56 protein-coding genes and 2 pseudogenes (1 of these 58 cut by a window edge) are annotated in these 55,150 nt (G+C 70.6%); 20 read left to right on the forward strand and 38 right to left on the reverse strand.

What is annotated here, in order from left to right:
• Together M1203_RS03115 and M1203_RS03120 are read right to left on the reverse strand one after the other, a co-directional pair.
• Positions 1–322, reverse strand: a pseudogene (locus M1203_RS03115) (hypothetical protein); the annotation flags it as partial.
• 8 nt (positions 323–330) lie between these two features.
• Positions 331–1,290, reverse strand: a complete 960-nt coding sequence (locus tag M1203_RS03120; RefSeq protein ID WP_249947930.1) for an alpha/beta fold hydrolase — start codon at positions 1,288–1,290, stop codon at positions 331–333.
• Positions 1,291–1,401: 111 nt separating this feature from the next.
• Here M1203_RS03120 and M1203_RS03125 point away from each other — a divergent pair, with 111 nt between their 5' ends.
• From M1203_RS03125 to M1203_RS03140, 4 genes are all read left to right on the forward strand, one after another.
• On the forward strand, positions 1,402–1,626 hold the full coding sequence (locus M1203_RS03125) for a hypothetical protein (RefSeq protein ID WP_249947931.1): 225 nt from the start codon (positions 1,402–1,404) through the stop codon (positions 1,624–1,626).
• A 156-nt stretch (positions 1,627–1,782) separates the two neighbouring features.
• Complete coding sequence (locus M1203_RS03130) at positions 1,783–2,424, forward strand: TetR/AcrR family transcriptional regulator (protein WP_249947932.1); 642 nt, start codon at positions 1,783–1,785, stop codon at positions 2,422–2,424.
• A gap of 120 nt (positions 2,425–2,544) precedes the next feature.
• On the forward strand, positions 2,545–2,772 hold the full coding sequence (locus M1203_RS03135; protein WP_030352887.1) for a DUF3107 domain-containing protein: 228 nt from the start codon (positions 2,545–2,547) through the stop codon (positions 2,770–2,772).
• Between the two features lie 235 nt (positions 2,773–3,007).
• A complete protein-coding gene (locus M1203_RS03140; RefSeq protein WP_249947933.1) occupies positions 3,008–3,280 on the forward strand; it encodes a hypothetical protein in 273 nt (90 codons plus the stop codon).
• A gap of 76 nt (positions 3,281–3,356) precedes the next feature.
• Here the strand turns inward: M1203_RS03140 and M1203_RS03145 are convergent, their stop codons facing one another.
• Positions 3,357–4,103, reverse strand: coding sequence for a ferritin-like fold-containing protein (locus tag M1203_RS03145; RefSeq protein WP_030352889.1), 747 nt, complete (start codon positions 4,101–4,103; stop codon positions 3,357–3,359).
• A 516-nt stretch (positions 4,104–4,619) separates the two neighbouring features.
• Between M1203_RS03145 and M1203_RS03150 the strand changes: the two genes are divergently transcribed.
• Positions 4,620–6,596 carry a DEAD/DEAH box helicase gene (locus M1203_RS03150; RefSeq protein WP_249947934.1) on the forward strand — a complete coding sequence of 659 codons (1,977 nt, stop codon included), beginning with the start codon at positions 4,620–4,622 and terminating at the stop codon, positions 6,594–6,596.
• 123 nt (positions 6,597–6,719) lie between these two features.
• A complete protein-coding gene (locus M1203_RS03155; protein WP_249947935.1) occupies positions 6,720–7,562 on the forward strand; it encodes an alpha/beta fold hydrolase in 843 nt (280 codons plus the stop codon).
• A 47-nt stretch (positions 7,563–7,609) separates the two neighbouring features.
• Here the strand turns inward: M1203_RS03155 and M1203_RS03160 are convergent, their stop codons facing one another.
• The 6 genes from M1203_RS03160 to M1203_RS03185 all read right to left on the reverse strand — a co-directional run bounded on the left by M1203_RS03160 (position 7,610) and on the right by M1203_RS03185 (position 12,060).
• On the reverse strand, positions 7,610–8,533 hold the full coding sequence (locus tag M1203_RS03160) for an NYN domain-containing protein (RefSeq protein WP_249947936.1): 924 nt from the start codon (positions 8,531–8,533) through the stop codon (positions 7,610–7,612).
• Between the two features lie 146 nt (positions 8,534–8,679).
• On the reverse strand, positions 8,680–8,901 hold the full coding sequence (locus tag M1203_RS03165; RefSeq protein WP_249948548.1) for a hypothetical protein: 222 nt from the start codon (positions 8,899–8,901) through the stop codon (positions 8,680–8,682).
• A gap of 68 nt (positions 8,902–8,969) precedes the next feature.
• Positions 8,970–9,575 carry a MarC family protein gene (locus M1203_RS03170; RefSeq protein ID WP_249947937.1) on the reverse strand — a complete coding sequence of 202 codons (606 nt, stop codon included), beginning with the start codon at positions 9,573–9,575 and terminating at the stop codon, positions 8,970–8,972.
• Positions 9,576–9,739: 164 nt separating this feature from the next.
• On the reverse strand, positions 9,740–10,609 hold the full coding sequence (locus M1203_RS03175; protein WP_249947938.1) for a PHP domain-containing protein: 870 nt from the start codon (positions 10,607–10,609) through the stop codon (positions 9,740–9,742).
• A gap of 71 nt (positions 10,610–10,680) precedes the next feature.
• Positions 10,681–11,319: a DUF6758 family protein gene (locus M1203_RS03180; RefSeq protein ID WP_249947939.1), complete on the reverse strand. Its 639-nt coding sequence runs from the start codon at positions 11,317–11,319 to the stop codon at positions 10,681–10,683.
• Positions 11,320–11,463: 144 nt separating this feature from the next.
• The gene (locus M1203_RS03185) at positions 11,464–12,060 is read right to left on the reverse strand and encodes a suppressor of fused domain protein (protein ID WP_249947940.1); all 597 of its coding nucleotides are present in this window, start codon (positions 12,058–12,060) and stop codon (positions 11,464–11,466) included.
• Positions 12,061–12,512: 452 nt separating this feature from the next.
• Here M1203_RS03185 and M1203_RS03190 point away from each other — a divergent pair, with 452 nt between their 5' ends.
• Positions 12,513–13,637 (forward strand): magnesium and cobalt transport protein CorA, encoded by a 1,125-nt coding sequence (locus M1203_RS03190; RefSeq protein ID WP_249947941.1) that lies wholly within the window; start codon positions 12,513–12,515, stop codon positions 13,635–13,637.
• A 56-nt stretch (positions 13,638–13,693) separates the two neighbouring features.
• On the forward strand, positions 13,694–14,266 hold the full coding sequence (locus tag M1203_RS03195) for a hypothetical protein (protein ID WP_249947942.1): 573 nt from the start codon (positions 13,694–13,696) through the stop codon (positions 14,264–14,266).
• Here the strand turns inward: M1203_RS03195 and M1203_RS03200 are convergent.
• Complete coding sequence (locus M1203_RS03200; RefSeq protein ID WP_249947943.1) at positions 14,263–15,045, reverse strand: hypothetical protein; 783 nt, start codon at positions 15,043–15,045, stop codon at positions 14,263–14,265. The two genes, M1203_RS03195 and M1203_RS03200, sit on opposite strands and share 4 nt — an antisense overlap.
• A gap of 206 nt (positions 15,046–15,251) precedes the next feature.
• Here M1203_RS03200 and M1203_RS03205 point away from each other — a divergent pair, with 206 nt between their 5' ends.
• The 3 genes from M1203_RS03205 to M1203_RS03215 are packed head-to-tail and all read left to right on the forward strand — an operon-like array spanning position 15,252 to position 18,315.
• Positions 15,252–16,529, forward strand: a complete 1,278-nt coding sequence (locus tag M1203_RS03205) for a magnesium transporter MgtE N-terminal domain-containing protein (protein WP_249947944.1) — start codon at positions 15,252–15,254, stop codon at positions 16,527–16,529.
• Entirely contained in the window at positions 16,522–17,112 is a 591-nt protein-coding gene (locus tag M1203_RS03210; protein ID WP_249947945.1) for a DUF1003 domain-containing protein, read from the forward strand. The genes M1203_RS03205 and M1203_RS03210 overlap by 8 nt, the downstream gene beginning before the upstream one ends.
• Before the next feature lie 42 nt (positions 17,113–17,154).
• Positions 17,155–18,315: an Mrp/NBP35 family ATP-binding protein gene (locus M1203_RS03215; protein ID WP_249947946.1), complete on the forward strand. Its 1,161-nt coding sequence runs from the start codon at positions 17,155–17,157 to the stop codon at positions 18,313–18,315.
• Between the two features lie 61 nt (positions 18,316–18,376).
• On the opposite strand, the gene M1203_RS03220 is transcribed toward M1203_RS03215, so the two are convergent.
• The 5 genes from M1203_RS03220 to sigE all read right to left on the reverse strand — a co-directional run bounded on the left by M1203_RS03220 (position 18,377) and on the right by sigE (position 23,250).
• The gene (locus M1203_RS03220) at positions 18,377–19,042 is read right to left on the reverse strand and encodes a hypothetical protein (RefSeq protein ID WP_249947947.1); all 666 of its coding nucleotides are present in this window, start codon (positions 19,040–19,042) and stop codon (positions 18,377–18,379) included.
• Positions 19,043–19,156: 114 nt separating this feature from the next.
• Positions 19,157–19,645 (reverse strand): sec-independent translocase, encoded by a 489-nt coding sequence (locus M1203_RS03225; protein WP_249947948.1) that lies wholly within the window; start codon positions 19,643–19,645, stop codon positions 19,157–19,159.
• A gap of 94 nt (positions 19,646–19,739) precedes the next feature.
• A complete protein-coding gene (locus M1203_RS03230; protein WP_249947949.1) occupies positions 19,740–21,521 on the reverse strand; it encodes a trypsin-like peptidase domain-containing protein in 1,782 nt (593 codons plus the stop codon).
• 89 nt (positions 21,522–21,610) lie between these two features.
• The gene (locus M1203_RS03235; protein WP_249947950.1) at positions 21,611–22,495 is read right to left on the reverse strand and encodes a zf-HC2 domain-containing protein; all 885 of its coding nucleotides are present in this window, start codon (positions 22,493–22,495) and stop codon (positions 21,611–21,613) included.
• The gene (gene sigE / locus M1203_RS03240; protein WP_249947951.1) at positions 22,492–23,250 is read right to left on the reverse strand and encodes an RNA polymerase sigma factor SigE; all 759 of its coding nucleotides are present in this window, start codon (positions 23,248–23,250) and stop codon (positions 22,492–22,494) included. The genes M1203_RS03235 and sigE overlap by 4 nt, the downstream gene beginning before the upstream one ends.
• A 141-nt stretch (positions 23,251–23,391) precedes the next feature.
• Between sigE and M1203_RS03245 the strand changes: the two are divergent.
• Positions 23,392–24,058: pseudogene (locus M1203_RS03245) on the forward strand (O-methyltransferase).
• A 167-nt stretch (positions 24,059–24,225) separates the two neighbouring features.
• On the opposite strand, the gene M1203_RS03250 reads toward M1203_RS03245, so the two are convergent.
• Positions 24,226–24,393, reverse strand: coding sequence for a DUF3117 domain-containing protein (locus tag M1203_RS03250; RefSeq protein ID WP_003966491.1), 168 nt, complete (start codon positions 24,391–24,393; stop codon positions 24,226–24,228).
• A gap of 312 nt (positions 24,394–24,705) precedes the next feature.
• On the opposite strand from M1203_RS03250, the gene M1203_RS03255 reads away from it, so the two are divergent.
• Positions 24,706–25,509 carry an enoyl-CoA hydratase/isomerase family protein gene (locus tag M1203_RS03255; protein ID WP_249947952.1) on the forward strand — a complete coding sequence of 268 codons (804 nt, stop codon included), beginning with the start codon at positions 24,706–24,708 and terminating at the stop codon, positions 25,507–25,509.
• Positions 25,510–25,538: 29 nt separating this feature from the next.
• On the opposite strand, the gene M1203_RS03260 is transcribed toward M1203_RS03255, so the two are convergent.
• Both M1203_RS03260 and M1203_RS03265 read right to left on the reverse strand, forming a co-directional pair.
• On the reverse strand, positions 25,539–26,165 hold the full coding sequence (locus M1203_RS03260; protein ID WP_283958165.1) for a DNA-3-methyladenine glycosylase I: 627 nt from the start codon (positions 26,163–26,165) through the stop codon (positions 25,539–25,541).
• Positions 26,162–26,557 carry a DivIVA domain-containing protein gene (locus M1203_RS03265; protein ID WP_249947953.1) on the reverse strand — a complete coding sequence of 132 codons (396 nt, stop codon included), beginning with the start codon at positions 26,555–26,557 and terminating at the stop codon, positions 26,162–26,164. Before M1203_RS03265 ends, M1203_RS03260 begins: the two co-directional genes overlap by 4 nt.
• Before the next feature lie 133 nt (positions 26,558–26,690).
• On the opposite strand from M1203_RS03265, the gene folP reads away from it, so the two are divergent.
• Positions 26,691–27,563: a dihydropteroate synthase gene (gene folP / locus M1203_RS03270; protein ID WP_249947954.1), complete on the forward strand. Its 873-nt coding sequence runs from the start codon at positions 26,691–26,693 to the stop codon at positions 27,561–27,563.
• Between the two features lie 18 nt (positions 27,564–27,581).
• Here folP and M1203_RS03275 read toward each other — a convergent pair whose 3' ends face one another.
• Positions 27,582–28,331: a TIGR00730 family Rossman fold protein gene (locus tag M1203_RS03275; RefSeq protein WP_249947955.1), complete on the reverse strand. Its 750-nt coding sequence runs from the start codon at positions 28,329–28,331 to the stop codon at positions 27,582–27,584.
• A gap of 143 nt (positions 28,332–28,474) precedes the next feature.
• Entirely contained in the window at positions 28,475–29,554 is a 1,080-nt protein-coding gene (gene dapE / locus M1203_RS03280; protein WP_249947956.1) for a succinyl-diaminopimelate desuccinylase, read from the reverse strand.
• A 137-nt stretch (positions 29,555–29,691) separates the two neighbouring features.
• On the opposite strand from dapE, the gene M1203_RS03285 reads away from it, so the two are divergent.
• Positions 29,692–30,699 (forward strand): hypothetical protein, encoded by a 1,008-nt coding sequence (locus tag M1203_RS03285; protein ID WP_249947957.1) that lies wholly within the window; start codon positions 29,692–29,694, stop codon positions 30,697–30,699.
• Between the two features lie 288 nt (positions 30,700–30,987).
• On the forward strand, positions 30,988–31,425 hold the full coding sequence (locus M1203_RS03290; RefSeq protein WP_249947958.1) for an ATP-binding protein: 438 nt from the start codon (positions 30,988–30,990) through the stop codon (positions 31,423–31,425).
• A 96-nt stretch (positions 31,426–31,521) separates the two neighbouring features.
• Here M1203_RS03290 and M1203_RS03295 read toward each other — a convergent pair whose 3' ends face one another.
• Both M1203_RS03295 and fdxA read right to left on the reverse strand, forming a co-directional pair.
• The gene (locus tag M1203_RS03295) at positions 31,522–32,616 is read right to left on the reverse strand and encodes a bifunctional succinyldiaminopimelate transaminase/glutamate-prephenate aminotransferase (RefSeq protein WP_249947959.1); all 1,095 of its coding nucleotides are present in this window, start codon (positions 32,614–32,616) and stop codon (positions 31,522–31,524) included.
• Between the two features lie 169 nt (positions 32,617–32,785).
• Positions 32,786–33,106 carry a ferredoxin gene (gene fdxA, locus M1203_RS03300; RefSeq protein WP_003985062.1) on the reverse strand — a complete coding sequence of 107 codons (321 nt, stop codon included), beginning with the start codon at positions 33,104–33,106 and terminating at the stop codon, positions 32,786–32,788.
• Between the two features lie 140 nt (positions 33,107–33,246).
• Between fdxA and M1203_RS03305 the strand changes: the two genes are divergently transcribed.
• Entirely contained in the window at positions 33,247–34,260 is a 1,014-nt protein-coding gene (locus tag M1203_RS03305) for a GNAT family N-acetyltransferase (RefSeq protein ID WP_249947960.1), read from the forward strand.
• A 17-nt stretch (positions 34,261–34,277) separates the two neighbouring features.
• Positions 34,278–35,108 carry a transglutaminase-like domain-containing protein gene (locus M1203_RS03310; protein ID WP_249947961.1) on the forward strand — a complete coding sequence of 277 codons (831 nt, stop codon included), beginning with the start codon at positions 34,278–34,280 and terminating at the stop codon, positions 35,106–35,108.
• Positions 35,109–35,231: 123 nt separating this feature from the next.
• Here M1203_RS03310 and M1203_RS03315 read toward each other — a convergent pair whose 3' ends face one another.
• The 4 genes from M1203_RS03315 to M1203_RS03330 form a co-directional block, all read right to left on the reverse strand.
• On the reverse strand, positions 35,232–37,415 hold the full coding sequence (locus M1203_RS03315) for a hypothetical protein (protein ID WP_249947962.1): 2,184 nt from the start codon (positions 37,413–37,415) through the stop codon (positions 35,232–35,234).
• A 195-nt stretch (positions 37,416–37,610) separates the two neighbouring features.
• On the reverse strand, positions 37,611–38,021 hold the full coding sequence (locus M1203_RS03320; RefSeq protein ID WP_249947963.1) for a DUF6113 family protein: 411 nt from the start codon (positions 38,019–38,021) through the stop codon (positions 37,611–37,613).
• Positions 38,018–38,995 (reverse strand): N-acetyl-1-D-myo-inositol-2-amino-2-deoxy-alpha-D-glucopyranoside deacetylase, encoded by a 978-nt coding sequence (mshB, locus tag M1203_RS03325; RefSeq protein WP_249947964.1) that lies wholly within the window; start codon positions 38,993–38,995, stop codon positions 38,018–38,020. The genes M1203_RS03320 and mshB overlap by 4 nt, the downstream gene beginning before the upstream one ends.
• 153 nt (positions 38,996–39,148) lie before the next feature.
• Positions 39,149–39,343: a hypothetical protein gene (locus tag M1203_RS03330; RefSeq protein ID WP_030352924.1), complete on the reverse strand. Its 195-nt coding sequence runs from the start codon at positions 39,341–39,343 to the stop codon at positions 39,149–39,151.
• Positions 39,344–39,508: 165 nt separating this feature from the next.
• On the opposite strand from M1203_RS03330, the gene M1203_RS03335 reads away from it, so the two are divergent.
• On the forward strand, positions 39,509–41,752 hold the full coding sequence (locus M1203_RS03335; protein ID WP_249947965.1) for a prolyl oligopeptidase family serine peptidase: 2,244 nt from the start codon (positions 39,509–39,511) through the stop codon (positions 41,750–41,752).
• Between the two features lie 178 nt (positions 41,753–41,930).
• On the opposite strand, the gene M1203_RS03340 is transcribed toward M1203_RS03335, so the two are convergent.
• The 8 genes from M1203_RS03340 to M1203_RS03375 all read right to left on the reverse strand — a co-directional run bounded on the left by M1203_RS03340 (position 41,931) and on the right by M1203_RS03375 (position 49,882).
• Complete coding sequence (locus tag M1203_RS03340) at positions 41,931–42,956, reverse strand: ABC transporter ATP-binding protein (protein WP_249947966.1); 1,026 nt, start codon at positions 42,954–42,956, stop codon at positions 41,931–41,933.
• On the reverse strand, positions 42,949–43,941 hold the full coding sequence (locus tag M1203_RS03345; protein WP_249947967.1) for an ABC transporter ATP-binding protein: 993 nt from the start codon (positions 43,939–43,941) through the stop codon (positions 42,949–42,951). The genes M1203_RS03340 and M1203_RS03345 overlap by 8 nt, the downstream gene beginning before the upstream one ends.
• Positions 43,942–43,953: 12 nt before the next feature.
• Complete coding sequence (locus M1203_RS03350; RefSeq protein ID WP_249947968.1) at positions 43,954–44,979, reverse strand: ABC transporter permease; 1,026 nt, start codon at positions 44,977–44,979, stop codon at positions 43,954–43,956.
• The gene (locus M1203_RS03355) at positions 44,972–45,895 is read right to left on the reverse strand and encodes an ABC transporter permease (protein ID WP_249947969.1); all 924 of its coding nucleotides are present in this window, start codon (positions 45,893–45,895) and stop codon (positions 44,972–44,974) included. The genes M1203_RS03350 and M1203_RS03355 overlap by 8 nt, the downstream gene beginning before the upstream one ends.
• Positions 45,896–45,939: 44 nt before the next feature.
• Positions 45,940–47,565: an ABC transporter substrate-binding protein gene (locus M1203_RS03360; protein ID WP_249947970.1), complete on the reverse strand. Its 1,626-nt coding sequence runs from the start codon at positions 47,563–47,565 to the stop codon at positions 45,940–45,942.
• A gap of 133 nt (positions 47,566–47,698) precedes the next feature.
• Complete coding sequence (locus tag M1203_RS03365; RefSeq protein WP_249947971.1) at positions 47,699–48,628, reverse strand: GNAT family N-acetyltransferase; 930 nt, start codon at positions 48,626–48,628, stop codon at positions 47,699–47,701.
• 62 nt (positions 48,629–48,690) lie between these two features.
• Positions 48,691–49,341 carry a hypothetical protein gene (locus tag M1203_RS03370; RefSeq protein WP_249947972.1) on the reverse strand — a complete coding sequence of 217 codons (651 nt, stop codon included), beginning with the start codon at positions 49,339–49,341 and terminating at the stop codon, positions 48,691–48,693.
• On the reverse strand, positions 49,334–49,882 hold the full coding sequence (locus M1203_RS03375) for a SigE family RNA polymerase sigma factor (RefSeq protein WP_249947973.1): 549 nt from the start codon (positions 49,880–49,882) through the stop codon (positions 49,334–49,336). Before M1203_RS03375 ends, M1203_RS03370 begins: the two co-directional genes overlap by 8 nt.
• 116 nt (positions 49,883–49,998) lie before the next feature.
• On the opposite strand from M1203_RS03375, the gene M1203_RS03380 reads away from it, so the two are divergent.
• Complete coding sequence (locus tag M1203_RS03380) at positions 49,999–50,781, forward strand: hypothetical protein (RefSeq protein ID WP_249947974.1); 783 nt, start codon at positions 49,999–50,001, stop codon at positions 50,779–50,781.
• Between the two features lie 127 nt (positions 50,782–50,908).
• On the opposite strand, the gene M1203_RS03385 is transcribed toward M1203_RS03380, so the two are convergent.
• The 4 genes from M1203_RS03385 to M1203_RS03400 form a co-directional block, all read right to left on the reverse strand.
• Positions 50,909–52,030 (reverse strand): ABC transporter ATP-binding protein, encoded by a 1,122-nt coding sequence (locus tag M1203_RS03385; protein ID WP_249947975.1) that lies wholly within the window; start codon positions 52,028–52,030, stop codon positions 50,909–50,911.
• Positions 52,031–52,055: 25 nt separating this feature from the next.
• Positions 52,056–53,117, reverse strand: coding sequence for an ABC transporter ATP-binding protein (locus M1203_RS03390; RefSeq protein WP_249947976.1), 1,062 nt, complete (start codon positions 53,115–53,117; stop codon positions 52,056–52,058).
• Positions 53,118–53,127: 10 nt separating this feature from the next.
• Positions 53,128–54,105: an ABC transporter permease gene (locus tag M1203_RS03395; RefSeq protein WP_249947977.1), complete on the reverse strand. Its 978-nt coding sequence runs from the start codon at positions 54,103–54,105 to the stop codon at positions 53,128–53,130.
• A 117-nt stretch (positions 54,106–54,222) separates the two neighbouring features.
• On the reverse strand, positions 54,223–55,150 hold the 3' portion of the coding sequence (locus tag M1203_RS03400; protein WP_249947978.1) for an ABC transporter substrate-binding protein. 875 nt of this gene lie beyond the right edge of the window; 928 of the gene's 1,803 nt are visible here — the last part of the coding sequence; the start codon falls outside the window, past its right edge; it ends in the stop codon at positions 54,223–54,225.

The raw sequence follows: 55,150 nt of genomic DNA on the forward strand, positions 1-55,150 counted from the left end.
CGGGCGCGCCGGGCTGCTTGGGCGGGGCCGCGGCGCGCGCGGCGGGGCCGCGCGGAGCGCTCTGGCGCCGCTCACCGCCCCAGCCGCCGCCGGCCTCCCGCTGCTCGGGGTGACCGCCGCGCACCTGCGGCACGCCCTGCGCGGGGGTGGCGTAGGCCGGGCCGCCGTGCTGCTGTTCCGGGTCCGCCTCCTGGCCGTCCGGTCCGCGCCCGCGCCGTCCCTTGCCGGATCCGGCCCGCGCCGGGGCCGGTTCGCCCGCCGCGACCGGGGCCGTGGACCGCGTGCCCTGGGGTGCGGGGCCCTTGCGGCTGTGTCGTCCCACGGCCCGGATCAGCTCCTGTCGTAGTCATCGATGAGTTCCCGGCAGGCCTGCGCGACCTGCTGCGGGTACTCCATCATGGCAACATGTCCGGCGTCGGGGAGGGTCAACAGCCGGGAACCGCGGAACGCGGCCGACGCTCTGCGGGCCATCCGGTACGAAACGAGCAGGTCCCGCCCACCGTAGACGAGCAGTGTCGGCGCCAGCACCCGCTCGGCCTGCCGCCACAGCCCATGTTGACCACCCAGGGTGTACGCGTTGACGATACCGCGCGCCGAGTTGGTCATCGCGTCCCAGAAATAGGGCAGTTGCAGCCGCCGCTCCATCTCCTGCACGGCGTGGCGCAGTTCCTCCTCGGTCACCGACGAGGGATCGCCGTACGTGATGTCCATCGCACCCCGGGTGCGCTGCTCCGGCGTCCAGTGCCGGGTCAGCCGGCCGAACAGCGAGGCGACTCCGGGCAGCGCGAGCAGCGCGGTCGGCAGCGCGGTGCGCTGGACCAGGATCTCCGGCAGCGCCGGCGAGACCAGCGTCAGGGTCCGCACCAGATCGGGTCTGGCCGCCGCGACGCGGGTGGCGACGGCGCCCCCGAGGGAGTTGCCGAAGAGATGGACGGGGCCGCGCCCCGCCACGTCCAGCAGCCGGATCACCGCGCGGGCCTGGCCGCTGACCGAGTAATCGCCGTTGTCCGGCGGCGGCGAGTCCCCGAAGCCGGGCAGATCGACGGCCTCGCCGTCGACGGTGTCCGCCAGGAGCGACATGAGCGCCGACCAGTTCTGCGACGAGCCGCCGAGCCCGTGCACATACAGCGCGGGCGGCGCGCCGGCCCGGGACGCCGGCCGGCTCCGTACGTTCAGCGTCAGTCCTGGCAGCGTGACGGAACGGAGCCGCTCCCCGTCCGCGACCCGTACGGGACTCACCTTCGGCGCCATGGCGGCGGCGACGGCTTCCGGCAGCTCGGTCGACGACATGCCGCAATGTTACGAGACGATCACGCCCCCGGCCCGTGTGTTCGGCGTCACAGGCCGCATGGCGTCTCGCACCCCCGGCTTCTAGGCTCTTAGGGAGAGAAAGGGCACGCCATGGCGGTTGACCCCACGGATCCCGAGACCTTCGAGACGAACGACGAGGAAGCCGAACTGGACGAGGAGGTCCCCGAAGCCGACGCCGCGGAACAGCACACGGACGTACGGCCCGGGGGCGACGAACCCCTGACGCGTACCGACCCGGACAGGGCCGACGAAGCGGACGCGGCCGATCAGGCACGGGCGGTCGGAACCGACGAGGACGACGACTACCGTCAGTGACCGGGCGCAAGGGGTCCCGCGACCAAGCGCCGGGTGCGCCCGCCGGAGGCTACCGGACCCCAAAAAAACGGGTCCTCACCACGCACAGCCGGGTTACCCAAAAGTACGATGGCCAGGCGGCGCACAGCGCGCACGGAACGAACTTTGGGAGGCGGCGTGACAGCCATAGAGCAGACAGAGGCGGCGCGCCCGCGAGGCACGCGCCTGCCGCGTCGCGCCCGACGCAATCAGCTGCTGGGCGCGGCTCAGGAAGTGTTCGTCGCACAGGGCTACCACGCGGCCGCGATGGACGACATCGCCGAGCGGGCCGGCGTCAGCAAGCCCGTCCTCTACCAGCACTTCCCCGGCAAGCTGGAGCTGTACCTCGCCCTGCTCGACCAGCACTGCGAGAGCCTGCTCCAGGCGGTCCGTACGGCGCTCGCGTCCACGACGGACAACAAGCAGCGCGTCGAAGCCACGATGGACGCGTACTTCGCCTATGTCGAGGACGAGGGCGGCGCCTTCCGGCTGGTCTTCGAGTCCGATCTGACGAACGAGCCCGCGGTGCGCGAGCGCGTGGACCGGGTCGCGCTCCAGTGCGCGGAGGCCATCTCCGATGTGATCGCCGAGGACACCGGGCTCTCCAAGGAGGAGTCCATGCTGCTGGCCGTGGGGCTCGGCGGCGTCTCCCAGGTGGTGGCCCGCTACTGGCTCTCCAGCGAGTCCGCGATCCCCCGTGATCAGGCGGTCCAGCTCCTCACCTCGCTGGCCTGGCGCGGAATCGCCGGCTTCCCGCTGCACGGCAGTGAGCCGCACTGAACGGCGGGTGTTCGCTGCGGGCGTTCCCCGCGGCGCCTTCCGGATGGTCACTCCGGGCTAATGTGTGCTGCGTACCGCGCGGCTGACCGCGCAACGCAGACCGTTCGGAGGGACATAGCCGTGGAGGTCAAGATCGGCGTGCAGCACACGCCCCGCGAGATCGTTCTGGAGAGCGGGCAGACCGCCCAGGAGGTCGAGCGCGCCGTCGCCGACGCGCTGGCCGGCAAGGCGCAGTTGCTCAGTCTCACGGACGACAAGGGGCGCAAGGTGCTCGTACCGGCCGAGCGGATCGCGTACGTGGAGATCGGTGAGCCGGCCACCCGACGCGTCGGGTTCGGCGCTCTGTAGTCACTGTCGTCACGAGTCACTGTCGTCACGGACATCCGGGAATGGCCCGGCGGGACATCCGCCGGGCCATTCCCCTGTCCATTCCTCTGTCCGTTACCCGCGAGTTCCGCTGTGCGCGTAGCCGCCCTCTCCCGGGGGGTCCGTCGGGGTTGCGTCCCGTGCGCTCCGGGTAGTGACGTGCTGGGCCCAAAAGCCCTGACCACATGTCACTTTCGGCGTCGTGAGGTGATCAGCAGTGATCTGGGAAGTTCTCGGATCGGTCCTGCTCGGACTCGGTCTTTCGTGGGCCGCCGCGAGCCGGCTGTCCCACCGGCTGCCGGCTCACCGGACGGTGTTCACGGCCGGGCCCGTCGGCGCGCTCTTCGGCGCCTATGTGACGCACATGGCGCTCGGCGCCGGTCATATCCCCGCGACGCTCATCGGCGCCCTGCTGGTGGGGGCGGTGCTGCTGTCGCTGTTGCTCCGCCCCACGCATCGGGCGCTGCGGCGCGCCCCGATCTCCTCCTGAACCCGTTCCCGACCGGTTCCCGACCGTTCTCGACCGGTCCCGGACCGTTCCCGTCCCATCCCGGAGGGCCGCCTGCTCAGGCGGCCAGTCCGAGAGCGGCCATCCGCTTGGTGTGCGCCTCGGTGATCCGGGAGAACATCCGGCCGACCTCCGCGAGATCGAATCCGTCCGCCACCCCGCCCACGAGCATCGTGGAGAGCGCGTCGCGCTCGGCCACCACCCGCTGCGCCTGGGAAAGCGCCTCGCCCATCAGCCGCCGCGCCCAGAGCGCCAGGCGCCCGCCGACCCGCGGCTCCGCCTCGATCGCGGCGCGGACCTTCTCCACGGCGAAGTTGCCGTGTCCCGTGTCGTCCAGCACGGCGAGCACCAGCGCGCGGGTGTCGGTGTCCAGCCGCGCGGCCACCTCACGGTAGAAGTCGCTGGCGATCGAGTCGCCCACGTACGCCTTGACCAGGCCCTCCAGCCAGTCCGACGGCGCGGTCAGCCGGTGGAAGTCGTCGAGCGCCTTCGCGAAGGGCTCCATCGCGCCGGTCGGCTCGGCGTCGATCGCCCGCAGCCGGTCGTTCAACCGCTCGAAGTGGTGGAACTCGGCGGCGGCCATCTTCGCCAGGGCGGCCTTGTCGGCGAGGGTCGGCGCGAGCTTGGCGTCCTCGGCCAGCCGCTCGAAGGCCGCCAGCTCCCCGTAGGCGAGCGCTCCCAGCAGATCCACGACGGCGGCGCGGTACTGCGGCTCGGCGGAGGCCGTGTCCCAGTCCTGGGCGGCGATCCCGGTGGGTTCCTCGGCTGCGGATGCGGGCGTGGTGGCGTTGTCGGGCGTCTCCATGGACCGCACAATAGCCCGCTCTTCGCGCCGCGTAAGGCCCTGGTCAGACACTGTGGCCACACCGTTCCGACGAATTCGCCCAACACACATGCGCGATTCCGGGGTACAGTGGTAATGGCGCCTGCCGAATATTCGGCGGGCGATCGCAGTGTTAGACAGTGTTTGAACGAGGGTCGTCCCTCGTACAGGCCCCATGAGGATGCCCGGTCGGTGGCCCGATCGGCTCCGACCCGACCGCCCTCCACGCGGATCGTACGCACAGCAGCGTACGGCCGCAGATGAGGGGCCCCCTCAGCGGTTCGAGCGCTCGAGCGACGGCAGTGGTCCCGCGCCATCCGGCCAATCCACGGCCGGCCGAGTATCCAGGTGCGGTACGACCCCCAGCGTTCGCCTCGCGCCGCGTCTCACAGAAGAGGCAGCACCCTGACTACGACTTTCCGAGACCTCGGAATCCTCCCCGAGACAGCCGAAGCGCTAGAAGCCGTCGGCATCCTGTCTCCGTTCCCCATCCAAGAGATGACGCTCCCCGTCGCGCTCTCCGGCAAGGACGTCATCGGACAGGCCAAGACCGGCACGGGCAAGACGCTCGGCTTCGGTCTGCCGCTCCTGGAGCGCGTCACCGTCCCCGCGGACGTCGAGACCGGCCGGGCCGGACCCGAGAAGCTCACGAACGCCCCGCAGGCGCTCGTCGTCGTCCCCACCCGCGAGCTGTGCACGCAGGTCACCAATGACCTGCTGACGGCCGGCAAGGTGCGTAACGTCCGAGTCCTGGCGATCTACGGCGGCCGTGCCTACGAGCCGCAGGTCGAGGCCCTCAAGAAGGGCGTCGATGTGATTGTCGGCACCCCGGGCCGGCTGCTCGACCTGGCGGGCCAGAAGAAGCTCGATCTCTCCCATGTGCGCGCGCTCGTCCTGGACGAGGCCGACGAGATGCTCGACCTGGGCTTCCTGCCCGACGTCGAGAAGATCATCCAGCTGCTGCCGCCCAAGCGGCAGACGATGCTGTTCTCCGCGACGATGCCGGGCGCGGTCATCGGTCTCGCCCGCCGTTACATGTCGCAGCCCACCCACATCAGCGCCACCTCGCCGGACGACGAGGGCGCGACCGTCGCCAACACGACGCAGCGCGTCTACCGCGCCCACTCCATGGACAAGCCGGAGATGGTCGCCCGCATCCTCCAGTCCGAGGGCCGCGGCCTGGCGATGATCTTCTGCCGTACGAAGCGTACGGCCGCGGACATCGCCGACCAGCTCGCCCAGCGCGGCTTCGCCTCCGGCGCGGTCCACGGCGACCTGGGCCAGGGCGCCCGCGAGCAGGCGCTGCGCGCCTTCCGCAACGGCAAGGTCGATGTGCTCGTCTGCACCGATGTCGCCGCGCGCGGTATCGACGTCGAGGGCGTGACCCATGTGATCAACTACCAGTCGCCCGAGGAGGAGAAGACCTACCTCCACCGCATCGGCCGCACGGGCCGGGCGGGCGCGTCGGGTACCGCCGTCACGCTGGTCGACTGGGACGACATCCCGCGCTGGCAGCTGATCAACAAGGCGCTGGACCTCGGCTTCCCGGACCCGCCGGAGACGTACTCCACGTCCCCGCACCTGTTCGAGGAGCTGAACATCCCCGCCGGGACCAAGGGCGTCCTGCCGCGCGCGGAGCGTACGCGCGCCGGTCTGTCGGCGGAGCGGGTCGAGGACCTCGGCGAGACGGGCGGTCGCGGCCGTAAGTCCGCCGCCCCCGCCGCGGCGGTACGGGAAGAGCGCCCGGCCCGTACGCGCACTCCGCGCCAGCGCCGCCGCACCCGTGGCGGGACCCCGCTGGGGGCGGCCGGTACGGCGGCCGAGCCGCAGTCCCCGAGCGCGGAGCCGCGGTTCCAGACCGCGGTGCCGCAATTCCAGACCGCCGAGCCGCAGTTCCAGACCGCCGTGCCGATGGACGTGCCCGAGCGCGTGGAGCGGGCCACCGAGCCGCGTACCCCGCGCCGTCGCCGCCGTACCCGCGGCGGACCCGGCGCCGTGACCGGGACGCCGGCCGTGGAGACCGCGGAGATCTCGGCCACCGTCACGGCCCCGGACGCCGTGGCGGAGCCGGTTGTCTCCGACCCGGAGGCGGAGCCCGTGGCCAAGCCGCGCCGCCGTCGCACCCGGGCCGCGAAGCCCGCGGCCGACGCGGCCACGACGGTCGAGACGGCCGCGGTCACCGAGCCGGTCGACGCCCCCGAGGCGCCGGTCGCCGAGACCAAGCCGCGCCGCCGTACCCGCGTCGCCAAGTCCGTGGCCGAGGCCGCGGAGTCGGCGGTGGTGCAGTCGGCGGACGCCAAGGGCGAGGCCCCCGTCGCGGAGACCAAGCCGCGTCGCGGCACCCGCGTCGCCAAGCCGGCCGCCGAGGCCGTCGAGGCCGCCGCGACCGCGGAGGCACCCGAAGCGGACGCGGAGGCCACGCCCAAGCCGCGCCGCCGCCGTACGCGCACGACAGCGGCGAAGACCGAGAGCTGACGTACGCGCGCACCACAGCCGGATGGCCCGACGCCCCCAGACGGGGGGTGCCGGGCCATCGGCGTTCCCGGACCTCCCCCACCCCCAAAGGCATCGCAGGGCCTCAGGCCCTAACCTCTTCGCATGAGTCGGCCGCCCACGTTCGTCCCGCCCTCCTGTGCCCGCGCCCGTACGCTCGCGACCCGTCGCGGCCCCTTCGCCACGCTCGACGCGCGGCCGGCCGGGGAGCCGCGCGGCACCGCGCTGATGCTCCCCGGGTTCACCGGCAGCAAGGAGGACTTCATCGCGCTGCTGGAGCCCCTTACGGCGGCCGGCTACCGGGTCGTCTGTGTGGACGGCCGCGGCCAGTACGAGACCGAGGGCCCGGACACCGAGGACGGCTACGCGCAGAGCGAGCTGGCCGCCGACGTACTGGCGCAGACGGAGGCGGTCGGTTCGCCCGTACATCTGCTCGGGCACTCGCTCGGCGGGCTGATCGCCCGTGCCGCCGTGCTGCTCGACCCCGGCCCGTTCGTGACGCTGACGCTGCTGTCCTCCGGGCCCGCGCGGGTGTCCCCGGTCCAGCGGGAGCGCGCCGAGCTGCTGAGCGGGGCGCTCAGGGCCATGACGATGCAGCAGGTCTGGGAGATCATGCGGTCGATGGATCCCCCCGAGGAGACCGCGATCGACGGGGAGGATCTGCGCAGGCGCTGGCTCCTCACCCGGCCGGCCCAGCTGATCGCCACCGGCCGCCAGCTGACCGAGGAGCCGGACCGGGTCGACGAGCTGGCCGCCGTACAGCCGCTGCCCAAGCATGTGATGTCGGGCGAACGGGACGACACCTGGCCGGTGCCGCAGCTGGACGAGATGGCGCGGCGGCTCGGCGCCCGCCGGACGGTCATCGAGGGAGCCCAGCACTCGCCCAACACCGACCGGCCGCGGGAGACCGCCGCGGCGCTCAGGGACTTCTGGGACACCCGCGGCTGACCGCCGTCACGGGACGGCCGGTCGCCGGCCGGGTCGGTGCCGGGCCGTCAGTACTGCGCCTGCAAGTGCTGCCAGAATCCGTCCCGCAGCGACCGCCGCAGCATGGCATGGCCCCTCAGTGACCGCTGGAGCAGCTTCTCCGCCTCGATCAGCAGATCCTGGTCCACCGGGCCCGGCAGATACGGATGGCCCGGCAGCAGCTCGGACATGGCTTCCCTGCCGCGCTCCGCCAGCCATGTCGCGGCGATCTGCGCGCCGATGAACCGCACCTGGTCGCGGGAGGGCGGCGGCTCGCCCTCGTGCTCGTACGTGGTGACCGGGCGGCGGGTGACATACGGCTTGCAGAAGTCCAGGTCGAAGGTGCGCTGGCTGTCGACCTCCCACAGCAGCGGCTCGGCCTGGTTGCGCCCCTCGCCCGCCTCGATGCCCCAGAGGTGCACGCGCGCGCCGTACCCCTGGGCCGCCTCGACGGCCGAGACCAGGTCCTCGTCACCGCCGACCAGCGCCGCGTCACTGATGGCGCGGTGCCGGGCGAGCGATTCGAGATCCGTACGGATCAGGGAGTCGACGCCCTTCTGCTGGTTGTTGGCGTTGAGGTTGCCGAGCCTGACCTTGACGTCGGGCAGTTCGGCGATGGACTGCTGCTCCGAGGTGTGGATCCGGCGCCTGGCGCCGTCGTACCAGTACACGCGGAGCAGTCTGCTGTCCGCGAAGATGATCCGCGCCTTGTCGATGAAGGCCTCGATGAGCCCCTCGGCGTCCAGATCGAAGGCGCGCCGGTCCTCGGTACCCGCCACAAGCAACCCGGCCGCAGCATAGACGTAACCGGCGTCGACGAAGATGGCATGTGTGGACGGAGTCTTGGCGACCTCGGCGAGCATGCGCTGGAGCAGTGCGTTGGTGCGCTCCAGACGGGCGCCGATGTCGGCGATCTCCGGGTTGATCTCCGGGTTGATCTCTGCCTCTCTCATACAGCCTCGCTCATCCACCGTTCATTCTCTGCGGACGCGGCTGTACCCCGCCAGTACTTAGCCACCCGAAAAATTTCCTTAGCGTAGGGAATGTTTGCAGAGGGCAAGGCGTTGCAGCCAGATGTAACTGCCGACGGCCCCGCCCGTCACCCATAGTTCTCCAGCAGGAGGATCAGACGAAGGGAGAAGCCTTGCGCTTCGAAATCATGCGACTCGACGATGTTGACGGCTCCGCTGTCGACAGCACCGTTGTTGACGCCGCCTCCGTCAATCGGATCGTGCAGCAGGCCGCCGCGATGGGCCAGCGCATCTATATCCGCCCGGCCGAATCCTCGGCCTCGTAACCCCTCTCCCTTCGCGACGCGCACCACAGCGACCGGCCGCGAACCGACGAAGCGCCCCTGTACGGATCACTCGTACGGGGGCGCTGCCCATGTCAGGCGCCCTGGATCACCTGGGTGACGCCATTGATGATCTGCTGAACGGCAATGGCCGAAAGCATCATCCCCGCCAGCCGGGTCACCAGCACCACTCCCCCGTCCTTGATAAGGCGGATGATCAGCAGCGAGTAACGCATCGTCAGCCAGAGCACGACATGCATCGCGACGATCGCCGCCCAGACCGAGACCTGCGCCGAGGCGCCGTCGGCGTGCTGTACGGCGAGGATGACGGACACGATCGCGCCGGGTCCGGCGAGCAGCGGCATGCCCAGCGGTACGAGCGCCACATTGACGTCCTTCGTCTGCTGGGGCTCGTCGGTCTTGCCGGTCAGCAGATCCAGCGCGATGAGCAGCAGGAGCAGTCCGCCGGCGATCATCAACGCCGGTACGGAGACATGGAGATAGTCCAGGATCTGCTGGCCCAGCAGCCCGAAGACGGCGATCACACCGAAGGCGACGGCCACCGCCTGCCAGGCCATGGCGCGCTGGACCTTGGCGGGCCGGCCGGAGGTGAGGGCGAGGAAGATCGGGGTGATCCCGGGAGGGTCCATGATCACGAAGAGCGTGAGGAAGAGGGAGCCGAAAACGGCGAAGTCGAACACAGTGAGGGCCTAGCGATACGGAGGGACGAGGGAACGGGACGGTCGCGCGCGGGCGCGACGAGGCGCGGGCGCGAACGCGCCGTCGCCATGAGGAAGCCATAGGGAGCGGAACGGAACGGATACGGCGGGGAACGGATACGGCGTCGGTACGGGTACGGCCGGGCTTACGCGCGTCCGCCCGCGCCCGGCACCGGGAAGGCGCCGGAGGCCCGCCGGGTGATCTCGCCGTAGATCTCCGGGTCGGTGGTACAGGCGCCGAGTTCGACGAACTTGCGGCTGCCGTGGTAGTCGCTGGATCCGGTGGTCAGCAGGCCCAGTTCGGCGGCCAGTGCGCGCAGCCGGGCCCGGGTCGGCGCGTCGTGATCCATGTGGTCGACCTCGATGCCGTCGAGACCGGCCGCGGAGAGCCGGGCGATGGCGGACTCGGGCACGACCCGGCCCCGCTTGACGGCCTGCGGATGCGCGAACACGGTGACCCCGCCGGCGGCCTTGACCAGGCGGATCGCCTCGAAGGGGTCGAGCTCGTGCTTCTCCGCGTACGCGCGTCCGCCGTCCGCGAGCCACTCCTGGGTGAAGGCGTCGGAGACGGTCTCGACGACGCCGAGTTCGACGAGGGCGGTGGCGATGTGCGGGCGGCCGAGGGAGGCGTCGCCCGCGATGCGCGCCACCTGCTCCCAGGTGATCGGGACGCCCAGCTCCTGGAGCTTGCGGACCATCGTCCGCGCGCGCGGCACGCGGTCGTCCCGTACCAGCTCTCGCTCGCGCAGCAGGTCCGGTTCGTCCGGGTCGAAGAGATACGCCAGCAGGTGCAGGCTGATGCCGTCGAACCGGCAGGAGAGCTCGGCGCCGGTGACGAGGGTGAGGTCGCGGTCGAGGTCCGGGAGCGCGGCGATCGCCTCGGCGTGCCCGCGGGTGGTGTCGTGATCGGTCAGCGCGATGATGTCGAGCCCGCCGGCGGCGGCGTTGCGCACCAGCTCGGCCGGGGTGTCCGTACCGTCCGAGGCCGTGGAGTGGGTGTGCAGATCGATGCGCACGACGCGTCACTCCGGAGGTTCGGGGCGGACAGGGGGACGCCCAAGGATAACGGCACCCCCGGGAGGGCCCGTCAGGAGAGCAGCCGGGGCGACAGGGCTCCGCAGGGCAGCAGCTCCATCTCCGCGCCCACGTCCCGCAGATCGGTCAGCACCACCTCGTCGTAGAGCAACAGCCCCGACTGCTCGGGCCAGACGATGGCCCACAGCCACAGCCCGAGCGCCTCGCCCGCGAAGACCGCGCGGTCCTCCGGGGCGTCGGCGACATGCCAGAGCGGAGTGGGCCTCCCGGCCGCGAGCAGCTTCGTCGGTGGTGGCTTGTCGACGCATATGGCCGGGCCCGGGTCCGGGCCGTCGATCCCCGCGTAGCGCGCGCCGAGCCCCACGCCCAGCTCCTCGGCGACGAGCAGCAGCTCCCCCATGCCGCCGAGCGGCCCGGGTCCTGAGCAGGCGACGGCGGTGGCGCGTCCGCCGCTGCGGTCGTCGCCCGCGTACGCCACGCCGGTGAAGAGCCAGCCGACGGGCAGCGGCCAGGGCATCCACACCGGCACCCGGGCGCGGTGCACCACGACGCCGAGGGCCTCGACGCTGGGCGGTATCACGGGCTGCAGCGGGTGCACCGTGCCATGTACATCGCACTGCCAGGAGTCGGCGAAGAGGCCGGGCGCCCTGACTCGGCCACCGCACTTCGGGCAACTGGGTTCGCCCCTCATAGCGCCCCACGCTCCTCCCCGGCCGACGCCGCGTCAAGGACGATCACCCTTCCGGTCGGAGTCCGGACGCCGAGAAATACATGCAACCAGCATTAATTAGCTTGACTAACTTATTGTGGGCGGACCTCGGCGGGACCAGCCCGCTCAGTCCAGGGGCACGGAGGCGCGCAGCGGGTCGCGCAGATCCGTGCCCCGCGCGAGCCAGCGCTCCTCAAGCTCCCGCGCGCCTCTGACCCGCTTCCACGCCGCCTCATTGGGCGTCATCGGCAACAGCGGCAGAAACCGCACCGGCTCCAGCGGCGCGTCCAGCTCCAGATCCGCCACCAGCCCACCGGGCTCACCGACCAGTACGGAGCTGAAGGGCGCCCCCGGCCACAGCGGCTCACCGAGGTCGAGCGAGCTGCCCGGCGCCACGATCACGCCCTCGACCTGCGGGGAAGCGGCCAGCACCGCCAGCGGGCGGAGCACCTGATCGGTGTCGGCGAGCCCGGCGCGCAGCGACAGCACCAGCTCGGCCCGAGGCCCCTTCGCCGGGTCGGCGAGCAGCGCCGACGGGTCCGCCATCGGCTGCGCCGACATCCCGAGCGTGGCGTACCGCACCACATCGGAGCCGCCCTGGGAGTCCAGGAAGCGCAGCACCTCGAAGCGGTCCGTCCCGAGGAACGTCACCGCGGCGCGCGCGTCCGGCTCACCCAGCGCCGTACGGAGCCGGGCCTCGACCTGATCAAGAATTTCTCCCATCCGGCGAGCATAGGTCGCGTAAGGATTGGGCAAGGAACGGAGTTGGCCCCCAGTCTGCTGATAGTCTTGGCCGCTGGTCGGGACAGCACACGCGGAAGCGTTGGTCTCTTGTCCCGACGACACGTCATCCCCCACGGGGGACCGACCGGAGGAGGTGGGGCTGCGGTGGATCGAAGTCACCCGGCCAGTACCAGCCGCTCTTCCGTACGGACCTCTCGTCCGGTGATCTGACGCCCCGTCCCCCGGGCCCACGGCATCTCGCACGACGGAAGAGCACGTCTCTCAGTACCTGAGCAGTACCTGAGTTCTCTGCCTGTCCGTAGCGAACCTGTCTGTAGCGAACGCCGTCACCGCGACCCCGCGGTGCCGCCCGCTTTGCGGACGTATGCATCACGTCCCCATTCCGGGCTGTGCCACGCCTCGCCGACGGCCTCTCCGTGAAGGAGCCCGCCATGTCGATGATCCGTGACCTGCGCGCAGCCGTCCGTCCGGCCCTGCGCAAGCCCAAGCCCGCGTACAGCAAGTACGACACGTACGACGCCACCCGTGACCCCTCCGCGTCGAGCGCGGTGGTCGACTGCGCGGTCTACCGCGACGGCCGGCGGGTCACCGAGAACCCCTGTGTCACCCCGCACGAGGCGATGCTGCGGGTGCGCGAGGGCGGCGGCTTCGCCTGGATCGGCCTGCACGAGCCGACCGAGGAGGAATTCGCCGGTATCGCGGCCGAGTTCGGGCTGCACCCGCTGGCGGTGGAGGACGCGGTGCACGCGCACCAGCGGCCCAAGCTGGAGCGGTACGACGACACCCTGTTCACCGTCTTCAAGACCATCCACTACGTCGAGCACGCCGAGCTGACCGCGACCAGCGAGGTGGTCGACACCGGCGAGGTCATGTGCTTCACCGGCCGGGACTTCGTGATCACCGTCCGGCACGGCGGCCAGGGCTCGCTGCGCGCGCTGCGCCACCGGCTGGAGAGCGACGCCGAACTCCTCACCAAGGGCCCCTCGGCCGTGCTGCACTCCATCGCCGACCATGTCGTCGACGGCTATGTCGCGGTCGCGGCGGCGGTCCAGGACGACATCGACGAGGTCGAGATCGATGTGTTCTCGGCGCCCGCGAAGGGCAGCCCGCGCGGCTCGGACGCCGGGCGGATCTACCAGCTCAAGCGCGAGGTGCTGGAGTTCAAGCGGGCCGTGTCCCCGCTGCTGCGGCCGATGGAGCTGCTGAGCGAGCGGCCGATGCGGCTGGTCGACCCGGACATCCAGAAGTACTTCCGCGATGTCGCCGACCATCTGGCCCGGGTGCATGAGCAGGTCATCGGCTTCGACGAGCTGCTGAACTCGATCCTCCAGGCGAATCTGGCGCAGGCGACGGTCGCGCAGAACGAGGACATGCGCAAGATCACGTCCTGGGCGGCGATCATCGCCGTACCGACGGCCGTGTGCGGTGTCTACGGCATGAACTTCGATCACATGCCGGAGCTGGGGTGGAAGTACGGCTATCCCATGGTGCTCGCCGCGATCGCCACCATCTGTGTGACGATCCACCGCACCCTCAAGCGGAACGGCTGGCTCTAGAGACTGCCCGGAGAGACCGTCAGGCCGCTCTCCCGGCGGCTGGATAGGCTGCGGGCATGACAGATCCAGACCTCGGGCACGACCTCGGGCCCGACCTCGGCCAGGTCCTCGTCGAAGAGGCCACCAAGAAGTCGGGCCTCATCTGGGTGCGCGGCTCGGGCCCCGACCGCGCGCTGTGGCACGTATGGCACGAGGGCGCGGCGCTGCTGGTCGGGGACGGCCCCGGGGAGCAGCCGCTGCCGGGGCTCGTGGACGGCTCCGCCGCCGAGGTGACCGTACGCAGCAAGGACAAGGGCGGCCGGCTCGTCGTCTGGACGGCGGCCGTCGCGGAGCTGGCGCCGCACTCGGAGGGCTGGGAGGCGGCCGTCGCCGAGCTCAAGGGCAAGCGGCTGAACGCGCCCGACGCCGAGGTGATGACGGAGCGCTGGGCGCGCGAGTGCCGGGTGCTGCGGCTGACGCCTCGGGCCGCGACCACCGACCTGCCGGACTCCTCGCTGGCGGCGGCGCCGCTGCCGACCTCGGCGACGACCCGTCAGCCCCTGCCCGCCCCGCTCGGCCGGCTGCTGCTCAAGCGCGACAAGGGCCATGGGAAAGGCCGTGCGAAAGGCCGTGGGAAAAGCAAGGACTAGTCGCTGGTGGCCGGGAGCCGACTGCCGTAGTCGAGGGTCTCGCCCTTGGCCGGCGGCGCCAGTTCGAAGTCGCGGCCCCAGTCGCCGAGCGAGAGCGTCCCCGCGCCGCCCGCACGCACCAGTTGCAGCGGGTACGGAGTGCCCTCCAGCGAGACGTCCAGCGTCCCGCCGTCGCCCTCACTGCCATTGATCTTGATGGTCTTCACACCGCCGATGCGGTCGCGGGCGCCCTTGTTCAGCTTGCCGTGCAGCGTCAGTATCCCGGCGAGCAGCACCTTCATGTCGGTGAAGCCGCTCAGCTGCTTGTACGAGGGGTCGTCCTCCGGGACCTTCACATACTTGTCCTGGAGTTTGTCGGCGGCCTCGGCGTCCGAACCGCTCGGCTTGGTGGTCTCCTTGCCGTCCTCGCCGTCCTCGTCGCCCGTGTGACTCCAGAAACCGGCGTCGGCCTTCAGGAAGAGGGCGTCCTCGATGCGCAGCAACTGGAAGGTGCTGTTCTTCGAGGTGACGGTGCCGGTCCCGCCGTTCGTCTTGAGCCGCATATTGAGCTTGAAGGTCTCCCCCTGGGTGACCAGCGTGCCGGAGAGCCTGACCGCGCCGGCGGCGTTCGCCGACGTCCGCGCCTTTCTCTCGATCTCGGTGGCGGAGAGCTTGCCGACCCCGTTCGTGCCCTCGTCCGGGTCTTCACCGCATGCCGTGAGAACCGCGGCCAGCCCCACGCAGAACGCGACGGGGAGAGCGATCCGGCGGGCACGGCCGGACGACAGGAGAACGGTCACAGACGCACTGCCTCTCACACACGGCTGGGGGGTGACAGACCGCAGCGTACCCGGGCCGGAGGCACGCCTCGACAGGGAGCCGCACCGTCGTCGGGGGAACGCCGTACGGACGGATCCGTCAGGGCATACCGCAGCGGTACGGGCTAGCCTGAACCCGTTATCCCGCCGGATAGAAGGACAACCGAGGGCGAAGGAGGCGCTGGGAAATGGCGGCAGGCGCCCCCCGGATCTTTGTCTCGCATATCGCCGGTGTGGCCGTCTTCGATCCGGCCGGCGACCAGGTGGGCCGGGTCCGCGATCTCGTCGCGATGCTGCGGGTCGGCGGCCGTCCGCCCCGGCTGCTCGGGCTGGTCGTCGAAGTACTCAGCCGGCGCCGGATCTTTCTGCCCATGACCCGGGTGACGGGCGTCGAGTCGGGCCAGGTGATCAGCACGGGCGTGCTCAACATGCGCCGCTTCGAGCAGCGGCCCACCGAACGCCTCGTACTCGGCGAACTGCTCGACCGCCGGGTGCGGCTCGTGGAGAGCGGCGAGGAGGTGATGGTCCTCGATGTCGCCATCCGTCAGCTGCCGGCCCGCCGCGACTGGGAGATCGACAAGGTCTTCGTACGGCGTGGCAGGAAGGGCGGCGCCCTGCGGCGGCGCGGGGAGACCCTGACCGTCGACTGGTCCGCGGTCACGGGCTTCTCGCTGGAGGAGGAGGGCCAGGGCGCGGAGAATCTTGTCGCCACCTTCGAACGGCTGCGCCCGGTCGAAGTCGCCAATGTGCTGCACCATCTGACGCCGAAGCGGCGGGGCGAGGTGGCCGTCGCCCTCGATGACGACCGGCTCGCCGATGTGATGGAGGAGTTACCCGAGGACGACCAGGTGGAGATCCTCGGCAAGCTCAAGGAGGAGCGCGCGGCCGATGTCCTGGAGGCGATGGACCCGGACGACGCGGCCGACCTTCTCTCCGAGCTGCCCGAGAGCGACAAGGAGCGGCTGCTCACGCTGATGCGGCCGGACGACGCCGCCGATGTGCGGCGGCTGATGTCGTACGAGGAGCGCACGGCGGGCGGTCTGATGACGACCGACCCGATCGTGCTGCGGCCCGACGCGACGGTGGCGGACGCGCTCGCGCGGGTACGGCTCCCGGACCTCTCCCCCGCGCTCGCGGCGCAGGTCTATGTCTGCCGGCCGCCGGACGAGACGCCGACGGGCAAGTATCTGGGCACGGTGCACTTCCAGCGGCTGCTGCGGGATCCGCCGTACACGCTGGTCAGCTCGATCGTCGACAGCGATCTGCCGCCGCTCGCGCCCGACACCACGCTGCCCGCGATCACCAGCCATCTCGCCGCGTACAACATGGTCTCGGCGCCGGTGGTGGACGAGGGCGGATCGCTGCTCGGCGCCGTGACCGTCGATGACGTACTCGACCACCTGCTGCCCGACGACTGGCGGGAGACCGGTTACCACGGGCTGGACGGGGCGGCCCGTGGTGAGTGAGCGGCCCGACAGGGAGCCAGGACGGGAGCGCGCGCGGACCGGCTCCGGGGCCGGGTCGACCGCGCTTCTGCGGGGTGGCCGGATCAGGCTCGACCAGCCGGCCCTGCCACGGCGCCGACTGCTGCCCGAGTACGACCCCGAGGCTTTCGGGATGCTCTCGGAGCGCATCGCCCGCTTCCTGGGGACGGGGCGCTTCATCGTCTGGATGACGCTGATCATCATCGTCTGGCTCGTCTGGAACGTCACGGCCCCGAGCGAACTGCGCTTCGACCCCTACCCGTTCATCTTTCTGACGCTGATGCTCTCCCTCCAGGCCTCGTACGCCGCGCCGCTGATCCTGCTGGCACAGAACCGCCAGGACGACCGGGACCGGGTCACACAGGAGCAGGAGCGCAAGCAGAACGAGCGCTCGATCGCGGACACCGAATATCTGACGCGCGAGATCGCGGCGCTGCGGATCGGTCTGGGCGAGGTCGCCACGCGCGACTGGATCCGGTCGGAGCTTCAGGATCTGGTGCGGGACATGACGGAGCAGCGCTCACCGCCCCCGGCGGAACCAGGCCGCGAGGAAACCGGCCGCTGACGGGTTTTCCCGAGCCGGTACGGATCGCCGTACCATCTCGGTATGGCTACCGACACGTACGGAACCGCCGCCCCCGCGGAAGAAGCGGTGCGCGAGGCACTGGCGACGGTGAACGACCCCGAGATCCATCGGCCGATCACCGACCTGGGCATGGTCAAATCGGTGGATATCGGTGCGGACGGCGCGGTGGCCGTCACGGTCTATCTGACGGTGTCCGGCTGCCCGATGCGCGACACGATCACCCGGAGCGTGACCGAAGCGGTCGCCCGGGTCGCGGGTGTCACGCGCGTGGACGTCACGCTGGACGTGATGGGCGACGAGCAGCGGCGCGCGCTGGCGGCCTCCCTGCGCGGCGGCACCGCCGAGCGCGAGGTGCCGTTCGCCCAGCCGGGGTCCCTGACCCGGGTGTACGCGGTGGCGTCGGGCAAGGGCGGTGTCGGCAAGTCCTCGGTGACGGTCAACCTGGCCGCCGCGATGGCGGCCGACGGGCTCAAGGTCGGTGTGGTCGACGCGGACATCTACGGGCACAGCGTGCCGCGGATGCTCGGCTCGGACGGCAGGCCCACCCAGGTCGAGAACATGATCATGCCGCCGTCGGCGAACGGTGTGAAGGTGATCTCCATCGGGATGTTCACCCCGGGCAACGAGCCGGTCGTCTGGCGCGGGCCGATGCTGCACCGCGCGCTCCAGCAGTTCCTCGCGGACGTCTACTGGGGCGATCTGGATGTGCTGCTGCTCGACCTGCCGCCGGGGACCGGCGATATCGCGATCTCCGTGGCGCAGCTCGTGCCGAACGCCGAGATCCTGGTGGTGACCACCCCGCAGCAGGCCGCGGCCGAGGTCGCCGAGCGGGCCGGTTCCATCGCCGTACAGACCCATCAGAAGATCGTCGGTGTGGTCGAGAACATGTCGGGTCTGCCGTGCCCGCACTGCGACGAGATGATCGACGTCTTCGGCACCGGCGGCGGCAAGCTGGTCGCCGAGGGGCTGACGAAGAGGACAGGCGCCGAGGTGCCGGTGCTCGGGGCGATCCCGATCGATGTACGGCTGCGGGAGGGCGGCGACGAGGGCAAGCCCATCGTGCTCTCCGACCCCGACTCCCCGGCCGCCGCCGCGCTGCGCGGGATCGCCGGCAAGCTGGGCAGCCGGCAGCGCGGCCTGTCGGGCATGTCGCTGGGGATCACCCCGCGCAACAAGTTCTGAGCCGGGCCTGACTGATCAACAGGTAAGGGGCGGCCGCCTATTGCGGCCGCCCCTTACTGTTCTAAGCCGCGTACGTCCTGATGTCCTCGATCACCGAGAAGCCGAGGCCATAGGGGCTCATCCCGCGCCCGTACGCCCCGAGGTGCACCCCGCGGCGCGTCGAGCCGGCCAGCACCCAGCCGAACTCGGACTCGCGGTAGTGGAAGGGCGTCGGCTCCGCGTCGACCGGCAGCGAGAGCGTCGTCCACTCCGGCCCGTCCAGATCGTCGGCCAGCTCGAACGCCGCCTCCGTCTGCTGGTCCAGCCAGTTGTCACGCAGCGCGTGGTCCAGCTGCGGGGGCCAGGTGAAGGCCAGCAGCCCCGAACCGGCCAGCCAGGCCGCGGAGGAGGCCGTGGTGGCGTCCAGGTGGCCCGTACCGTCACCGGAGCGCCGTTCGGGGCTCGTGGCCACCGTCACGACCACCGCGAAGCGTTCCCTGTGGGCGGCCGAAGCCTCCGGTCTTATCGACGGCTCCTCACCATGGCCCGTGGCGCCGTGCCGTACCGCTCCGTCCGCCGTCGCGCCGACCTGCATGAGCCAGCGCGGGCCGTTGAAGGCACCGTCCAGTCCGTACCAGGGGAAAGGCGCCCGCAGATAGCCTTCGACCGTACGCAGGGCGGCCGGCACCCCTCCGGCCTTGGCTGAGCCGGCCGCGTCCCGCGTACCTGCCCGACTCGTCGTCTCCATCTGCCGGCGCCTCCTCGATCGTGAGCGTCCGGAGCGGCCCGCCGCCGACGGGCGCCTCACTGCCGAACAGATGGAGGATAGCCACCAGGTCCCGACTCATCGGGTTAGTCGTACTCAGGTGGCGTCTGCGTCGAAGGGCGGACGCGCGGGCTGAGCGGGCTTCTCGGGCTTCTTGAGCAGGTCGGGGATGGTGGAGGAGCCCTTCGCGGACGACCCGATCGCAGCGGAGCCATTCGTGGAGACCGGCGTCGCGGGGACATCCGCGTCGGACGCGCTCTCATGGCCGTTCACCGCGTCCGCGACCTCGTTCATCTCCTTGCGGAGGTCGAAGCTGCTGCGGATCTCGTTCAGCCCCAGATCGTCGTTGTCCATCAACTGCTTACGGACGAACGTCTTGGGGTTGAGGTCCTCGAATTCGAAGTCCTTGAACTCCGGGCCGAGCTCGGAGCGGATGTCTTCCTTGGCACTCTCGGAGAACGCGCGGACCTTTCTTATGAAGCCCGAGACATCCTGAATGACCTTGGGCAGCTTCTCGGGACCGAAGACGATCACGGCGAGCACCGCGAGCGCGATCACCTCAAGGGCGCCAATGTCATTGAACACGTGCTGCTCCTCGGGGTGGATCGAAGGTTGGGCGAGGTCCGGGCCGCTCCACGGTACCTGCCGGAACTGTCCGGGCGGTACCTTCTGGTGGCCGTCAGGTGCCGTCCGCGGAGCCGAGAGTCAACTTCATGGTCCGCTCTTTACCTCCGCGGGTCAGTGTCAGCTCCAGCTGGTCGCCCGGGCGGTGGGCGCGGATCTTGATGATCAGCTCCTCGCCGCTGTGCACGCGCCGGCCGTTCACTTCCGTGATGACGTCCCCCGGCTTGATTCCGGCCTTGGCTCCCGGGCCGCCCGAGGTCACCGCGGGACCGCCGTCGGCGCCCTCGTCACCGACCCGGGCGCCGTCGCCCGCGTACTCCATGTCGAGGCTGACGCCGATCACGGGGTGCGTGGCCTTCCCGGTGTTGATCAGCTCCTCGGCGACGCGCTTGCCCTGGTTGATCGGTATCGCGAAGCCGAGACCTATGGAGCCCGACTGGCCGCCGGTGAGGCCGGTGCCGCTGTCCGCGGCGCGGATCGCGCTGTTGATGCCGATGACCCGGGCCCGGGTGTCCACCAGCGGGCCTCCGGAGTTGCCGGGGTTGATCGGGGCGTCCGTCTGGAGCGCGTCCACATAGCTGATGTCGCTGCCGTCGCCCTTCTCACCGCCCGCGGTGATGGGGCGCTGCTTGGCGCTGATGATCCCGGAGGTCACGGTGTTGGACAGATCGAAGGGGGCGCCGATGGCCACGACCGGATCGCCGACCTGGACGCTGTCGGAGTTGCCCAGCGGGAGCGGCTTGAGCCCGGAGACGCCGGTGACCTTGACGACGGCGAGGTCGTAGCCGGTGTCCTTGCCGATGAGTTCCGCCCTGGCGGTCTGGCCACCGCTGAACGTGACCGATATCTCGCCGGAGGAGCCGGCCGGATCGACGACATGGTTGTTCGTCAGGATGTGGCCCTGCCGGTCGAGGACGAAGCCCGTGCCGGTGCCCTGCTCGCCGCTGCCGCTGACATGCAGGGTGACGACGCTCGGGAGCGCGCTGGCGGCGATGCCCGCGACGCTGTCGGGGGCCCGGCCGCCGGCCTCCGCGTCGGCCTGCGGGAGTTCGACGTCGGTGAAGCCGCCGTTGCGTTCGATGTACGCGCCGACCGCGCCGCCGAGAACACAGGCGGCGAGGGCCAGCGCCCCGGCGGCGACGAGCCCGGCCCGCCGGCCGCGCCGCTTGCGCGGCTCGCCGTACTGGGTCAGGGGCTGGGGCCCCGGCGGGTTCCAGGGGTCGTACCGCAGCCACTGCGACGTCTCGGGCAGGCCGGGCGTCTGGGCGTGGGGGTGTGCCTGGCCCTGTGCCTGGGACGGCGGGGGCAGGGGCTGGGACATCGGCGGGGGCTGATGTCCCGGCTGGTGATGCGGCGGCTGATGCGCCTGGTGCGGCTGCGCGTGCGGCTGGTGCGGAATCAGACCCCCCGGCGGCGCCTGGTGTGCGGGCGGCGGCATCGGTGTGCCATGGGCCGGGGTGGGGCGCTGTACGGGCGGAGCGAGCGCCCAGGGGCCGGGGCCGCCGTAGGGCGGTGTGCTGTAGGCGTCGGGCTCGTGCAGCGGCTGCGGACGCCCCTGCGGCACCGGAGCCGCGTCAACGGGCGCCGGAGGCGCATCGGCGGGCACGGGAACCATGTCAGCGGGCACGGGAGCCACATCGGCGGGCGCGGGTGTCGAGTCGGCGGGCACGGGGGCCGGGGCGGCCATCTCCGATGGTTCGTCAGCGACGGGGGGATGCTGCGCCGTCACCTCGTCACTCCGCGCCGGCGATACCCCGGGCCCCTGCGGTATCGCGCCCTCCGCGGAGGGACGGCTCCACCACTTCGCCTTGGGTCCGGTCGGCTTCCCGTCGTCCATGCTCTCCCCGCAACTGCTGTTCCACGCCCGTGACGGGCACCCCTGCCAAGGATTCAATCAGGTTTACGGATTTTCGCGCAGGGGGCCGCTCAGCGTCGGGCGGAAAGCGGTGCGCCGGGCAGTGTCGGCGCGGCCATCTGGGTCGGGTTGGGCGTGGCCGTGGGGCTGATCCCGGACGCCTCGTCGATCTGGAGGGCCGAGCCGGTGGGCTGGATCAGCAGCGCCGCGGCCGGACCGACCAGGGCGCCCGGCGAGTAGGGCCGCTCGGAGAGCGTCTGCGTCTGGAACACGCCGGGAGGGGCCGCGGGGGTCGGGCGTTCCGCGGACCGCGACAGCGCTCCGCCGCCGCTCTGACGCCGGGAGGACTCACCGCCGACAGCGGCGGGGCCCGCGGTGCCGGGGGCCCGCATGGGTGTCACATTGTTGCCCGCGCCCCGGGGCAGGGCATCGGCGGCCGTGCCGAGCGGCATCGTCCCGCCGAGGGCCATCGCGGCGAACGACACCGCGCTGGCGGCGGCGAAGGCGAACCGCTTGCCGCGCCAGGGCGACCGCTCGGCCTCCTGGCGTCCGACCTCATGGATGCGGAAGCCGGAGCCGCTGGGCAGTACCGCGGCGTGCGCGCCCGCCGGGACATAACCGAAGCCATCGGCGCGGACGCCGAAAACGCCCTCACCAAAGCGCCCCCCGTCGAAGAGCCCTTTTCCGTTGTCGTCATCACCGCCCCCGGAGCCGGGCAGGCCGCCCGGCAGTCCCTGGAGTCTGGCGAGCAGCCCGGCGGAGGGCGGCGGCGGAGCGGACTGGGCGAACACACTCTTCAGCCGGCGCTGGGCATCGGCCTCCGCCTTGCACTTGGCGCAGGTGGCGAGATGGGCCAGCACGCGTTCACGCGCGTCATGGTCCAGTTCTCCGTCCACCAAGGCGGCGAGTCTGTCCCCCAAGTGCTGCTCGGCGGGGGTGGGGCTGGTGCCACTCACGCCGCTCCGCCCTCCCCGGCCACACTCACGAAGGCCCGCTGCTCGGCCCTGGCCTCGGGGGAACGGTGCTGGAGAGCCTTGCGCAGATGCGAACGCCCGCGATGGATCCGGCTGCGTACGGTGCCGAGCTTGACACCGAGCGTGGCCGCGATCTCCTCGTACGAAAGCCCCTCGATGTCGCAGAGCACCACGGCGGCACGGAATTCGGGCGCGAGGGTGTCCAGCGCCTGCTGGACGTCCGCGTCGAAGTGCGTGTCGTGGAAGACCTGCTGCGGCGACGGCTCACGGCTGGGCAGCCGCTCCGCCGCGTCGTCACCGAGCGCGTCGAACCGGATCCGCTGCTTGCGCCGGACCATGTCGAGGAAGAGGTTGGTGGTGATGCGGTGCAGCCAGCCCTCGAAGGTGCCGGGGGTGTAGGTCGACAGCGAGCGGAAGACCCGGACGAAGACCTCTTGGGTCAGGTCCTCGGCGTCGTGCTGATTGCCCGTGAGGCGGTAGGCGAGGCGGTAGACACGTCCGCTGTGCGTGCTGACGATCTCCTCCCAGCTGGGAGGCGTCCACGCCTGCGATTCCGCATCCGATGCGAAGGTCGCGGTAACTGCGGAGTCGGTGGAGCGAGAACGGTCAGCGATGTTGGTCACGGATTTCGGCTTGCCGGCCGACCTGAGAAAGCGCGTCAGCACTCCTCCCCGATCCACAGGCTCAGCCGCACCTCCCCTATCGGCTCTGGTGGTGTCCAGTGGAGCCCCTACCATAGCCACTCCGCCCGTTAGCTCCGGATAAGAATCTTTACGTGAAATTAGGCCCGGTCGCAGGTCTTGATCCAGGTGTTCCCCGCTTCTTCTTAACGCCCGGTCCCATCTGCGGGTTCCCGGGCGCAGCGGATACAGTCACCGTTGCGCCGCCAACGGGGACAAGGAGAGGGTCATTACCGCCAACCGGCAGACGAGCTGGGCGTTCGCCGACGCCTTTGTCGCCGAGGACGAGGCACTGCTCTGGGCCCGGGACCGGGCCCGCGAGACAGGGCTCCGCTCGGTGTCACCAGGCACCGGCGCCGCGCTGCGTCTGCTCGCTGCCACTCTGGACGCGAAGGCGGTCGCCGAGATCGGCACCGGTACCGGCGTCTCGGGTACGTATCTGCTCCAGGGCATGCGGCCGGACGGCGTCCTGACCACGGTCGACACGGAGCCCGAGCGCCAGCAGTTCGCCCGGCAGGCCTTCCGGGCCGCGGGCTTCGCGGGGAACCGCGCGCGGTTCATCCCCGGCGGTGCCCTGGATGTGCTGCCCCGGCTCGCGGACGGCGGTTATGACCTCGTCTTCTGTGACGGCGACCGGCTGGAGTGCCTCGACTATCTCGCTGAATCGTTGCGGCTGCTGCGCCCCGGCGGGCTGGTCTGTTTCGAGGGCGTCTTCGCGGGCGGCAGGACGGTGGACTCGGCGGCCCAGCCCGCGGAGGTGCTGAGGCTGCGGGAGCTGCTGCGGACCGTACGGGAGAGCCCGGAGCTCCAGTCGACGCTGCTGCCGGTGGGCGACGGCCTGCTCTGCGCGATGCGGCGCGGCTAGGGCCTGAACGGGATAAAGAACAAGGTCCGGGATAAAGAACAAGCCAGAACGAGCCGCCGGAATTCGGACCGGACAGGACTCTGCCCCGGCACGGACATATCCGTGCCGGGGCAGAGTCCTGTCCGTCCAGAGGTGACCGAGCACCCCGGAGACTGTGAGCGCTCCGCTCAGCCGACGACCTTCTTCAGAGCGTCGCCGAGCGCATCCGCCTCGTCCGGAGTCAGCTCGACGACAAGCCGACCGCCGCCTTCGAGCGGAACGCGCATGACGATGCCCCGCCCCTCCTTGGTCACCTCGAGCGGGCCGTCGCCCGTTCGCGGCTTCATGGCCGCCATGCTCGTTCCCCTTCCTGAAACCAGCTCATCGCAGCCGGCGGCCCCATGACAGGCGCTGTGTCACCGGCATCGAACACATTGCTTCCAGCCCATTATCCCGCATGGCGGGACCCGATGACCAACATCGGACGGCATCGCTTGCGCAACGCGCTCTCGCAAAACCCCTCAATTCGGCGATCCGCCTGCGATACTTCGCCGCCGTGCGCTCCACCGGGGCCCGACTTTCTTAGACGCAGGTCACATGCCCGCCGCCGGCGATCTCCGCCATGCTGGGGCCGGACAGGACTGCCCGAGCCGCGAAGGGGACCGATCATGGCCGACACCGTGCTGTACGAGGTGCGCGACGGACTCGCAACGATCACGATCAACCGGCCCGAGGCCATGAACGCGATGAACGTCGCCGCCAAGGTCGCGCTCCGGGACGCGCTGGAGGCCTCCGCCGCCGACCCGGACGTGCGCAGTGTGCTGCTGACCGCCGCGGGCGACCGGGCGTTCTGCGTCGGACAGGACCTCAAGGAGCACACCGCGCTGCTGGAAGCGGACCGGGCCGCGGGCACCGGCGACACGATGAGCACCGTCCGCGAGCACTACAACCCGATCCTGCGGGCAATCACGGACATGCCCAAGCCGGTGGTGGCGGGTGTCAACGGGGTCGCGGCGGGCGCGGGCCTCGGGTTCGTCCTCGCGGCGGACTACCGGGTCGTGGCGGACACGGCCGCGTTCAACACGTCCTTCGCGGGGGTCGCGCTGACCGCGGACTCCGGGGTCTCGTGGACACTGCCGCGGCTGGTGGGCCGGAGCCGGGCGACGGATCTGCTGCTCTTCCCGCGCTCGGTGCCGGCCACCGAGGCGCAGGAATGGGGGCTGGTGCACCGCCTGGTGCCGGCCGCCGAGCTGGCGGCCGAGTCCGCCGCCGTGGCCCGCGCCCTGGCCTCGGGGCCGACGCTCGCCTACGCGGCGATCAAGGAGTCCCTGGCGTACGGAGCGGCCCACTCGCTGGCCGAGACGCTGGAGAAGGAGGACGAGCTCCAGTCCCGGGCGGGCGCCTCGGAGGACCACACCATCGCCGTGCGCGCGTTCCTGGCCAAGGAGAAGCCGCGGTACGTGGGCCGCTAGGGCGCGTACCGAGACCGTCGGGCCCCTCGTCAGCCCCGCGTCGCAGCCGCGCGCGGGGCGGCACCGGCGCGCGGGGCGCTGTCCCGTACGAAGCAGTCCGCCAGATGATCGTTCACCAGACCGCATGCCTGCATCAGTGCATAGGCGGTCGTGGGGCCGACAAAGCGGATGCCGGCCTTCTTGAGTGCCTTGGCGAGCGCCGTGGACTCGTCGGTGACGGCCGGTACGTCGGCGCTCGTGAGGGGGGCCGGGCGCTTCGCCGCGTCCGGTGCGTACGACCAGATCAGCGTGTCCAGCTCGCCCTCGGGCCAGTCGGCGAGGACGCGCGCGTTGGCCAGCGTGGCGTCGATCTTGGCGCGGTTGCGGATGATGCCCGGGTCGACGAGCAGCCGCTCCCTGTCCGCGTCGGTGAACTCCGCCACCGACGCGATCTTGAACGAGTCGAAGGCGCTGCGAAAGCCCTCGCGCCGGCGCAGGATCGTGATCCAGGACAGCCCGGACTGGAACGCCTCCAGACTCAGCCGCTCGAACAGGGCGTCGTCGCCATGGACCGGGCGGCCCCACTCGGAGTCGTGATACGCGACGTAGTCCTCCGTCGACATGCCCCAGGGGCAGCGCGGCTTCCCGTCGGGGCCCGTCACCGCGTCGCCGGTCATCGGTCGGTGCCCTCTCCGGGCTCGCCGAAGAGATCTCCGGGCTTGTCGAAGAGGCCTCCGGGCTTCTTGAAGAGGTCGGGCGAGGAGACGGCGGTGGCCTGGACCCCGGCCAGCGCCGACTCCAGCTCCGCGATCCGCGCGTCCCGCTCCGCCAGCTCCGCGCCGAGCCGGCCGAGCACCTCGTCCACCTCCGCCATGCGGTAGCCGCGCACCCCGACCGGCAGTCGCAGCGCCTCGACATCGGCGCGGCCGACCGGGCGGGTCAGCGGCAGGGGATCCACCAGCCCTTCCGGAGCGGCCTCCGGCAGAAGCGGGCGGTCGCCGCCGCCGACGACCGCGAGCGTGACCGCGGCGACGACCACGACCATCGCGATGAGCAAGAACAAGAACACGAGCTTCTCCCCGGGCAGGAAAACGTCCGGTCCCGATCGTGCCATGCCCCACTGACAGCCGGGGCCGTCCGCGCTCCCGGACGGCGGGAGGACCTAAGGTCACTGGCGGGCGAATACAAGGAGGAACCAGGGGATGAGCGGCGGGACTCTGCGGCTTGGACGTCGGGAATTCGATGCGCGCGAGCCGGTGATCATGGCGATCGTCAACCGGACGCCCGACTCCTTCTACGACCGGGGCGCGACCTTCGGCGATCAGCCCGCCCTCGACCGGGTCGAGCGCGCGGTGTCCGAGGGAGCCGCCATCATCGACATCGGCGGGGTGAAGGCGGGCCCCGGCGAGGAGGTCACGGCCGAGGAGGAGGCCCGGCGTACGGTCGGCTTCGTCGCCGAGGTGCGCCGCCGCCACCCCGATGTGGTGATCAGCGTCGACACCTGGCGGCACGACGTCGGCGAGGCGGTCTGCGAGGCGGGCGCGGATCTGCTCAACGACGCGTGGGGCGGGGTGGACCCCCGGCTGGCCGAGGTGGCGGCCCGGTACGACGTGGGGCTGGTCTGTACGCACGCGGGCGGGGCGGAGCCCAGGACCCGGCCGCACCGGATCGCGTACGACGATGTGATGGCGGACATCCTGCGGGTGACGCTCGGGCTGGCCGAGCGCGCCCTGGAGCTGGGCGTCCGCCGGGACCGGATCATGATCGACCCCGGCCATGACTTCGGCAAGAACACCCGGCACTCCCTCGAAGCGACCCGCAGGCTGGGCGAGATGGCAGAGACGGGCTGGCCGGTGCTGGTCTCGCTCTCCAACAAGGACTTCGTCGGCGAGACGCTCGACAAACCCGTCAAGGAGCGGCTGACCGGCACGCTGGCGACGACCGCCGTATCGGCGTGGCTCGGGGCCCGGGTCTACCGCGTCCACGAGGTCGCGGAGACGAAGCAGGTCCTCGACATGGTGGCGGCCATCGCGGGCCACCGCCCCCCGGCGGTCGCCCGCCGAGGTCTGGCCTGAGCCGTCGGCGGCCCCAGGTCAGTTGCGCGTCTCCTTCGTGACGAGCGCGACCGCCTCGTCCACGTCGTCCGTGACATGGAAGAGCAGCAGATCCTTCTCGGACGCCTTGCCCTGGGCCACGACGGTGTCCCGCAGCCAGTCGACGAGCCCGCCCCAGTACGCCGTGCCGAACAGGACGATCGGGAAGCGGGTGACCTTGCGGGTCTGGACCAGGGTGAGCGCCTCGAACAGCTCGTCCAGCGTGCCGAGGCCGCCCGGCAGGACCACGAAGCCCTGCGCGTACTTGACGAACATCGTCTTGCGGACGAAGAAGTAGCGGAAGTTCACGCCGATGTCGACATGGGGGTTGAGCCCCTGCTCGAAGGGCAGCTCGATGCCGAGTCCGACGGAGACGCCCTGGGCCTCGCGCGCGCCCCGGTTCGCCGCCTCCATGGCGCCGGGACCGCCGCCGGTGATCACCGCGAATCCGGCGTCGACCAGCGCGCCGCCGATCCGGATGCCCGCCTCGTACTCGGCGGAGCCCGCCGGGGTGCGCGCGGAGCCGAAGACGCTGATGGCACTGGGCAGTTCGGCGAGGGCGCCGAAGCCCTCCACGAACTCCGACTGGATGCGCATCACCCGCCAGGGATCGGTGTGCACCCACTCCGAGTCGCCCTCGGTGTCCAGCAGCCGCTGATCGGTCGTGCCCGCCTGCACCTGCCCCCGGCGACGGATCACCGGTCCGAGCCGCTGTTCCTCCGGCTTGCGCTCTCCGTCAGGCATGCCCATGAGCTGCTCCCTCCGCTGCTGTGCGTTTGTTCTGGGCAAGGGTAGGTCCACGCACGTGACAAACGACGAAATTCCGGCAGTCGATCAGGCCCTCACTCAGTGAGCGCCGACTCGGTGAGCGCTCCGCCAGGACCGAGTGGGCTTCAGCCGGTGAGCCAGTCGCGGAGACGGTTCTCGCAGTGGGTGATCCGCTCGACCGCCACCCGCTCGTCGCGCTTGTGGGCGAGCAGCGGGTTCCCGGGGCCGTAATTGACCGCCGGCACCCCGAGCGCGCCGAAGCGCGATACATCCGTCCAGCCGAACTTGGGCCGTGCCGTTCCGCCGACGGCGGCCATGAAGGCGGCCGCGGCGGGATGCGAGAGGCCCGGCAGGGCGGCCCCGGAGTGGTCGTCCACGGTGAACTCCGTCACCCCGCAGTCCGCGAAGATCTCGTGGACATGCGCGAGAGCCTCCTCCTCACCGAGGTCCGGCGCGTAGCGGTAGTTCACGACGACCGTGCAGGCGTCCGGGATGACGTTGTCCGCGACGCCGCCCTCGATCCGTACGGCGTTGAGGCCCTCGCGGTACTCCAGGCCGTCGATGACCGGCCTGCGCGGCTCGTACGCGGCGAGCCGGGCCAGGACCGGCGCGGCGGCGTGAATGGCGTTGGACCCCATCCAGCTCCGCGCGGAGTGTGCGCGCTCGCCCGTCATATGGAGGAAGACCCGGAGTGTGCCCTGACAGCCGCCCTCGACCTCGCCGTCGGAGGGCTCCAGCAGGACCGCGAAGTCGCCCTCCAGCCAGTCGGGATGGGCCTCGGCCATATGTCCGAGACCGTTGAGATGTGCGGCGACCTCCTCGTTGTCGTAGAAGATGAAGGTGAGGTCGCGGTTGGGCTCGGGAACGGTCGCCGCGATGCGCAGCTGTACGGCGACGCCCGACTTCATGTCGCTCGTACCGCATCCCCACAGCACCCCGTCGTCATCCAGCCGGGACGGAACGTTGTCGGCGATCGGGACGGTGTCGATATGTCCCGCGAGGACGACCCGCTCGGCGCGCCCCAGCCGGGTCCTGGCCACCACATTGTTGCCGTGGCGGTCGACGGTGAGATGGGGCAGCGTCCGCAGCGCCTCTTCGATCGCGTCGGCGAGTGGCTTCTCCTCGCCGCTGACCGACGGGAAATCGACCAGGCGTGCGGTGAGCGCCGGGGCGTCAAGAGTGAGGTCGAGCACGTTCTCAGACATGGTTTTGACCCTAGCGCCCCTCCCGACAATGCCGGTCGCGGCACTGGACGAGGAGGGGCGAAGCCGCGTCGTCCGGCCGGGAGCGGGGCGTGGACGTCGGCGCTGCCCGGCGTCCCGCTCTCCAGTACGGTGGCCTCGTGTCCGAGACCGCCTCTCCCCTCCGTCGCGGCCGCCTCAGGCGTATCGGGGCCGCCCTCGTCGTGCTGCTGGCCCTGGCCGGGTATGTGGTGGTCCACTACATGAGCGCCGCCGGCGGCCCGCCGCGCTGTCTCGTGCGCGCCACGGACGGGTCGGGCGGCGAGGGATCCACGTACGAGATGACCCCGGAGCAGGCCGAGAACGCCGCGACGATCTCGGCGGTGGGCACCACCCGGGGGCTGCCCGAGCGCGCGGTCACGATCGCGCTGGCCACCGCCCTCCAGGAGTCCGCGCTGCGCAATCTGAACCACGGCGACCGCGACTCGCTCGGACTGTTCCAGCAGCGGCCCTCGACGGGGTGGGGCACCGAGGCGCAGATCCAGGACCCGGTCTATTCGGCGGGCCAGTTCTACGACCATCTCGTCAAGGTCCCCGGCTACTCACGGCTGCCGCTGACCGAGGCGGCCCAGCGGGTGCAGCGCAGCGGCTTCCCGCAGGCGTACGCGAAGCACGAGCCGGACGCCACACTGCTGGCCGCGGCCCTCACCGGCCGGTCCGCCGCCACGCTGACCTGTACGGCGCCGAGCGGCACCGAGCCGGGGGACCCGGCGAGGGTACGGGCCGCGCTGGTACGGGACTTCGGGGACGCGGTGCTGCCCGGCACCGACGTCGCAGGCCGGGCGGGGGCCTCGGGCACGGCCGCCGAGGTGACCGTGCCGGTACCGGCCACGACCGGCGGATCGGCGAACGGCGGCTCCCCGGCGCTGCGCGGCTGGGAGCTGGCGCACTGGGCCGTGGCCCAGTCCACCGCCCTGCGGATCGACGAGGTCCGCTATGCCGGCCGGGTGTGGAGCGCGAAGAACGCGCACACGGCGAACAGGGGCTGGAAGCGGACCGCCTCCTCGGACGCGAGCACGCGAGCCGGCGCGGATTCGGGCGCGGAGTCGGGCGCCGATGCAGGCGCGGATTCGGGCCTGACGGAAGTTCGAATCCGCACTGCGCAGTAGTACGGCGCCGTCACCCGAACGGGCGAGTCCGCGCCGCTCCGCACCGTCGTTCTTCCGATGATTGTCCCGCGCGCCCATGATCCGTCGTTCCCCTTGGGAACAAAGGGATGGAACGATTCAGCAAGCCCCTCGCCACGGGATCTTTTGCCCGTTTTTATCCGCAGCCGATAATGCGACGCATTACCAACTCTTTACCCTCGCCCGCCGCAACCTCCGCCGCCCTTTGAGGGGTTGTCACTACGTCCGATCGACGGACAAGCACTGTTTCTCTCCCTTCAAAGGAGCATCATGTCCCTCCCCCTGACCCGTCGGATCGCCCGTGCCGCCCTGCTCGTCGCCGCGGGCGCGGCTCCGGTGATCGGCGCGGCCGGCGCGGCGAACGCGGCCGCCCTCCCGCAGGCCACCGACCTGGGTGCGGTGAGCGCGCTGGACGGCGCCGCCGTGGGCAACGCCGTCGACACCGGCGCCCAGAAGGCGACCGGCGTGGTGGGCGGCGTCGGCGGCGAGGCCGTCAAGCAGGGCGTCCCGGCCGCGGGCAAGGCCGTCGGCAAGGTCGGCAAGACGGCGGCGCCCGCCGCGCAGAAGGCCGCGGGTGACACCGCGGGCAGCGCCGGGCAGCTCCTGGGCGACGCCGCCTCGACCGCCACCCAGGGCGCCGCGCCGACCGGCGCGCTCGGTGGCGGTCTGCCGACCGGCAAGCTGCCGGTGTCGCTGCCGCTCGGCTGACACCCGCACGCGCGCGTCGCGGCATGACGAGGGGGCCCGGGAAGCAGTCGCTTCCCGGGCCCCCTCGCGTGTCCGTCGTGCGCGGTACGGGCGGTCTCACCCGAGGCGCTTGACCGCCGCCTCGACGCGCTCGTCGGTGGCCGTCAGCGCCACCCGTACGTGCCGGTCCCCGGCAGGGCCGTAGAAGTCTCCGGGCGCGACCAGGATGCCCAGCTCCGCGAGGTGCGCCACGGTGTCCCAGCACGGCTCGTCGCGCGTCGACCACAGATAGAGGCTCGCCTCGCTGTGGTCGACACGGAAGCCGTGCGTCTCCAGGGCGGTGCGCAGCGCGGCGCGGCGGGCCGCGTACCGCGCCCGCTGTTCCCGTACGTGCGTGTCGTCGCCGAGCGCCGCGACCGTCGCCGCCTGCACCGGCGCGGGGGTCATCATCCCGCCGTGCTTGCGGATCTTCAGCAGCTCGCCCAGGACGGCCTTGTCGCCCGCCAGGAAGGCCGCGCGGTAACCGGCCAGGTTGGAGCGCTTGGAGAGCGAGTGGACGGCGACGATCCCGTCGTACGAACCGCCGCAGACGTCCGGGTGCAGCACCGATACGGGATCGGCCTCCCAGCCCAGCTCCAGATAGCACTCGTCGCTGAACAGCAGCACGCCGTGCTCGCGCGCCCAGGCGACGATCCGGGTCAGCTCGTCGGGCGCCAGAACGGCCCCGGTCGGGTTCGACGGCGAGTTGAGCCAGAGGAGCTTCAGCCCGGCGGGGTCGAGCCGCGTGGGGTCGTCGTACGGGACGGGCTCGGCGCCGCAGAGCCGCGCGCCCACCTCGTACGTCGGGTACGCGAGCCGCGGGAAGGCGACGCGGTCACCCGCGCCGAGGCCGAGCTGTGTCGGCAGCCAGGCCACCAGCTCCTTGGAGCCGACCACCGGCAGCACATGCCCGTGCGTCACACCGCGCGCGCCGAGGCGCCGCTCCACCCATCCGGTCAGCGCGTCCCGCAGCGCGGCCGTCCCCCACACCGTCGGATACCCGGGAGAGTCGGCGGCCTCGATCAGGGCCCGCTGGATCAGCGCCGGCACGGGGTCGACGGGGGTCCCGACGGACAGGTCCACGATCCCGTCCGGATGGGCCGCCGCCGTGGCCTTGAAGGGCTCCAGCTTGTCCCAGGGAAAGACGGGAAGACGCGAAGAGACTGCGGACACGTGCTCACTCTTTCTCGTACGGCTTCTCGTACGTTTCTGCTTCTCGTACGGCCTTCTCGTACGGATTCTCGTCGTCCCCCCGTACCGACGCGCGCTGAGCGCGCGGGCGGGCGGACGAAACGCCGCGGTCCCGTACGGCGGCGGGCCGTACGGGACCGGGGGCGCGCTGTCAGCCGTTCTGGGGCGGCAGCGCGGCGATGAAGGGATGGTCCCGCTCGATCAGACCGAGCTTGGAAGCGCCACCGGGCGAACCGAGCTCGTCGAAGAACTCGACGTTCGCCTTGTAGTAGTCCTTCCACTCCTCCGGGGTGTCGTCCTCGTAGAAGATGGCCTCGACCGGGCAGACCGGCTCACAGGCTCCACAGTCGACGCATTCGTCCGGGTGGATGTACAAGGACCTGGAGCCCTCGTAGATGCAGTCGACCGGGCACTCCTCGATGCACGCCTTGTCCTTGACGTCGACACAAGGCTGCGCGATGACGTAGGTCACGCTGTCGTTCCTCCTCGATAGGGCGCGGCGGGCCGATCTGCGGCTCCGTCCACGGGCGCGCGGGAGCGCGGCGTCGTCGATGCCCGCATCTAGTATCTCCGTTCTTGGGCGCGATCCGAACAGGAGGGGCGTACAGAGCTGTGGAATTCACTGCGGGCGGACGGTTCGAGGTCCGCCTTACACCGGCTGACGTGGGCAAACGCGTATCAGTCAGACAGTTGACCGGCAGTGGGGCCGGTGGTGAGAAGTTCACGGACACGGTGGGCGTTCTCACATCCTGGGACGGGGATGTGCTGCTGATCACACGGCGCACCGGCGAGAGCGTCCGTGTCCCCGAGGCCGCCCTGGTCGCGGGCAAGGTGGTGCCGGCGGCACCGGCCAGGCGCCGGGGGCCCGCGGCCTCGTTCGAGGAGCTGGCCCGGGTCTGCGCGCGGTCCTGGCAGCCGGTGGAGACCGAGCCGCTGGGAGAGTGGCTGCTCAGAGCGGCCTCGGGCTTCACCAGGCGGGCCAATTCCGTGCTTCCCCTGGGCGATCCCGGGGTGGGGCTGGACGAGGCGCTGACGCGCGTACGGCGGTGGTACGAGGAGCGGGGGCTGCCCCCGTACGTACAGGCCGCGACCGGCGCTGAGGGCACCCAGGAACGGCTGTGCGCGGAGCTGGAGCGGCGCGGCTGGCGGTCGGAGGTGACGGCCGAGGTGCGGATCGCCGCGCTCGCGCCGCTCGGGGACCGTGACGCCGATATCTCCGGGGTTGTGCTCGGCCGGGGCGTCGACGAGGCCTGGCTCCGGCGTTACCAGCGGTCCAGTGTGCCGGGACCCCATGTGCTCCGCGTACTGAACAGCGGGCCTTCGGTGTGGTTCGCCACCGTGCCCGGGGAACCCGGCGAGGACGGGGAGCCCGGCGTACCGGCCGCGATCGGCCGGTGTGTGGTGGACGGACGGTGGGCGGGGTTCATGGCGGTGGAGGTCGACCCGGCCCGCCGCCGCCAGGGGCTGGCCACGGCCGTGATGACCGCGCTCGCCCGGCGCGCCCTGGAGGAGGGCGCGTCCGCGGCCTGGCTCCAGGTCGAGTCGGACAACGCCGGCGCGCGGGCCATGTACGAGGCGATGGGTTTCGCCGTCCACCACCACTACCACCACTTCCGAGCGCGCTGAGCGGGTACGAGGCCGATATGCGACCGGATTCCGAGGATGTGCGCCGGTGGTTCGCCGAGGAGGCCCGCGCGGACCGTCCCGACCTGGCCACGCTCTGTCTGCTGGTGGGAGCGGAGGCCGATCCCGCCCTGGGCGAGGCCGGTATCGCCGCGGCCCAGGCCGAGCTGGACCGGCTGGCGGGACTGCTGCCCTTCGGGGTCCTCGGCGCGCGCGCCTGGGCGGTCGCGCTGGCGGAACTGCTGGGTGAGCGGTGCGGTTTCGAGGGCTCTCCCGCGGAGTACCGGCGGCTGGACTCCTCGCTGCTGCCCGTGGTGCTGCGGCGCAGACGGGGGCTGCCCATCCTGCTCTCGGTGGTGTGGATCGAGGTCGCGCGACGGGCGGGCGCGCCGGTGTACGGCGTGGCCCTGCCGGGCCATTTCGTGGTCGGCTTCGGCGATCCGGAGGAGCGTGTCCTCGCCGATCCCTTCGGCGGCGGCCGGCTGCTGACGGGCGCGGACGCGGCGCTGCTGGTGACCGGCACGACGGGCGAGGCGCTCGAACCGGCCATGCTCGCCCCCGCCGACCCGCTCGACATCGTCCTGCGCGTACTGAACAACATCCGCGCCTGGGCCGCGACCCGCCCGGAGCACACCGATGTGTCGCTGTGGGCGGTCGAGCTGTCCCTGCTGCTGCCCTCGCATCCGGCCAGACTGCGTTACGACCGCGCCCAGTTGCTCGTACAGCGCGGGGAGTTCCGGCGGGGGGCGGCCGAGATGGACGAGTACGCGCGGGTGGTGGACGCGGTGGAGCCGTCGACGGCGGAGGCGATCCGGCGCAAGGCACGGGCGGCGCGGGCGATGCTCAACTGACGGTCGGCGCCCCGGCTCGGCGGTGTCGTGGGCGTGGGTCATAAGCCGTGAGCCATGTCCCGGGGACGACTTCCGTCGTCCCCGGGACATGACATGGCCTGAGCGACGGCCGGGCTTACTCGTCTAGCTGGGGTCCAGATTGATCGTCTGGGTGCGCTCGGCGAGCGTCTTGCCGCGCAGCGCCGTCTGCATGGCCTGCGCCACATCGGCGGAGGAGACGGGGTACTGCTTGCCGTCGCCCTTCGTGATCGTGATGCCGTCGAAGACGCCTTCCAGCAGCTGGTCGATGGCGGTCCTGTTGTAGACCTCGACAAGCTTTCCGTCGACGGCCTTCATGGAGAGGATCTTGGGCAGCGACTTCGCGGGACCGAACTGGATCTGCTTGTCGCCCGCCTTGATGGTGACCAGGTCGGACATCGCGGGCTTGGCGAACTCGTCCATCGCCCGGTCCAGCTCCGCCTGACCGACGGTCGGCTCGCGGGAGACAACGGGCAGCTCCACGTTGTTGATCTTGCCCGTCTGCACCTGGGCGCGGTAGGCGTCCCGGGTCGAGATGATCGACTGGTTCACGTCCAGCGACTTGCCCGGCTTGCCCGGTACGGCGATCGCCTTGCCCGGCTCGAACTTGATCGTTCCCTCGCTCGCCGAACCCGAGACACCCGCCAGATCGGTGAGCGCGGCGGTCAGCTTCTCGTCGTCGACGGGGATCACCGGCTGGGCGACCCTGGCGCGGCCGAAGAGCGAACCGATCACCGACACGGGGTTGTAGTCGCTGCCGGCCGCGGCGCGGACGGTGGCCTGGCTGTCGAAGCTGAGCCCCGCCTTGTCCGGGGCCAGTTCCTCCGTCTTGCCGCCGATGCTGAGCCGCAGCGGCGCCGAGCCCCGCGCGCCGAGGGTGGCGTCGAGCTTGTTGACCGCCTGATCGCGGGTGCCGCCGATGTCGACGCCGAGGACCGTGGTGCCCTTCGGCACATCGGAGCGGTTCATCAGCAGGCCGGCGCCGTAGAGACCGCCCGCGGCCACGACGACCATGGCAGCGAGGAGCGTGAGCTTGGAGCGGCCCTTCTTCTTGGCGGGCGGGGCCGGCGGGGTGGCGGTACGCGCCGGCCCCGGGGCCGTGCCCGAGGGCGGGACGCCCTGTGAGGAGCCGACCGGGCCGGGGAAGTCCGGGGCCGAGAAGTCCTGGTCCTGGCCGAGGGCGCCGGGGCCGTCGGGCCTGGGGCCGAGGCCGGCGTGCGGACCGCCCCCCGGACCCGGGCCGGGGACGGGCGAGCGGCGCTCCGCCGGCACCACGGGGATGCCGCTGGTGAGCGTGTCCCCGGAGACATGGCCGCCGGGTCCGGGCTCGGGCGCCTGCTGCTGCGGTGTCAGTACGGCGGTGTCGTCGGACATCCGCGGCGGACCGACCTGGCCCAGGGCCGACGGCGGGGTGCTGAGGGACGACGGCGGGGTGCCGAGCGAGGCACCGCCGGTGACCGGTCCGCCGGTCGGACCGCTGGGCCCGGCGCCGGGCGGCCGGATACCGAGCGCGGGCGTGGTGGGACCGGAGGACGCGAAGTCCGTACCGGAACCCCGGGACGCGAAGTCCGTACCGGAACCCCGGGACGCGAAGTCCGTGCCGGAACCGCCGGACGCGAAGCCGTTCGAGCCCGAACCCTGAGGTCCGGCGCCCGTGGCCCCGGCGCCGGACGCGAGGTCGCTGAGCGCGCTGCGGGGACCGCCGCCGTTCTGCGAGGGCCCGCCGCCCGGGTAGTACGGCGACTCCGAGGAGCCTCGGTCGGCCGACCGAGGCGTGGTGGTGCCCGCGACGGCGGCGGCGCCCGCGCCCAGACCGGCGCTCATGCCCGCGGCCGTACCGGTACCCGACGTCGCCGACTTGCGTGGCGCGAACCAGTCGCTCGTGGATCTGTCCTCGGCCCCCGGCTCCTCCGCAGGCTCGGCCTGTCCGCCCGGTCCCGCGTCGGCGGCGTCCTGGGACGCGTCGGGCCTGGGGATGCCGCCCGTACGCTCCGCGACCGGGACACCCCGGCCGTCGGTGCTGTCGCCGTCGCCCATGGGCGTACGCATCACGACGGGCGGGATCGGCCGCGAACCCGGGATGTTGATCCGGATACGCGTGGTCAGCGTGGTTTCGGTTCTGGGCTCGTCCGGCTGCGGGACGGGCGAGGTTTCCGTCTCCTCCGGAGCGTCCTGCTGGGGGTGCAGCGACGGATACTGGCGGGATCCGTACGGCGGTGTCCCCGAGGGGTACGCGGCTCCGCCGCGCCCCTGGGGCCCGGAGGACGAACTGTCAGTTTCACGACTCAAAGCAGGTTCTCCCGGTTGGCTCCGCCGCCCGTTCTTACTGGTACGAAACTGTTCAGGTTCCCCATGCCGGAGGCGGGGGGAAGGCCCGGAGCGCGCACCACCATACTGGCCTCGGCCGACAGACACCCGACGACCATGCGAAGCGATGCTCCGCCGACCGTACGGACATGGTCAATTCAGCAGCAGCCGGGCGCGTCACTTCTCAAGTCGGCCGGACTTCGGGCCCGGTTGCGGCAACCGCGTCATCGTGGCACACATCACAGCCACCAACATGCCGCCCAGGAGGTAGACGAGCGGTCCGATGCCCGCGGCGTAGACCGCGTCACCCTCCGGGCGGCCCAGACTCAGGAAGACGGCCGCGAGGATCCAGCCTGCCGCCGGTGCCCCGACGCCCAGTTGTGTGCCGGTGAGAAACAGCCCGCCGAAGAAGAGCCCGGCGGTGGCGAGCAGGGCGAGCAGCAGTCCGCCGGGCACCCAGCCGCCCTGGACGAGCGAGCCCGCCGCGCTGACGAGCGCGCCGAGGACGAACAGTGCGAGATATGTGGCGATACGTCCGGGTCTGGGGCGACCCGCGAGCATACCGCCGAACTGCCCCTGCCCGCTCATCCGTTCGCCCCGTTCACTCTGTTCTCCACGTTCGCGCCGTTCACAACGTTCGCGCCGTTCGCGCCGTTCGCATCGTGCACGCCGTCATCACCGGCAACGCCCGCGAAGAGATCGTTCTCACGTTCACCGTCGGGCGCCCCCGACGTGCCATGCGTCAACTGGTAGTACTCGGTGGCGAAGATCGGCTGCCCCAGATCGTTGGAGAGCGCGAAGAAGGGCCCGTCCACGGCGATTTGAGTGGCATGGGCGCGCATCGCCGCGGCCTTGCGCTCCCGGTACGGCCCGCCGTCGATCGCGGCGGTGATCTCCGTGTCGTCGATCACGCCCGGAATGTCCTCGATCGCGGCGACACCGGGGAAGTCGGCCTCCGCCGCCCGCAACCGGGCGAAGCCCTCTTCGGCGACCGAGCGCGGTACGCGGTTCCAGTAGATCTTGTCGATGGCGTGCGGAGCGCCGAGGCCGGGCCCGAAGTCGGGCTCGGCGGCCAGGGCGGCGCCGCGCATGGCGACACGGTGGGCCTGGATGTGGTCGGGATGGCCGTAACCGCCGTTGGGGTCGTAGGTCACCAGCACCTGCGGACGCACCTCACGGATCACCTCGACGAGGTGTGCGGCGGCGTCATCGACGGGGGCGCGCCAGAAGGCGCCCTCGCGGTCGTTCTGCTCCAGGCCCATCATCCCGGAGTCCCGGAATCCGCCGGGGCCGCCGAGGAAGCGGTGGTCGGTGACGCCCAGTTCCCTCATCGCCGCGGTGAGTTCACCGACGCGATGGGCGCCGAGGCGGTCCTCGCGGTCGGCCGTCAGATGCGCCAGCTCGGGCGGGATGACCTCTCCCTCCTCACCGAGGGTGCAGGTCACCAGCGTGACCAGGGCGCCCTCGGCCGCGTACTTGGCCATGGTGGCGCCGTTGTTGATCGACTCGTCGTCCGGGTGCGCGTGCACCAGCAGCAGACGGCGGGCGGGTAGATCGGTCATGGGGACAGCCTACGAGCCGGCACCCGAAACCCCTCGGCCAGTGGGCGACGACGACGGCCGAGGGGCGACGGGCAGTGGACGGTGCCGGATATGGCCGGACTTCGGGGCACCTTCAGGGCAGGGTGAAGTTGACCGAAAGAGAGCGGAAAATGGCTAGAACTTGATCCCGCCGATCATCCCCGCCACGTTCGTGGTCAGTTCGCTGATGGTGGGAGCGATGGATGAACTGGCGATGTAGAAGCCGAGCAACATGCAGACCACCGCGTGTCCGGCCTTCAGTCCGGATTTCCGGACCAGCAGGAAGACGACGATCGCCAGCAGCACCACCGCCGAAATCGAGAGTGCCACGGCGGTTCACCTCCATAAATATTCAGTCGGAAAATCGCAGCAAGCATGTGCCCGGCGGATTCATACCCACCTAACGCTACGGATCATAACTATCCGTGCGGACGCATTGATCGGTGCACGGCAGCACACTGGGGGCGCACGGCCATCGCCCAGTAGGTTCGTTCCATGACCTTGAGGCAGCAGCTCTCGTTCCCGCGCCAGCACGCCAGGACTCAGCGCTTCACGCTCGGCGCCCCACGCGCGTTCACCGTGTCTCCCGACGGTGCGCGGGTGACCTTCCTGCGCTCCTCCTCGGGCACGGACCGGGTGAACAGCCTCTGGGTACTGGATCTTGAGGACTCCACCAGCGGTGCCGACGGCGGATCCGGCGAGGGCCGTGAGCGGATCGCCGCCGATCCGGCCGTCCTCCTGGGCGGCGCCGTCGAGCGGCTCTCCCCCGAGGAGCGGGCCCGGCGCGAGCGCAGCCGCGAGGGCTCGGGGGGCATCGTCGGCTACGCGGTGGACGGCGCGGGGCAGTTGGCGGCGTTCGCGCTCTCCGGGCGCCTGTTCACGGCCGAACTGCTCGCCGGGACGACCCGCGAACTGCCCGTACGGGGACCGGTGATCGACCCGCGGCCCTCGCCGGACGGACGCCATGTCGCGTACGTGGCCGACGGCGCCCTCCGCGTGATCACCGCCGACGGGGAGCGCGACCGTGAGCTGGCGGGGCGCTCGGCGGCCGAGGGCGAGGACATCACCTACGGCCTGGCGGAGTTCATCGCCGCCGAGGAGATGAGCCGCAACCGCGGCTACTGGTGGTCCCCCGAGTCCGACCGGCTGCTCGTCGCGCGGGTCGACACGGCGCCGGTGCGGCGCTGGTGGATCTCCGACCCGGCGCACCCGGAGCGGGAGCCCGTGCGGGTCGCCTACCCGGCAGCCGGCACCCCCAACGCGGACGTACGGCTGTTCCTCGTCGGCCTGGAGGGATCGGGCGGGGACGGATCCGGCGGGGAGGGATCCGGCGGGGCCGAGGGCGGGCAGGCGGCGGACGGGCCCGGAGGGGCGGGTACGGAGGCCGTCTGGGACCGCGCGCGCTACCCGTATCTGGCACGGGTGCACTGGTCGGCCGCGGGCGTGCCCCTGCTGCTCGTACAGAGCCGTGACCAGCGCGGCCAGCTGTATCTGGCGGTGGACACGGCGACCGGCGCGACCACGACCGTGCACCGGGACGAGGACCCCGCCTGGCTGGAGCTCTTCGCCGAGCTGCCCGCCTGGGCGCCGGACGGGCGGCTGGTACGGATCGCCGACGAGGGCGGCGCGCGGGTCCTGATGGTCGGCGACCGGCCGCTGACCGGGCCGCAGCTGCATGTCCGGGCCGTGCTGGACATCGGCGAGCACGATGTCCTCGTCTCGGCGTCGGCGGGCGAGGAGGCGGCGGATCCCGAGATCGGCGAGATCCATGTGTACCGGGTCAGCGAGCTGGGCGTCGAACGGCTCTCGGAGGGCGCCGGGGTGCACTCCGCCGTACGTACCGGTGAGGTGACCGTGCTGGTGTCGGCCGGGCTCGACACCTCCGGGGCGTCCGCGCGGGTGCTCAGGGACGGCAAGCGGCTCGCGACGGTCGCCTCGTACCCCGAGCAGCCGGTGCTCACCGCGCGGCCGGTGCTCACCGAGGCGGGCGCGCACCGTATCCCCTGCGCCGTGCTGCTCCCGAGCGGCTACGAGAAGTCGGACGGCCCGCTTCCGGTTCTGCTCGACCCTTACGGGGGCCCGCACGGACAGCGCGTGGTGGCCGCGCAGAACGCGTATCTCACCTCGCAGTGGTTCGCCGACCAGGGGTTCGCGGTGATCGTCGCGGACGGCCGTGGCACCCCGGGCCGTTCGCCGGCCTGGGAGAAGGCGGTCAAGCAGAATCTGCTGCTCAGCCTGGACGACCAGATCGAGGCGCTGCACGCCCTCGCCGAGCGGTTCCCGCTCGATCTGGGGCGGGTCGCGATGCGCGGCTGGTCCTTCGGCGGCTATCTCGCCGGGCTCGCGGTCCTGCGCCGCCCGGATGTCTTCCACGCGGCGGTCTCCGGCGCTCCGGTCACCGATCTGCGGCTCTACGACACCCATTACCAGGAGCGGTACCTCGGCGGGGGCCCGCAGGACGTGCCCGAGGTCTACGCCGCCCACTCACTGGTCACGGACGACGGGCTGTCGGCGCCGGAGAGTCCGGCACGGCCTCTGATGATCATCCATGGGCTGGCCGACGACAATGTGGTGGTGGCACACACCCTCAGGCTGTCCGCGGCCCTGCTCGCGGCGGGACGGCCCCATGAAGTGCTGCCGCTCACGGGTGTGACCCATATGACGCCACAGGAGGAAGTGGCCGAGAACCTGCTGCTGCTCCAGGTCGACTTCCTCAAGAGGTCGCTGGGCCTGGGCTGAGCGCGGGCGACCGGCCGGGACCCTGGGAGTCCCGGCCGGTCTACGGCACCCGCACGGCCGTACGCTGTCCAGCCTGACGCGTTCGTATATCGGTGACGGGTCGGCCAAGTTGCCTGCGTGTTAACGAAATTGATATGTTTTATCGCCTTTCGCCCCCCGAATCCCGACCCTCCCGCACTCAGGACGGCACGATCTGCCGCTCCTCCGCGAAGTGGCAGGCGGAGGGGTGCGCGGCGGGCCCCCGCAGCCCCCGGAAGGCCTCCGGGACCGTCAGTCCTGGTTCCTCCACCACGCACCGCTCCCGCGCCTTCCAGCAGCGCGTACGGAACCGGCAGCCGGACGGCGGATTCGCCGGGGACGGCACATCGCCGGTCAGGATGATCCGGTCGCGGTGCTCGCGCGCCGTGGGGTCCGGCAGCGGCACCGCCGAGAGCAGCGCCTGGGTGTACGGATGCGTGGGGTGCTCGTAGATCTCCGCGTCCGGGCCGATCTCGGCCAGCCGCCCCAGATACATCACGCCGACCCGGTCGGAGATGTGCCGGACGATCGACAGGTCGTGGGCGATGAAGACGTACGAGAGGCCGAACTCGTCCTGCAGCCGCTCCATCAGATTGACGACCTGCGCCTGTACGGAGACATCGAGGGCCGAGACCGGCTCGTCGGCCACGATGATCTCGGGCCGGAGCGCCAGCCCGCGGGCGATGCCGATGCGCTGGCGCTGGCCGCCGGAGAACTGGTGCGGATAGCGGTTGATGTACTCCGGGTTGAGGCCGACGACATCCAGCAGCTCCTTGACCCTGCGCCGCCGGTCGCCCCTGGGCGCCACCTCGGGGTGGATCTCGTACGGCTCCCCGATGATGTCGCCCACGGTCATCCGGGGGTTGAGCGAGGTGTAGGGGTCCTGGAACACCATCTGGATGTTGCGGCGGACCGCCTTCAGCGCGCGGCCCGACAGCCGGGTGATGTCCTCGCCCCTGTACCGGATCACGCCGGACGTCGGCCGCTCCAGGTTCACCAGCATTTTCGCGACGGTCGACTTGCCGCAGCCCGACTCCCCCACGATGCCGAGGGTCTCGCCGGGAGCCAGCGCGAAGGAGACCCCGTCGACCGCCCGTACCGCCCCGATCCGTTTCTTGAACAGGATGCCGCGGGTCAGCGGGTAGTGCTTGACGAGCTCCCGCACTTCCAGAATGGGCTCAGCCATGGAGCGTCTCCTTCCAGAAGTAGCAGGCGCTGTGCCGTCCCCCGGCGGCCCCCGGCACATCCGCCACCTCGAAGAGCGGCGGCACCTCCGTACGGCACACGCCCTGGGCCATCGGGCAGCGGGGGTTGAAGGCGCAGCCGGGCGGGATACGCAGCAGATTCGGCGGCAGGCCCTTGATCGCGTAGAGCTCCCTGCCCTTCCGGTCGAGGCGCGGGATCGACCGGAGCAGACCGCGGGTGTACGGGTGGGCGGGCGCCCGGTAGATCTCGTGCACCGGGGCGGTCTCCACGATCCGGCCCGCGTACATCACCGCGATCCGGTCGGCGACATCGGCGACCACCCCGAGGTCATGGGTGATCAGGATCAGCCCCATGTTCAGCTCGCGCCGCAGCTCGGCGAGGAGATCCATCACCTGGGCCTGGACGGTCACATCGAGCGCGGTGGTCGGCTCGTCGGCGATGATCAGCGAGGGCTCCAGCGCGAGCGCCATCGCGATCATGATGCGCTGGCGCATGCCGCCGGAGAACTGGTGCGGATAGTCATCGACCCGCTCGGCGGCGGCCGGGATCCTGACCCGGTCCATCAGCTCGACGGCCTTCGCCCGCGCCTGTTTGCGGGACATCCCCCGGTGCACGATGAACATCTCGCCGAGCTGGGCGCCCACGGTGAGCACGGGGTTGAGCGAGGAGAGCGCGTCCTGGAAGATCATCGCCATCTCGGCGCCCCGGATCCTGCGCCGCCGCTCCTCCTTGAGCTTCAGCAGATCCCGTCCCTGGAAAAGCACTTCACCGCCGGTGATCCGGCCGGGCGGCGTATCGAGGATCCCCATGACCGCCTGCGCGGTGACGGACTTCCCGGAGCCCGATTCGCCCAGCACGGCCAGGGTCTCGCCGGCGTCGACCGAGTAGCTGACGCCGTTGACGGCCCTGGCGACCCCGTCGCGGGTGTGGAACTCCACCTGTAGATCGCGCACTTCGAGCAACATGGGGCGGGCTCCTCAGCGCAGCTTGGGGTCGAGGGCGTCGCGTACCGCGTCGCCGAGCATGATGAACGCGAGCACGGTGATGGCCAGCGCGCCGGCCGGCCAGAGCAGCATGTGCGGGGAGTTGCGGATGTAGGGCGAGGCGTCGGAGATGTCGATCCCCCAGGAGACGGTCGGCGGTTTGAGGCCCACGCCGAGATACGAGAGGGTCGCCTCCAGCGCGATGAACGTACCGAGTGCGATCGTCGCCACGACGATCACGGGCGCGATGGCGTTGGGCAGGATGTGCCGCAGCATCATCCGGGGGCTGGAGGCGCCGAGCGCCCGCGCCGCCTGCACGAAGTCGTGCTGTTTGACGGTGATGACGGAGCCGCGCGCGATCCGGGAGATCTGCGGCCAGCCAAGCAGCACCATGAAGCCGATCACGGGCCAGACGGTGGAGCTGGTCACCACGGACAGCAGCACCAGACCGCCGAGTACCACCGGGATGCCGAAGAAGATATCGGTGATCCGGGAGAGGATCGCGTCCCAGAACCCGCCGAAGAAGCCGGCCAGACCGCCGAGGACCGAGCCAACGATTGCGACCCCGAGGCTGGCGAGGACGCCGACGACGACCGAGGTCCTGGCGCCGTAGACGGTACGGGTGTAGACGTCGCAGCCCTGCCCGTTGAAGCCGAAGGGATGGCCGGGCCGGGAGCCGTCCTGAGCCCTGGCGAGATCGCAGGAGAGCGGGTTGCCGGCGGTGATCAGCGACGGCCAGATCGAGATGATCACCAGAAAGACGATGACGAGCGCCGAGAGGACGAAGACGGGGTTACGGCGCAGATCGCGCCAGGCGTCCGCCCAGAGGCCGCGCGGCCGGCCCGTGGACGCGTCTCCCGCGCCCCCGCCGGAGCCGCCGCCGGGGCCCGGTCCGGGCCCGGCCGGGCGCTGTTCCAGCGTGCCTCCCTCGCTGGTCGCGAGGTCCATCCCGCCGCCCGCGCCGGTCGCCGCGATGGCTCCGCCGTTGTCGCCGGTGGGTGGGGACTGCGGCTCAGGCATAGCGGATCCTCGGGTCGAGAACGGCGTAGAGGAGGTCGACCAGCAGATTCGCCACCAGGAAGACGATGACCAGCACGGTCACGAAGCCGACGACGGTCTGGGTGTTCTGGCGCAGGATGCCCTGGTAGAGCTGGAATCCGACGCCGTGGATATTGAAGATCCGCTCGGTGACGATGGCACCGCCCATGAGCGCGCCGATGTCCGTACCGATGAAGGTGACCACCGGGATCAGCGAGTTGCGCAGCAGATGACGGGTGATCACCCGGTGCCGGGGCAGACCCTTGGCGACCGCGGTACGGACATAGTCGGAGCGGGCGTTCTCGGCGATCGAGGTCCGGGTCAGCCGGGTGACATAGGCCAGGGAGACGGACGCGAGCACCAGCCCCGGCAGGATCAGCTCGTCCAGCGGGGCCGCGGGGGAGACCGAAGGCCGGACGAGATGCCAGTTCACACCGAACACCAGTTGCGCCAGCAGACCGGTGACAAAGGTCGGTACGGCGATGACCACCAGCGTCAGCAGCAGGACGGAGGTGTCCACCGGGCGGCCCCGGCGCAGCCCGGTGACCACGCCGAAGGCGATCCCGATGACGACCTCGAAGACGATGGCCACGATCGTCAGCCGGATGGTGACCGGAAAGGCCGAGGCCATCAGGTCGATGACCTTCTGCCCGTTGAAGGCGGTGCCGAAGTCGCCGGAGAAGACATGCCCCATATAGGTGAGGTATTGCTGCCACACCGGCTTGTCGAGGCCGAACTCCTGGCGCAGCCGTGCCTCGGTGGCGGGATCGCACTGCCGTTCCCCGCAGAGACCGGCGATGGGGTCGCCCATCACATTGACCATCAGGAAGATCAGCAGGGTGGCGCCGATGAAGACGGGGATCATCTGCAGCAGACGCCGGATCACATAACGTCCCATGGGGGCTCCGGGGTTCGTGGGAGGGCGCGGGCGGGCCCCGGGCGTCAGCTGACCCTGATCTCGTTGTAGACGGGGACGCTGAAGGGGTTCAGTGCGACATGGGAGACCCGGTCCGAGTAGCCGGCGCTGCCGTTCTGGTACCAGAGCGGGATGGCCGCCATCCGGTCCCGTACGACGCCCTCGGCCCGCTGGAACGTACGGATCGCCGCCTTCGTGTCCGGGTCGGCGTTGGCCTCGTTGATGAGCCGGTCGAACCGGGGATCGCTCCACTTGCCGTCGTTGGACGAGGCGTTGGTGTAGTAGAGCGGCTGGAGGAAGTTCTGGATCAGCGGGTAGTCCATCTGCCAGCCCGCCCGGAACGGCCCCCGCAGCTTCCGCTGGCCGATCCGGTTGCGGAAGTCGGCGAAGGTGCCGACCGGGCTGCCGGCGCACGCCTTGTCGTTGCCGAGCGCGTTGTTGATGCTGTTGCAGACCGCGTCGACCCACTCCTTGTGGGAGCCCGTGTCGGCGTTGTACGTGATCGTCAGCCGGCCGTGCGGGATGCCGCCGCCCTGCTTGATCAGCTTCTTCGCCGCGGGGGCGTCGTACGCGCAGGCCCGGCCGCAGAGCCCGGCCAGGAAGCCGCCGTCCGCGCCGAGGACCGGGGAGGTCCAGTCGGTCGCCGGGGTGCGGGTCCTGCGGAAGATCATGTCGGTGATCTGTCCGCGGTTGATCGCCATGGAGAGCCCGGTGCGTACCTTGGCGGCCCCCTCGGTGTTCCACTCCTTGTCGTAGTACGGGAAGGCGAGGGTCTGGATGATGCCGGCCGGGCTGTTGATGTAGCGGCCGTCGAGGTCGGAGCGCACGTTCTTGAGCTGTGAGGCGGGGACGTCGTCGACCAGATCGAGGTTTCCGGCGACCAGATCGGTGTAGGCGGTGTTGCTGTCGGTGTAGACCACGAGATCCACCCCGCCGTTGCGCGGCCGGTCGGCGCCCGGGTACCCCTGCCAGGTGCGCAGGGACATCTGGGAGCCCTTGGTGTAGTTCTCCACCGTGTACGGGCCGTTGCCGACGGGCTTGGCGAGCCAGGCGGCGTGGTGGTCGTAGAACGCCCTGGGCAGCGGCGCGAACGCCGCGTATCCCAGGGTGTCCGGCCAGGTGGAGAAGCGCTGCGAGAGCTTGACGGTGAACGTCCTGGGCCCGGTGACCTTCAGCCCCGACAGCGTCCGGGCGGTGGGCCGCCCCGAGGCCGGGTGGACCTTGTCGTATCCGTCGATGTACTGGAAGAAGTAGGCGTTCTTCTGGTTGTTGTCGAGGTACGCCCCGTAGTTCCAGGCGTCCACGAAGGACTTCGCGGTGACCTTCTCGCCGTCGCTGAAGGTCCAGCCGTCCTTGACGGTGACCGTGAAATGGGTCGAGTCCGTCGTGTCGATCTTCTCGGCGAGGGCGTTCTCGGCCTTGCCGGTCTTCGGGTTGTACCGCTTGAGCCCCCGGAAGACCATGTCGAGGACCTTGCCGCCCTGGACCTCATTGGTGTTCGCGGGCTCCAGCGGATTCTGCGGATCACCCCAGGAGGAACGCACCACACCGTTGGGCCCACCGATGACGTCGGACGCCCCGCCACAGCCCGACGCGGTGAGGACGACAGCCACCGCGCAGGCGACCCGTCCGGTGTGTGCGGGTCCTCGCATGAAGTGTCTCCCTCATCAGACGCCTCTCCCACTCGCCCCCGAATACACCCCCTACAGTGATGAGTCGTGTCGTGATGGCGGCTGTAGGCGCGGTCCCGGAACGCGAACGCCCCATCGGAACCACTCGCCCGGGTCACACCGGAAGAGTGACCTCCCAGGTGTCCACGGCGAAGTGCACCCGCATGCCGTTGTCCTCGTACAGCTTCAGCGCGCCCGTGGCATTCCGCGTATCCACCCCGAGCCCGACGGTCTCGCGGCCAAGAGCGGCGAAGGACGCGAAGGAATGACGCAGCAGATAGCCTCCGAGCCCCCGGCCACGGGCCTCCTTGACCACCCCGATCATGCTGATCCAGCCCTTGGACACCCGGTCGTTACGGCTGACGAGGACTCCGGCGTCACCGAGCCCCTCGACGGTGGCGATCCGGACCAGCGACCAGTCGAGCCGGTCGCCCTCCCGGTCGTCCAGCCACTGCTGGTAGGTACGGGGCTGGTGGTCGAAGTGGTCGGCGAAGGTCCGCTCGCACAGCTCGTACGCCAGCCGGCGGTCCGCCTCCGCGACACAGTCCCGCAGGGTCACCCCGGGCGGCGCCACGGGCACGGGCGTGGCCTCCCGGGACACCTCACGGACCATCACCTGATACCGGCGCACACGCCCCCAGCCGCGGTTCTCGATGATCGCGGTGTCGAGGGTGGGCTCGGTATGGAGCTGCATATGGACGACGGCCCGGCCGGCGCCGTTCTCCCCGGCCCGCTCGACGGCACGGGCCTCCATCAGCTCGAACAGTCGGACCGCCGCGTCATGACGGTCCGGCAGCACATAGTGATCCATATCGATGCGCTCGGCGCCCGAGTCGTCCCAGAGCAGTCCGTACCCGACGAGCCGGTCGCTCTCGTACACCAGCCAGGAGTCCCGCGCGAGCCGCACCTCGGGGTGGCGGAGGTCGGCCTCCACCTCGTTGAGACCGGTCTCGGGCCTCCCGATCTCGACGGTGTCGATGGCGTTCAGCAGCTCACAGATCGCGGGGGCGTCGTCGAGCGTGGCGGGCCGTATGAAAAGGGACATGGAGGCTACTTTCCGGTGGGGGCACCCGTCGCGCAACGGCTTTTCCCCGAGCGGATCGGGCATCACTCCCAGGTGCTCTGCACCTCCACGACAGAGGTCCAGGTCCTGCCGTGCTCCACGGAGACCCGTAGCCACTGACCGCCCTTCGAGGCATTGCCGGCGTAGTAGGCGTCCTTGCCCTCGCCGTACTGCTTCAGACCACAGGCGGCGATGGAGTCGCGGAGCGCCGCCAGGTCCTCGGCCGCCTGGTCGGCGTCGTCGTACTCGATGACACGATGCCGGGCCAGAGCCGTGCCGGTACCGTCGTACGCGGCGCTGTACCGGAACTGCTCGATCATCTCCACGTTGGGCGGCGGCAGCGTGTATGGACAGGCGTCGGAGAAGCCGACGAGCGGAAGTGCGTCGAAGAAGGCATCGCTGTCCTTCTTCCAGTGATACGTACCGAACAACGGCACGTCCCGGCCGTCCATTGTCTCGACCACGCCGTTCTTCTTGTACGGATTCGCCTCCGCGGGCGGAGCCGCCGGCCGTACCTCGTCGCCCCCCGGCCCCGGCTGCAGCACCCATGACCCGCCCGCTATCACCACCGCCGCGACCGCCGTCACCGCGCTCAGCCGCCTGCGGGCCCGGCGCCGCGAGCCCCGGGCCCTGATCTCGGCGGCGCTCGGCATCCGTATGGCCACATCGTCCAGTACCTCTTCGACCTCAGCCATGGCTGACAACCCCCTCGCGCAGAACACTTGAACCGGAAGTGGAACTGGAACTGGAACTGGAATCTGCCAACCGCTCGCCGAGGATCTTTCTGGCCCGGCTCAGCCGGGTCCGTACCGCACCGTTCGAGACGCCGGTCTCCCGCGCCACCTGATCCACCGGCAGATCCAGCAGATGGTGCAGCACCACCGCCCGTCGCTGATCCGGGCTCAGCTCCCGCAGCGCCGCGACCAGCGCGACCCGGTCCGCGGAAAGCCCCGGGACATCCGCCTGCGGACCATGCAGCAGATGCGCCCGCAGCCGACTGCGCGTCCTGCGCCAGGTGCTGATCGCCAGCCGCATCGCGACCGTCCGCACCCATGGCAGCGGATCACCCTCGCGCGTCAGCTTCGACCAGCGCTGCCACGCCCTCACATAGGCTTCCTGAACAGCGTCCTCGGCCTCCGCCAGATCTCCTGTCATCGCGTAGACCGCGGCGACCAGACGCCGTGCCGTGGTGGCGTAGAACGCGTCGAACTCCTCCGACCTGTCGAGTCTTTCCATCCTGTCCGGCATATTTCCCCCCGCTCCCACTCCCTCGTCCGCTCTTCCCTCTCGCTAGGAACACGCTTCGGCCCGGCCGGATGTTACGCGCGACTTCCGCGTGCGAGGGTGGCCCCATGACCGAGCCCGGGGTGACGCGACTTCTCGACCGATTCATGGCGGACGTCTCCGCCGCCGTGCCGCTCGTCGCCCTGTGGGCGCACGGATCACTGGCCTTCGGGGACTTCCAGCCGGGCCGCAGCGATCTCGATCTGGTGGCCCTCGTCGGCGCCGAGCCGACGGACGCGCAGCGGGAGCGGCTGCGGGCGCTCCATCAACTGCTGTTCGCCGAGGCGCCGTTCGCCGACAAGCTGCACTGCACCTATCTGCCCCGGCAGGGCGCCGGGGACGCCGGGCGTGCCCATCCGACCTGGGCGCTCGGCGAGTGGTTCGAGCGGCCCGTGAGCCCGGTGGGGCGGCGTGAACTGACCACCGGCGCGCTGGTGTTGACGGGGCCCTCCCCCGTCGGCGAGCTGCCCGGGGTGAGTGACGCGGAGCTGACGGACTTCATCCGCCGCGATCTGCGCGACTACTGGCTGCCCGTGACCGCCAAGCCGGAGCTCTGGGTCCATGACGCCTGGGTGGACGCGGCCATGCTGACGTTCGCGCGCGCCTCCGTGACATTGCGCGACGGCCGGCTGGTCACCAAGCGGGAGGCGCTGGAGGAGCTGCGTGCCCAGGGCGCGCCCGCGGCGGTCATCGAGGACATCCACCGACGCCGGTACGGGACCGCGGACGGTCCGGGCACCGAGGAGTGGCTCCACCGGCGCGGGGAGCTGGCGCGCGCGTTCGTCCGCGCCGGGATCGAGGCGACCACGGGATCGCCCGTATCACCGCACCGGCCGCCGGAACCCGCGTAACAAGGCCCGCGCGGCACGAAGGCCCGCGCAGCACGAGGGCCCGCGCAGCACGAGGGCCCGCGCAGCACGAGGGCCCGCGGCCGAGGCATTCCTCGGGCGCGGGCCCCGTCCACGACTGATCGTCGGCTCAGTCGTTCAGTTCCTTCTCCATGGCCACCAGCGCCGGGTCGAGTACGACATCCTCCTCGCGCGCCACGGTGGTCGGCTCCTCCGGGAAGTGGCAGGCCGTCAGATGCCCGTCCGCGCTGCCCGAGATCTGCAGCAGCGGCGGCTCTTCGGTGGCGCACTTGTCCTGCGCCTTCCAGCAGCGGGTACGGAACCGGCAGCCGGACGGCGGCATGATCGGCGAGGGAACGTCGCCGGCCAGCCGGATCCGTTCCTTCTTGTCGAGGTCGATGTCCGCCTCGGGCACCGCGGAGAGCAGCGCGTGGGTGTACGGGTGGCGGGGGCGGTTGTACAGCGAGTCGCGGTCCGCGACCTCCACCACCTTGCCCAGGTACATCACCGCGACGCGCTCCGAGAAGTGCCGCACGATCGCCAGGTCATGGGCGATGAAGACGAAGGCGATCCCCAGGTCGCGCTGGAGTTCCTGGAGCAGGTTGACGACCTGCGCCTGGATGGAGACGTCGAGGGCCGAGACCGGCTCGTCCGCCACGATCAGCTTCGGCTCCAGCGCGAGCGCGCGGGCGACGCCGATGCGCTGGCGCTGGCCGCCGGAGAACTCGTGCGGGAAGCGGTTGTAGTGCTCCGGGTTGAGACCGACGATCTCCAGCAGCTCACGCACCCGGGCCTCACGGCCACCGGCGGGCTTGATGCCGTTGATCTCCATCGGGCTGGAGATGATCGTGCCGACGGTCTGCCGCGGGTTCAGCGAGGCGTACGGGTCCTGGAAGATCATCTGGATCTCGGACCGGATCGGCGCCAGCTGCTTGCGGTTGGCCCGGGTGATGTCCTTGCCGTTGTACGTGATCGTGCCGCCGGTCGGCTCCAGCAGCCGGGTCAGCAGCCGGCCCGTGGTCGACTTACCGCAGCCCGACTCACCGACCAGGCCCAGGCTCTCGCCCGGGTAGACGCTCAGGGACACGCCGTCGACAGCCTGGACCGCGCCGACCCGCCGTTTGATGGGGAAGCCGCCGAAGATCGGGAAGTGCTTGGTCAGGCCCTTCACTTCGAGCAAGGGCTCGATCGACGGGTCGCGCTGCGGCGGAACCGCGTCCGCGACGGTGGTGTTGGTGTTGTTCTCGCTCATGGTCATAGCCCCAGTCGCTGGTACATCAGCCCAGCCGGGGCTGAATCTTCTCGATGAAAACCTGCTGCTTGCGGTCCGCCGGCAGATGGCACGCGGAGCCACGTCCCTCGGGCAGCAGCGGACGCTCGTGCGTGCAGCGGCCACCGTCGACCAGGTCGACATAGTCGCACCGCGGGTTGAACGCGCAGCCGGTGGGCGGGTTCAACAGGCTGGGCGGGGTGCCCGGGATGGGCCGCAGCGGCTCACTCACATCGGAGGAGAGTCGCGGCATCGAGCCGAGCAGACCCCAGGTGTACGGGTGCTCCGGCTGCTTGAGGACCTCACGGACGGAGCCGCGCTCCACGGCCCGGCCCGCGTACATCACCAGCAGGTCGTCGGCGACATTGGCGACCACGCCGAGGTCATGGGTGATCAGGATGATCGCGGAGCCGAACTCCTGCTGGAGATCCTTGAGCAGGTCGAGGATCTGCGCCTGGACGGTGACGTCCAGAGCCGTGGTCGGCTCGTCGGCGATCAGCAGCTCGGGGTTGCACACCAGCGACATGGCGATCATGGCGCGCTGCCGCATACCGCCGGAGAACTGGTGCGGGTAGTCGTCGACCCGGTTCTTGGGGTCGGGGATACCGACCTTGCCCAGCATCTCGATGGCCCGCGCGCGGGCCTCCTTCTTACTGGCGCCGGTGTGCTTCATGAACGGTTCGGCGATCTGCCGGCCGACGGTGTAGTACGGCGACAGGGCGGTCAGCGCGTCCTGGAAGATCATCGCCATCTTGTTGCCGCGGAGCCGTTCGAGCTCCTTGGACGAGACATCCGTGAGGTCCTGGCCGTCCAGCAGGATCTCACCGGTGATCTCGGTGGACTGCGGGTTGTGCAGCCCCAGGATGGACAGGTTGGTCACGGACTTGCCGGAGCCCGACTCCCCGACGATGCCGAGCGTCTTGCCGCGCGCCAAGTCGAAGGAGAGCCCGTCCACGGCCTTGACGATGCCGTCCTCGGTGGAGAAGTGGACGCGCAGGTCGCGCACCGACAGGAACGCGTCCGGCTCGGTCGGGGCCGGGGCATCCTCGGTCTTGGTGAGTGTGGTCACGGTCGTTCTCCTAGGACAGACGCACGCGCGGGTCGATAAGGGCGTACATCGCGTCCACGATGACGTTGAACAGAAGGATGAAGGCGGCGCTGACGATCATCACGCCCATGGTCAGCGGCAGGTCCTTGTTGAGGACCGAGTCACGGGCGAGCAGACCGATACCCGGCAGCCCGAAGGTGATCTCCGTGACCATCGCCCCGCCGAACAGCGCGCCGAGGTCCATACCGAGAATCGTGACGATGGGGATGAGCGAGCCGCGCCAGGCGTAGCGGAAGAAGACATAGCGGCTGGTCATGCCCTTGGCACGGGCCGCTCTGACATGTTCTTCCTGAAGCTGCTCGATCATGGTCGACCGTGACATACGGGTGTAGTTGGCGGTGAAGATCACCGACATCACGAACCAGGGGATCAGCAGGCCCATGAACCAGGCGCTCGGGCTCTCCGTGATGGGGACCCACTTCGGCTTGTCGAGCCATCCGGTGCTGTAGACGAAGAGTCCGAGGACGACCGGGCCGAGGAAGTAGATCTGGAGGGAGCTGAGCACCAGCGAGGCGGAGCTGAACGCCTTGTCGGTGGCGGTGCCCTTCTTCCACGCGGCCATCATGCCGGCGCCCAGGCCGACGATGAGGAAGACGATGAGGCCGCCGATGGAGAGGGAGAGCGTCAGCGGGAACCGGTCGACGATGGTGTCCCAGACCAGCTGCTGGTTGTTGAAGGAGATTCCGAAGCAGGGCGCCGAGCAGTGCCCGACCGCGAAGTCCCGGCCGGCGAAGATACCGACCATGAAGTCCCAGAACTGCACCGGCACCGGCTTGTCGAGGCCGAGGTTCTGGTGAATGACCGCCAGCGCGTCCGGAGTGCAGTTCTTTCCACACGCGAGCAGGGCCGGGTCCTGCGGGATGGCGAAGAACATGAAGAACGTGACGGCACTGATCAGAAAGAGGGTCAGGACTGCGCCGAACGTCCGGCGAAGGAGGAATTGAAGCATGGCTGGTCGCTGCTCTCAGGACGGCGGCTGTGAGGAGGGGGTCGAGAGGAGAGGATCGGCGGCCCGGAGGTGCGCACTCCGCCGTGTGCGCACCTCCGGGTCCTGCCTACGCGGTGCTTACTTCTTCAGGAACAGACGCGTGACGTCGACGTAGCTGGAGTCCGCGGAGTAGCGGATACCACCGACGTTGGAGCCGAAGATCTGGAACACCTTGGTGTAGTAGATCGGCGCGGCCGGGTTGATCCGCTCCACGATGTCGTGGTGGAGAGCGGTCCAGGCCTTCTGGGCCTCGGCCGGGTCCGTGATCTTCAGGATGCGGGCGATCTCAGCGTTGACCTTGGGGTCGTTGATGTGCGAGTAGATCGACGAGCCGTCCTGCAGCTGCGTACCGTCGTACAGCGGCGGGAAGACCGTGGAGGCGGACGGCCAGTCCTGGCCCCAGCCGGTCATGTAGAGGTCGAGACCGTTGTCGACCTTGCCGACCTGCTCGTACCAGGTGGCGGAGTCGATCTCCTTCTTGACGACCTCAAGACCGATGGCCTTCAGACGGTCGGCGATGACGACGGCCTGCTGCTGGCGGACCGGGGTGTTGCCGTACGCGTAGACGACCTTCTGGCCCTCGGCGCCGGCTTCCTTGATCAGCGACTTGGCCTTCTCAAGGTCACCGTTCGGCTTCTTCAGCTTGCCGAAGGGGTCGTAGCTCTTCTCGTAACCCGGGGTGGTCGGGGACATCAGACCGGTCGCGGTCTCACCGCCGTACGCACCACCGTCGAGCTTGTAGATCTGCGCGCTCGGCAGGGCGTAGGTGATGGCGTCCCGGACCTTCTTGTCCTTCATCCGGTCCAGGTTGAAGTTCAGCTGCCACACGTAGGGCGCGTAGCCCTGGATCGTGCGCTTCATCGCTTCGGGGTCTTCGACGACGTTGCGGACCTGGTTGGTGGAGACCTGGCCCGTGAACATCACGGTGTTCTTGGCCTCGCCGCGGTCGGCCAGCAGGGTCTTGGTCTGGTCGTCGTCGTCGTGGTTGTACTCGATGTTGAAGCCG

This window comes from Streptomyces sp. 35G-GA-8 (assembly GCF_023534745.1).
GTDB lineage: Bacteria > Actinomycetota > Actinomycetes > Streptomycetales > Streptomycetaceae > Streptomyces.

Excerpts from the sequence above, each read along its gene's own strand:
- M1203_RS03120 (WP_249947930.1), bottom strand. The coding sequence starts at position 1,290 with ATGTCGTCGACCGAGCTGCCGGAAGCCGTCGCCGCCGCCATGGCGCCG.
- M1203_RS03125 (WP_249947931.1), top strand. The coding sequence starts at position 1,402 with ATGGCGGTTGACCCCACGGATCCCGAGACCTTCGAGACGAACGACGAG.
- M1203_RS03145 (WP_030352889.1), bottom strand. The coding sequence starts at position 4,103 with ATGGAGACGCCCGACAACGCCACCACGCCCGCATCCGCAGCCGAGGAA.
- M1203_RS03150 (WP_249947934.1), top strand. The coding sequence starts at position 4,620 with ATGACGCTCCCCGTCGCGCTCTCCGGCAAGGACGTCATCGGACAGGCC.
- M1203_RS03155 (WP_249947935.1), top strand. The coding sequence starts at position 6,720 with ATGAGTCGGCCGCCCACGTTCGTCCCGCCCTCCTGTGCCCGCGCCCGT.
- M1203_RS03160 (WP_249947936.1), bottom strand. The coding sequence starts at position 8,533 with ATGAGAGAGGCAGAGATCAACCCGGAGATCAACCCGGAGATCGCCGAC.
- M1203_RS03180 (WP_249947939.1), bottom strand. The coding sequence starts at position 11,319 with ATGAGGGGCGAACCCAGTTGCCCGAAGTGCGGTGGCCGAGTCAGGGCG.
- M1203_RS03185 (WP_249947940.1), bottom strand. The coding sequence starts at position 12,060 with ATGGGAGAAATTCTTGATCAGGTCGAGGCCCGGCTCCGTACGGCGCTG.
- M1203_RS03190 (WP_249947941.1), top strand. The coding sequence starts at position 12,513 with ATGTCGATGATCCGTGACCTGCGCGCAGCCGTCCGTCCGGCCCTGCGC.
- M1203_RS03195 (WP_249947942.1), top strand. The coding sequence starts at position 13,694 with ATGACAGATCCAGACCTCGGGCACGACCTCGGGCCCGACCTCGGCCAG.
- M1203_RS03205 (WP_249947944.1), top strand. The coding sequence starts at position 15,252 with ATGGCGGCAGGCGCCCCCCGGATCTTTGTCTCGCATATCGCCGGTGTG.
- M1203_RS03215 (WP_249947946.1), top strand. The coding sequence starts at position 17,155 with ATGGCTACCGACACGTACGGAACCGCCGCCCCCGCGGAAGAAGCGGTG.
- M1203_RS03220 (WP_249947947.1), bottom strand. The coding sequence starts at position 19,042 with ATGGAGACGACGAGTCGGGCAGGTACGCGGGACGCGGCCGGCTCAGCC.
- M1203_RS03230 (WP_249947949.1), bottom strand. The coding sequence starts at position 21,521 with ATGGACGACGGGAAGCCGACCGGACCCAAGGCGAAGTGGTGGAGCCGT.
- sigE (WP_249947951.1), bottom strand. The coding sequence starts at position 23,250 with ATGGTAGGGGCTCCACTGGACACCACCAGAGCCGATAGGGGAGGTGCG.
- M1203_RS03250 (WP_003966491.1), bottom strand. The coding sequence starts at position 24,393 with ATGGCGGCCATGAAGCCGCGAACGGGCGACGGCCCGCTCGAGGTGACC.
- M1203_RS03255 (WP_249947952.1), top strand. The coding sequence starts at position 24,706 with ATGGCCGACACCGTGCTGTACGAGGTGCGCGACGGACTCGCAACGATC.
- M1203_RS03260 (WP_283958165.1), bottom strand. The coding sequence starts at position 26,165 with ATGACCGGCGACGCGGTGACGGGCCCCGACGGGAAGCCGCGCTGCCCC.
- folP (WP_249947954.1), top strand. The coding sequence starts at position 26,691 with ATGAGCGGCGGGACTCTGCGGCTTGGACGTCGGGAATTCGATGCGCGC.
- M1203_RS03275 (WP_249947955.1), bottom strand. The coding sequence starts at position 28,331 with ATGGGCATGCCTGACGGAGAGCGCAAGCCGGAGGAACAGCGGCTCGGA.
- dapE (WP_249947956.1), bottom strand. The coding sequence starts at position 29,554 with ATGTCTGAGAACGTGCTCGACCTCACTCTTGACGCCCCGGCGCTCACC.
- M1203_RS03290 (WP_249947958.1), top strand. The coding sequence starts at position 30,988 with ATGTCCCTCCCCCTGACCCGTCGGATCGCCCGTGCCGCCCTGCTCGTC.
- M1203_RS03310 (WP_249947961.1), top strand. The coding sequence starts at position 34,278 with ATGCGACCGGATTCCGAGGATGTGCGCCGGTGGTTCGCCGAGGAGGCC.
- M1203_RS03320 (WP_249947963.1), bottom strand. The coding sequence starts at position 38,021 with ATGAGCGGGCAGGGGCAGTTCGGCGGTATGCTCGCGGGTCGCCCCAGA.
- mshB (WP_249947964.1), bottom strand. The coding sequence starts at position 38,995 with ATGACCGATCTACCCGCCCGCCGTCTGCTGCTGGTGCACGCGCACCCG.
- M1203_RS03335 (WP_249947965.1), top strand. The coding sequence starts at position 39,509 with ATGACCTTGAGGCAGCAGCTCTCGTTCCCGCGCCAGCACGCCAGGACT.
- M1203_RS03340 (WP_249947966.1), bottom strand. The coding sequence starts at position 42,956 with ATGGCTGAGCCCATTCTGGAAGTGCGGGAGCTCGTCAAGCACTACCCG.
- M1203_RS03345 (WP_249947967.1), bottom strand. The coding sequence starts at position 43,941 with ATGTTGCTCGAAGTGCGCGATCTACAGGTGGAGTTCCACACCCGCGAC.
- M1203_RS03350 (WP_249947968.1), bottom strand. The coding sequence starts at position 44,979 with ATGCCTGAGCCGCAGTCCCCACCCACCGGCGACAACGGCGGAGCCATC.
- M1203_RS03355 (WP_249947969.1), bottom strand. The coding sequence starts at position 45,895 with ATGGGACGTTATGTGATCCGGCGTCTGCTGCAGATGATCCCCGTCTTC.
- M1203_RS03360 (WP_249947970.1), bottom strand. The coding sequence starts at position 47,565 with ATGCGAGGACCCGCACACACCGGACGGGTCGCCTGCGCGGTGGCTGTC.
- M1203_RS03365 (WP_249947971.1), bottom strand. The coding sequence starts at position 48,628 with ATGTCCCTTTTCATACGGCCCGCCACGCTCGACGACGCCCCCGCGATC.
- M1203_RS03370 (WP_249947972.1), bottom strand. The coding sequence starts at position 49,341 with ATGGCTGAGGTCGAAGAGGTACTGGACGATGTGGCCATACGGATGCCG.
- M1203_RS03375 (WP_249947973.1), bottom strand. The coding sequence starts at position 49,882 with ATGGAAAGACTCGACAGGTCGGAGGAGTTCGACGCGTTCTACGCCACC.
- M1203_RS03380 (WP_249947974.1), top strand. The coding sequence starts at position 49,999 with ATGACCGAGCCCGGGGTGACGCGACTTCTCGACCGATTCATGGCGGAC.
- M1203_RS03385 (WP_249947975.1), bottom strand. The coding sequence starts at position 52,030 with ATGAGCGAGAACAACACCAACACCACCGTCGCGGACGCGGTTCCGCCG.
- M1203_RS03395 (WP_249947977.1), bottom strand. The coding sequence starts at position 54,105 with ATGCTTCAATTCCTCCTTCGCCGGACGTTCGGCGCAGTCCTGACCCTC.